Here is a 57,671-nt window from a genome sequence, read left to right as displayed (position 1 = left end):
CATACGCATTTAAAATATTTTCCCGACCGGTAAACGAAGCAACTAACATCACTAACGTCGATTTTGGCAAATGAAAATTCGTGATAAATGAATCAACCACTTTCCACTCATAGCCAGGTTTGATGAAAATATCAGTCCATCCAGAATCAGCCTGAATTTCACCGTTAAATTTGGTTCCAACCGTTTCTAATGTCCGAATCGAGGTCGTTCCCGTTGCAACAATTTTACCGCCATTTTTGCGAACATCATTTAAGGTGTCGGCAGCTTCATCGGAAAGTCGATAGAACTCACTATGCATCTTATGATCCTCAATATTTTCTTCATCAACTGGCCGAAATGTCCCTAAGCCAACGTGAAGGGTTAAATATACCAGGTGAATACCCTTATCAGCAACCTTTTGTAATAGTTCTTTAGTCCAGTGCAAGCCAGCAGTTGGCGCAGCTGCGGACCCCATCTCCTTAGCATAAACGGTCTGATAACGATCAGGATCATCTAGCTTTTCCTTGATATAGGGTGGCAGGGGCGTTTCTCCAAGATGTTCGAGGATTTCAATAAAAATTCCTTGATATTTGAATTCAATTTCACGGCCGCCATGATCTAATTCTTTGGTAACAACTGCCTTTAGTTGGCCCTCACCGAAATCAATAACCGTCCCAACCTTGGCACGTTTGGCCGGTTTCATTAGCGTCTCCCAGCGGTCACCTTCAATATTATGAAGCAGCAGAACTTCCATGTTGGCACCGGTATCTTCCTTAACACCGTAAATTCGGGCTGGCATTACTTTTGAATCATTCATAACTAATGCATCGCCGGGGTTAAGATAATCAATGATATTATAAAAACGCCGATCCTGCATTTTACCAGTCTCTTTGTTTAACACTAACAATCGGGATTCATCGCGATCTTTAATTGGCGTTTGAGCAATTAATTCGTGTGGTAAGTCGTAGTCAAAGTCTTCAAGTGTATAATTTTTTATCATTATATTAATCCCTTTCGTGCTTTGTGGGCATTGGGTAATTTAAATGGTCATAAGCCTTTGATGTCACCATTCTCCCCCTAGCAGTCCGTTTTAGCAGGCCAATTTGAAGTAGGTATGGTTCGTACATCTCAGCAATCGTATCCGTTTCTTCACCAATATTGGCTGCTAACGTATTTAATCCGACGGGGCCACCATCATAGTATTTAATCATTGTGGTCAGCAACTTAATATCGGTGTCATCAAGACCAAGATTATCAACCTTCAGCTTATTTAATGCGTATTTGACAATTTCCAGATCAATATTAGTTTTGTCTGATACCTGGGCAAAATCGCGCACCCGTTTTAACAATCGATTAGCAACTCGCGGGGTCCCCCGGGATCGCAACGCAATTTCATGAGCGCCCGATTCAAGGATTGGGATTTGGAAAATATCGGCAGTTCGTTTCACGATATCTTCCAAATCAGCGACCCGGTAATAGTTCATATGTTCAACAATTCCAAACCGGTCTCTTAACGGGGCTGCCAACACACCAGCCTGGGTAGTAGCCCCAATTAACGTAAAGGGCGGCAGCGGAAAATGAATGGGATGAGCATCAGACCCTTGACCAACGATGATATCGACGTAAAAGTCTTCCATTGCTGAATACAACATTTCTTCCACTACTTTAGGCAAACGGTGGATTTCATCGATGAACAACACATCACCTGGCTGGAGTTCATTCAAAAGTGACAGCAAATCACCGGGCTTATCAATCGCTGGACCACTCGTTGTTCGAATGCTGACTGCCATTTCGTTGGCAATCACCATTGCAAGCGTAGTCTTTCCTAATCCAGGGGGGCCATACAGTAAAACGTGATCAAGTGACTCTTCCCGCTGTTTGGCCGCTTCAATATATACATTGAGTTTATTTTTAACGTCATCTTGGCCAATATATTCACCAAGGGTTTGCGGTCGTAATGATTTTTCAATGCTGGTTTCTTCTGAATCCACATTATCGGGAGAAATAAGGCGATCATCTTTTTGGTTGGTCAAATTATCATCCTCCTTTTAATGCGTCAGTAATTTAAGCCCTAAACTCAGGTATTCATCAGTCGTGAGTCCGGATTTCATCTCCAAATCACTTGTGATGCCATCAATTTGTTTGGCCCCATATCCAAGTGCCTGCAAAGCAGATAAAGCATCTGCAAGTTCCCTAGATTTGGTTGTCGAGGAAGCGGTCTGTGTTACCACTCCGTTGACGGAAATATCATTCAACTTATCCTGTAAGTCTAAAATAATTTGCTGAGCTGTTTTCTTGCCAACACCGGGAAACTTCGTTAAAAATTTAACATCCTTGTTCTTAACGGCGGAGATTAATCCATCCCGATCATTACCAGCAAGAATTGCCAGCGCGCTCTTGGGACCAATCCCAGAAACAGCGATTAATTTTTCAAAAATCTGCTTATCTGCCATATCATGAAAGCCATATAACAAGATTGCCGAATCGCTAACGGCTTGATATACATAGACCCGAATAGTCTTGTCATTATCAATTGTAAATCGGTATGGATCAGACGCATAAATCAAATAACCAACCCCACCAACAAGTAACACGATGTGAGTTGGCTTAATATCTATCACGTAACCATCTAAAAGCTCAAACATGCCAGAAACTCCTCTTCAACTAAAACATATGTTTGCTTGTTAAATTTTAGCACACCTCGGCAAAAACCACGACACAAATTTAGATGATTTCCTGATCAGTGTGATGCGGATCCTGAATTCGCTTAAACATTTTTTCAATATCTTCGTTAGTAAATTTAACAAGAACTGGTCTTCCGTGAGGGCAATTATATGGATTCTCACACTCAGGCAGCCGCTTTAACAAAGCAGTGGCTTGCCGTTCGTCAAGGTGATGGTTAGCTTTAATTGCCCGCTTACAGCTCATCATAATAGCCGTTTTTTCCCGGAAAGCTGCCACTGATATTTTGTGATCGGTTAAAATCCAATCAATCATTTCTTTGATTGTATCTTCCTCTTGGCCAGCTTTAAACCACATTGGGTGTTCACGAACAATAAAACTATTTTGCCCAAACTGTTCCAAATGGATTCCCAAAGTATTCAGTAACTCCAAGTGATCATTAATTAATAGAAAATCTGAAGTCGCATAATCAAGAATGATTGGCACCAACAATTTCTGTTGGTCATCGGATACTTCCCCAATTGCCTTTCGATAATGTTCGTAATTAATCCGTTCTTGCGCAGCGTGCTGATCAACCAAGTACATACTTTCAGGAGTTTCCGCCACCAAATAAGTTCCGTGAACTTGACCAATATACCTTAAATCTGGAAAGCCGGTTTCACTGACAAGTTCAGCCTGCTTGGGTTTAGGTTGCCTGCTAAGAAGGCTGATTGGTGGCACTGGGGTGTGATTATCGGCCTCAAAAATCGGCACGGAACTTGGTTCACTTTGAAGTAACTCATCGAATTTAGCGACTGGGGGACTATTAAGGTCATCCTTCGTTTTCACAACCACTGGGGTAATATCAGGCTGATCAATTGCACTAGCTGGTGCAGCATCCGCCTCAAATAATGGCGGGTTAGTTTGCTCCTGGTCGGCTACTGAGACACTGAACTGTTTAGGAGAGGCATCAAACCGTTTTTGGAAGTCACGAGTCGCATCAGGAATTAATTGCTTATCTGATAACATCTTTCGAATTGCGTCCGAAATTAATTGGCCAATTTCTGGTTCATCACTAATCCGAACTTCTTGTTTAGTTGGATGTACGTTGACATCAATTAAAGCCGGATCGGCATTAATCTTAATGACAGCGATTGGAAAACGGCCGATCATGAGTTTAGATCCATAACCCTCAATAACTGCCTTGGTCAGTGGATAATTTTTGATAAAGCGCCCATTTAAAATTAGAGAAATATAGTTACGACTCGCTCTAGTCAACTCTGGTAAGCTCACAAAGCCCGTTATCTTAATGTCTAAGTCATTAGCTTTAATTTGGGCTAACTTAGTGACCGTTTTAACACCATAAATCGCCCCTAAGACCTGCAACAAATCGCCTCGACCCGATGTCCTTAACAATTCACGACCGTTACTCATAAGCGAAAACGCAACTTCTGGATGACCGAGTGCTAACCGGTTAACAATGTCAGAAATTTTAGCCAATTCAGTATTAGGTGAGCTTAAATACTTCAACCTAGCCGGTGTGTTATAAAATAACGACCGAACCTCGACCGTTGTTCCCTTCCGTGATTCAGCGGCTTTCTGCTCAATGAGCTTACCACCCTTATAGACTACTTCAGTGCCAACATTGCCCGTTGATGTCTTCATTCGGACATTAGAAACTGAATTAATACTTGGCAACGCTTCACCACGAAAGCCGAGCGTTCGAACCCGAAAAAGATCGCGTTGTTCGGAAATTTTACTAGTGGCATGCCGCAAAAAAGCTGTCTCCACTTGGGAAGCATCAATTCCGTTACCGTCATCGACAACCTTAATAAGCTTTAAACCAGCATCCTCAATCGTAATATCAATTTCCGTACTGTTAGCATCTATTGAATTTTCGACTAATTCCTTAACCACTGAGGCAGGGCGTTCAACAACCTCCCCTGCTGCAATTTGGTCAGCTAGAATTGATGGTAATTCGTGAATTTTATTCAAAGAGATCACCTTATTCTCTGTTTATCTTCTGTTGCCATTTGTAAACTTGATTCATAATCTGCATCGGGGTCTTAGACATCAAATCAAGCTTCTTAATATCTGATACGACCTCAGCCTGATTATCATCGACCGTTTCAAGCGGGAACAATGATATCTGCTCCTCCTCTTCAGCTTTGGGCGTCACCGACTGAACTTGGTGATTATCATGACGATTCCGATCTATCTGGTCATCTTCTGCTTGCTTCTCTAATTTAGTCAGTATATCATTTGCCCGGCTTAAGAGGTTGTTTGGTAACCCAGCTAGTTTAGCAACGTGAATGCCGTATGACTTGTCGGCAGGGCCTGGTTGAATTTTATGCAGGAAGACTAATTCACCATTAGATTCTGTCGCGCCAACGTGCACATTTTGAAGCTGATTAAGCGACTCGTCTAAAGTGGTTAATTCATGGTAATGAGTTGAAAAGAGCGTTTTAGCCCCAATATTATTATGAACATATTCAATAATTGCCTGGGCAAGGGCCATCCCATCATACGTCGCTGTTCCCCGGCCAATTTCATCGAATAAAATTAAACTATTAGGCGTCGCATTTTCAATTGCGTCATTAGCTTCCTTCATCTCGACCATAAAGGTACTTTGACCAGAAATCAAATCGTCGGCAGCCCCGATCCGGGTAAATATCTTATCGAATACGGGAAGTTTAGCCTTTTTGGCGGGAACAAAACAGCCCATCTGATTCATGATAACGGCTAAAGCCATCTGGCGCATATAAGTACTCTTACCAGACATATTGGGCCCTGTAATCAATAGGACACTTGTATCAGAGCCCATCTCAACATTGTTTGGAACATATTGTTGATGCCCGAGCACCTTTTCAACAACCGGATGACGGCCGTCCTTCACGGCAACTTCATGCTGATTAGTTAATGTTGGTCGAACAAAGCGATACTCTTCGCTGACTGCCGCAAAACTTTGTAAAACATCAAACGAAGCAATTGCATCAGCGAGGTCTTGAATTCGTTTGATCGTTTTTTTGATATCTTCTCGAATCTTAACAAAAAGCTTATACTCCAAAGCCTTGCTTTGTTCTTGAGCCTCTAAAATTAATGCTTCCTTCTCCTTTAATTCAGGCGTTGAAAACCGTTCCGCATTGGCTAAAGTCTGTTTACGTTGGTAACGGTCGACGGGAACCTTGCTTAAATTAACCTTAGTCACTTCAATATAATAACCAAACACGTGATTAAACCCAACTTTCAGGTTATTAATCCCCGTCACTTTTCGTTCCTTAGCTTCAAGCTCAGCAAGCCATTTTTGACCATTATTAGTGGCATCTCGATACTTATCAAGTTGGTCGTCAAAGCCATCCTTGATTACCCCACCATCAGTAATTGAAATCGGTGGTTCAGCAACAATAGCCGTTTCAATTTTATTGACGATATCATCTAATGGCACCAATTTAGTTAGCATATCCTTAAAACTCTTATCGGCAATTTGTTCCAAAATATATTTGATTTTAGGAACTTGCTGTAAAGACGTCTTTAACTGAATGAGATCCCGACCATTCACGCTGCCAAATGCAATTCTACCAGCAAGACGCTCAAGATCATAAACTTTAATCAGTTCATCTTGAAGCTGATTTCGCTCGTAATAATGATCCAGTAAAATTCCGACGGCATCGTGGCGCTCATTAATTTTATTAGAGTTAACCAATGGCCGCTCAATCCATTGTTTAAGCTTACGACCGCCCATAGCTGTTTTAGTTTGATCCAACAGCCACAATAAAGTTCCTGACTTTTTGCCAGTACGAATATTTCTCGTTAATTCTAGGTTGTACTGAGAATTATGGTCCATCTCAAGAAAGTCAGATGGTTCATACACAACAGCGCGCTTCAAATGGCTTAGACTGCGTTTTTGAGTCGTTTGGATATAATCCAGCAGCATTTTTAAAACCCGTCTCATGAGTGGCTGAGCGACATCTTGACTAAGGTAACTCACCGAAGCGTTAACCGGTAATTCCGGTTGTGTTGAACGCAAAATACCAAGTTTCTTAATTGTCTCTTGAATGCCAGTTGGCAGCTTTGAATCAACCACCGTTTCCTTAGTCTGCAATGAAACCAACTCGTTAACAAGTTCCGCTTGGTTCGCCAAGTCAGCCACTTTAAGTTCACCCGTTGATAAATCAACATACGCAAACGCAAATTCTTGACCGTTTTCATTACTAACCACCGCAGTTAGGTAGTTATTTGTTTTTGCATTCTCGCTACCAACATCTACCTGGGTCCCGGGAGTAACCAATTGAATGACTTCTCTTTTAACCATTCCCTTTGTCAGTCGGGGATCTTCCATCTGCTCACAAATTGCGACTTTATAGCCTTGATCAACTAAAATATCAATATAATTTTTGACCGCTTTATGTGGCACCCCACACATTGGAATTGGATGTTTCGCGTTGCGGCTTCGATTGGTTAATGTTAGTTCTAGCAACTGCGACCCTTTGATTGCATCATCATTAAACATCTCGTAAAAATCGCCAAGACGATAAAACAAGAACGCATCTGGGTACTGATCCTTTATTTTTTGATATTGTACCATCATTGGTGTTTGTGCTTGTTTTGCCACGCTATAAGTCCCCTTAAATCTAACTCAGTCATTCAATTAATTTATCTGATCATCGCTTAACATCACTGTCTTGATGTGAGTGGTGTGACCCGTTTTGCTATCAATATCAATGTAGCAGCCGGAAATAATCCCCCGGCCGGTTTCTAAAACTTCAAAGCGCGCGGGACGTTGGTTGAGAAACCGGTTAATGACACTCTCCGGCTTCATTCCAAGCATCCCATCGGCAGGTCCAGTCATGCCAGCATCGGTTAAAAAGCCTGTCTTTTGCGGCAAAATACGCGCATCGTTAGTCTGAACGTGAGTATGAGTCCCCACAACCGCTGAAATTTTACCATCCAAGTACCTGGCAATCGCTAATTTTTCACTGGTTGCTTCAGCATGAAAGTCCATAAAAATACAGTTGGTAGTTTTGTGGATTTCGGTCACTAATTCATCAGCTAAAGCAAATGGGTCGTCCAAATTATCCATGAATACCCGCCCTTGAAAGTTAAGGACAGCAAGCTGACTGCCATTCACGTTAACCATTGTATACCCTTTTCCAGGTGTCGTCCGTTTTGGGAAATTATACGGTCTAATGAGGCGCTTTGTGTCGTCAATAAAGTCTAAGATTTCATTATTACTCCATGCATGATTGCCTAGGGTCACAACGTCCACGCCAGCACTCATCATTCTTTTATAGATGCTGAGGGTAATCCCCCGTCCCATAGAAGTTGCATTTTCCCCATTTACCACAGTTACTTGTGGCTTGATCTCTTGTTTAAGCTTTGGTAAATAGGATTCAATCATATGAACCCCCATATTACCAACGACATCGCCAATAAAAAGAACTCGCATTAACTTTTCCTCGATACTTTCTAGTTTATTTGAAACAAGTTTAACATCTATAAAAGAAAAAAGACCAGAATGTCTGATCTTTTATCTTGCATATTGGACTGAACGAATTTCGCGGATCACCGTTACTTTGATGTGTCCTGGATACTTCATTTCAGTTTCAATCTTTTGTTTGATTCTTCGAGCAAGTACAATTGCTTGTGTATCGGTAATATCTTCAGGCTTTGCAATAACCCTGATTTCCCGACCAGCTTGAATTGCATAGCTCTTTTGAACCTCGTCAAAGCCGTCAGTAATCTTTTCCAGACTATCTAGCCGATGAACAAAGCTCTCAAGCGAATCACTATGAGCACCTGGTCGTGAAATAGCAATCTTACCAGCTACAGCGACCAATTCTGCAATAATTGATTCTGGCTTATGATCATCTTCATAGCCCTTAATAGCGTCAATGACAACTGGGCTTTCATGATACTTCTTGGCTAAATCAACGCCAACTTGAACATGCGACCCCTCAACGCCATTATTGGCAGCTTTTCCGATATCGTGTAATAATCCTGCGCGTTTAGCTAAAGTAACATCCTCACCTAATTCTGATGCAAAGGCACCAGCCAACTTAGCAACCTCAATTGAATGACCAAGCAAATTCTGACCGTGAAAAATCTTAAAGTTCATTTGACCAACTAATTTGATCATTTCTGGACTCATTGAATGAATTCCTAAGTCAAACAGCGTTTCTTCTCCAATATCTTGAATTCGCTCATCAAGCTCTTTACGGCTCTTATCAACCATCTCTTCAATCCGAGCTGGATGGATCCGACCGTCTTTAATTAGCTTTTCCAAAGTCATCTTAGCGACTTCACGACGAATTGGATCAAACCCACTCAGAACAACGGCTTGTGGAGTATCATCAATGATCAAATCAATTCCGGTCAACGTTTCAAACGTTCGAATATTTCGGCCTTCTCGACCAATTATTCTCCCCTTCATATCTTCATTTGGTAAGCTAACAACGGAAACCGTGGTTTCGGAAACCACGTCTGCCGAACTTTGTTGGATTGCTTCAATAATTAAATTCTTCGCGTTTTCATCGGCTTCTGATTGTGCCTGATAGTAACTTTCTTTTACCATTCGGGCCTTTTCGTCAGCCAGTTGTTCGCTAGTCTCTTTAATAATAAGGCTGCGGGCTTCTTCTTGAGTAAAGGCGGCAACCCGCTCAACTTCAGCCTGTCGCTTTTGAATTAGTGAGTTTGCTTCTTCTTGTTGTGTAGTTAAATTTTGTTGTTCCCGATTAATCTTTTGCTCTTTTCGGTTTAAGGTACTTTCTCTTCGTTCGAAAGCACTATCCTTACGATCAAGAGCCTCTTCTCTTTGCAACAGTCGATCCTCTTGCTTTTGAATCTCCGCTCTTCGATTCTTCAATTCCTTTTCAACTGAAGACCGATAACGGTGATTCTTTTCCTGAGCTGACAACGTTGCTTCCTTAACAACTGTCTCCGCCTTTTTCTTGGCTTCAACTAGAATGTTCTTTGCAGAACCATTTGCCGCATCAAGATCTTTTTCTTGGATCTTCCGCTGTGTAGATTTACCGATAATAAAACTAATAATACCAACAAAACCGACAACAATAATAGCGATGATTGCGAGGATTATTCCAGCCATACTCATGGCTTCACCTCCAAATCATCATAAAATGATTATTTTTTCTAAACCAATTATAAGATGTTATTTGATTATTGACACAACTCTCATTTTAATGTTTGTTGGCACTACTGTCAATCATCTTATTGCGGTGTTAGTAATTAGTTGTATATGGCAATAAACTTAATTAAGCAATAATCCTTATTTTAGGAGTTCAAAAACCCAATTAATTAACATTGCTATAAAAAACAATGATAGGAAATAGCCATGATCTGCCGTTACTTTATGTCAAACGTTGTATTGCGAATCGTTAGAAGGAATTGTTTTATAAACGGACTGCAAACAAAGAATCCGAGTCTCCAGTGAAGATTCGGATTCTTTGTCTGTATATTGAAACCAACAACTTTGTAATCCACTCTGAATTGGCTATTAATTGTTTGACTGGATGGGACTTACTGCATCTTTTTTCCCATTATCTTGATCTTCATCTCCTGAGGCCACTTGCTCAAAATCAATATGGTGACGAGAATAGAAAATAAAGATTAATCCCCCAATAACTAACCAAACAAGATACGTAATCCAGGCATCTAAGGTTGTGCTAACCAAAAGCACTGCACAAAATATCATCGCCAATATTGGAATTGTATAGCCAAACGGCAATTTAAACGGTCGCTCAATGTTTGGCTGCTCTCGTCTTAGCAAAATAACAATCAACGAAATTAGAAAGAACACGCACAGTGAGCCAACGTTAGAAATCGTTGCTAACTGCTTAACGTTGGACACGCCTGCTAATAGTGCCCCAATTATTCCAATCAACCAGAGTGCGCGATTAGGACTCTTACTGGATTTGTTAATCGATGCTAGTTTCTTGGGTAAAAAACCGCCTCGACTCATTGACATCATAATGTTTGAAGCAGCGTAGACAAACGCATAAACAACCGCCAAGATACCAATAATGGCCCCAACGGAGACAATTTGAGCAGCTGCAATATGCCCCTTTGCCATTAATACGTATGCCATTGACTCCGGAACGTTTAGTTGTCGATAACTCACCACGCCCGTCATAATCATGCTAACAATAATGTACAGCGACGTTACGACAACCAAGGAAATAATAATTGCCCTTGGCAACGTTTTTTGAACATCCTTAGTTTCCTCAGCTGAAGTTGCTAACGCATCAAAGCCAAGAAAAGTGAAGAACACTAATGATGCTCCCGTGAATATTCCACGAACACCAAAGGGCATAAATGGTGTCCAATTACTTGTTTTAACGTCTTGAACAGCAACGAAGATAAATAGTAAGATAACTGCCAGCTTGATCATTACCAGCGTATTATTGAAAAACTTACTTTCACTGGTCCCCCTCGTCAATATCAACGTGACTAACAGAATCATGAGTACCGCTGGCAAATTAATGATCCCACCATTCGATGGTGATGCAATCAATGAAGTCGGTAAGTTGACCCCAATTTCCGATAACGAGGCCTTAACGTAACCTGTCCAGCCGTTGGCAACCATGGCCGTCGTCGTAATATACACACCTAGCAACGTCCAACCGGCTAGAAACGCCATTCGCTGCCCAATTGCTACCCAAGCATACACATAGGCGCTGCCAGAGTTTGGAATGCTGGTTGTTAATTCAGAATAACACAGTCCCACCACGGCACTTGCAAAGCCCGCAATCAGAAATGAAATAACAACAGCCGGACCGGCAGCCGTAGCGGAAACGATTCCTGTTAAAACCAAGATTCCAGTTCCAATAATGGCACCAATGCCCATGATTGAAAGATCAAATAGTCCGAGTGTCCGCTTCCGCTTACTATCTTTGGCGTTTTTAAGCACCAAATCAATGTTGATTCGACTATTTTTCATAATAGAACCTCTACTAAACTGTGACGACTTTATTAGCTAAACTTGTCATAGGTTAAATTCAAACTTTCAGCAACCGCTTGATTTGTTATCTTACCCTCATAGGTATTAATCCCAGTCAAAATGGTATTATCCTTGGCAGCTTCAGTTAATCCCTTATTAGCAATTTCAACGGCGTATGGTAAAGTTGCACTTGATAATGCATCGGTAGCGGTCTTCGGTACCGCACCCGGAATATTAGCAACCGTGTAGTGAACAACCCCGTGAGAAATGTAAATTGGATCATCGTGAGTCGTTGCTTTAACACTGGTTTCAAAAATACCACCTTGATCAATTGGCACATCAACAATTACAGAACCATTTTCCATGCTCTCAACCATCTCAGCAGTAACTAATTTAGGTGCTGTATGACCTGGAATTAAAACAGCGCCGACAACCAAATCGGAATTTTTAACTGCTTCAGCAATATTATGCGGATTCGAAATTAAGGTTTGAATTTTACCGTTAAAGATATCGTCGACTTGAGCTAGTCGCTGCGCATTAATATCCAAAATTGTGACGTTGGCACTTAAACCAACGGCAATCTTCGCGGCATTAAATCCAACTGTCCCAGCACCGATAATCGTGATGTTACCACGACGAACGCCAGTTACACCAGACAACAGAACGCCTTTTCCTTGATGAGGTTCCTCCAAGAAATGCGCACCAATTTGGATTGACATTCTACCGGCAATCTCACTCATTGGGAATAGTAATGGTAAGCCACCATTTCGGCCAACCATTGTTTCATACGCAACAGCCGTAACTTTATTGTCCAGCAATGCTTGGGTTAAATCCGGATCTGCTGCTAAGTGGAAGTACGTGTACACGATTAATCCTTCGTGGAAGTATTTATATTCTGATGGTAAAGGTTCCTTAACCTTAATGACCATATCTACGTTCCATGCATCATTTGTACTGCCCATAGTTGCCCCAACAGTACTGTACTGATCGTCAGGGAAGCCCGAGCCAACACCAGCACCTTCTTCAACAATTACTTCATGGCCGGCGTGAATTAAATTAGCAACACCACTTGGTGTCATTCCAACACGATTCTCTTGTTCCTTTATTTCCTTTGGAATTCCAATCTTCATCATATATCATCCTTTCATGAATACGCTTACATCTATCAACAACTATAAAGTACCATTTATAGTTAGGAAATTCAAATAATTGCATTTGTGATTTCTTATACATTAAAATGAATAATATGCAATAGCTAAAAACCGCTACTTCTGATAATCATTTTATTAAAATCTTCTCATTATCCCCCTGATTTGTTCAAGTGTGCTCAATCTTAGGACAGAAAAAATAAAGGCATTCACTTAGGAATGCCTTTATGGTTATGCAATAATATACAATTATTGAGCTTTTTCACTTGCCAATATTCAGATCAATATTTTCCGTAGCATTAGCTTTTTCTTCATCTTTTTTGACAGCCTTAGTAGTCTTTTTGGTATCAGTCTTCGAAGTAGATTTTGATTTTTCCTCTGGTTTGGTATCATCAGGAATTCCGTAAGCATCCCGGACTTTCTTTTCGACTTCCTTAAACATATCAGGATGCTCTTCCATGTATGATTTAGCATTTTCCCGTCCTTGGCCGATTCGTTCTTCGCCATATGAATACCATGAACCGGATTTGTCAATAATATCCTTATCAACAGCCATATCAACAAGCTCACCGGATTGAGAAATTCCCTTACCATACATAATATCAACTTCCGCCCGTTTAAATGGCGGCGCAACCTTATTCTTGACAACCTTAATTCGAACCCGGTTACCAATGATATTGGTGCCATCCTTGATTTGTTCAGCCCGCCGAATTTCTAATCGAATAGTTGCATAGAATTTCAATGCACGACCACCAGGGGTTGTTTCCGGATTACCAAACATAACCCCGACTTTTTCACGAATTTGATTAATAAAAATCGCAATCGTCTTTGTTTTGCTAATTGTCCCAGAAAGCTTTCGCAGGGCCTGTGACATTAATCGCGCTTGAAGACCCACATGGGCATCACCCATTTCACCTTCAATTTCAGCTCGTGGAACCAGTGCAGCCACTGAATCAATAACCACAATATCAACGGCACCACTCGTAACCAGTGCATCAGTAATTTGAAGCCCCTGCTCACCAGTATCCGGTTGTGATAGCAACAGATCATCAATGTTAACCCCTAGATGGGTTGCATAGACTGGATCCAGTGCGTTTTCAGCATCGATATAAGCAGCCGTTCCCCCGCGCTTTTGAACTTCAGCAACTGCGTGGAGGGCAACCGTAGTCTTCCCAGAACTTTCTGGTCCGTATACTTCCACGATCCTGCCGCGAGGATAGCCGCCAACTCCTAATGCTTCATCAAGTGCAAGCGATCCTGACGGAATGGTAGAGATTTGTGTATCCGCCTTATCACCCATTCTCATGATTGAACCCTTACCAAATTCTTTTTCAATATTCTTTAAGGCTTTGTCTAAAGCTACTTTTCTTTGGTCAGCCATTTAATTCCTCCCATTTCTTAACAGAAAAGTTTACCAACTAACTATACTAATGATTTTCAAAAAAAGCAATCAAAACGGGAACAAAAGTTCGATTAATTATGAATCACGTCAAGTGCCATTTGTAGGCCAGCATCCACAGAAGCCTTCCTAATGGCATTTCGTTCACCAGAAAAGTGAAATTCCTTTGCAAATGTTTGTTGGGTACCATAAGCAATCCCAATCCAAACAGTCCCCACTGGATTACCTTCCAAAGAATCAGGCCCAGCAACTCCGGTAAAGGAAACCCCCAAATCTTTTCCCATAATGGAACGTGCTTGATTAGCCATCCAGATAGCAGTTGGCTCACTCACAACCCCGTTCTCATCAATAACCTCACTGGGAATATTTAATAATTTTTCCTTAATCTGATTTGAATAAGTCACAAAGCCTCCTTCAAAGACCTCAGAAACACCAGCAACGTCGCCTAAAGTACTCTGAAACTGCCCCGCGGTTAAACTCTCAGCTGCGGTAATTGTGATGTGTCGCTTGATTAATTCGTCAACCAATTTCTGAACTTGTGTCATTATAATTGCCCCTTTCATTTATTAAATACGCAAAGTATCATTAATTCCGTTATTTTGATTGCAAAACAAGAAACGAGGAAGTGGCTTGGCAATCATTGTTCTGCCCTAACCCACTATCCTCGTTCTTCTCGTCATTAGCTTATTAAAATGAATCCGCAAATACTGACCGGTTCTTAACAAAATAATCAATTCCTGAATAAATTGTGAAGAACAGGCAAATATACAACATGATTTGATCCAGCGGTAAATGAATGGCCGCAAAGAAGACGTTGTTTAGGAACAACAAAATAATCGCTAACATCTGCGTAGTTGTCTTAATTTTACCAGGCCAAGCAGCTGCAATAACCGCGCCGTTGTTTTCAACAATGATCAGGCGTAAACCCGTAACAGCCAACTCACGACAAACAATAATGGCAATCACCCATGCAGGAACATTGCCAAGTTCTACTAGGAAAATAAACGCCGTCATAACCAACATCTTATCAGCCAGTGGGTCTGCAAACTTACCGAAGTTAGTTACAAGATGATTTCTACGGGCAATTTGTCCGTCTAAGAAGTCGGTTAAAGAAGCCACCACAAAAATAACAGTTGCAATCCACCGTGCATTACTAATAGCAGTTCCAGCAATCACGACACCACCTGAAAAGATCGGTGCAGCAAGTATCAGGATAAAAAACGGAATTAAAATAATTCGAAATATCGTTAATTTATTAGGTAAATTCATTTTTTCCTCCAGCGATACTAATTAATAGCCATTCGTCGTTCCAGTTGTATTTGTATTGCCCGTGTTACCAGTAGTGCCAGTATTACCAGTTGTTCCAGTATTTGTATTAGTTGAAGCGCCGGTTGAACCAGTAGTCGTATCAGTTGAGCCAGTGGTCCCCGTCGTCGAACTGCTAGTAGTTGTTGAACTACTTGTTGAAGATTGAGACGCGCTTGCCTTACCAAATTGTAATGTGATTACCCTGACTTGGCTGGATCCATTATCAATTGGTGCAGCAACCTTTAGTTTTTTACCACCAACATAAATGGCAGTTTGAGAAGCATTCCCCGCATTAATTGTTACCGTGCTGGTACTGCTTGGAATCGTCACTGTATGTGATTTACCACCAGTCAGTGCCGCCTGCCATAAAGTTGAGCCATCCCCAGATACTGCCGTCCAGGCACTCGTTGCATCAGCAGCGGCCGCAATTCGGAGCGTAGTTTTACCCTTTATTCCACTTACCTGGTAAGTAATGTCACTACCTGAAGCAGTTACTTTCTTAAAGGTAACTGCTTTCTTTTTAGCAGTCTTAGCCTTGGATTTGGACGCTGCTTTGCTGCTTGATTTTGTTTGCTTATTTTTATTGCCAGAAACGGACACCTTGGAAGTTTCAATTTGGGTCTTAGATGTATCCCTGGTGCTTCTCGCAGCAGCAACCCAAATAGCGATTAAAATGATCAAAACAATCACCGAAACTGAGGCAATTGGAATATAGCGGCGAATCTTTTCATTACGTTGATCCACTTTTCGCTGTGCCGACCTGGTTTCTGGGTTGTCATCATTTACCCGGTCAACGTATTCTGGATCTTCAGTATCAGGCAATTTTTCTTCATATTGATTAAGTAATTCTGTGCCATCTAAACCAACTGAGTCAGCATATTGCTTTACAAAGGCTCGGACATAAAATTCACCTGGCAATGCATCAAAATCATTATCTTCAATTGCAATTAAATAGCGTTTTTGAATCTTCGTGTTCTTTTGCAAGTCATCAAGTGTAAATCCCTTGGCAACTCTGGCATCATGTAACTTTTTTCCAATATTTAAATTATCTTTTTCGTCGCTCATACCTATTCTCCATTACAATTAGTTATTCGTCTACTTTTAAGTATATCACATGGTCACCGTGATATTTGTTGCGGTTAGTCGTTATCTGCCGCTCTAATCATCACTTCTTGCATCGTTGCCTTTGATAAAAATGATTTTGCAATGGCAGTAACGTCTGCCAATGTCAACTCATTTAAAATGGCAACTTCATCATAAATTGTAACGGGTTCACCAATAAAGCCATCAAATTGGCCGCTGATTGCTTCTTCCGAATCCATCATTTCAATATAATTACCAAGTAATTCATTCTTTTGGAGGATAAACTCACTTGTCTTGTTAACGATTTGATTCGGTATCATCCTAATTATTGAATGCATTTGCTTAATAAAATCAGCCGGCTTCTTAGTATCACAGCCTAAAACCGCAAAATGAAAGCTCCGTTCGTTTTCAAATTCCCATGAAAATGAATCATCAATAATTTCATCACGATACAGTTTATCATACTCAACTGCATTCTCACTGAAAAACAGGTCAAACATTATTGAGATTGCAATTTCATATTTTAATCCGTCCCGACCGGTGGGAACGAGATCATTCCCACGAAGCCCAATGGTTACCTTAGGTCGGGCAACGTCCATTTTAAATTGTTCAACGTGTTCCTGGCTGTTTTCAACAAAATTATTCTCCCGCTGGAGTACTTGCGGTTGAGGTGTAGCTTTGTTTTTCTGATTATTAACAATCCAAGTCATTGCAAGTTGTGGGTCAACCTTACCAGTAATAAAAAGTGACATATTTTCTGGCCGGTAAAACGTATTATAAGCAAGCTGAACGTCTGCGAGTTGAATTTGATCGACCGTTTTAACAGTCCCGGCAATGTCTGTTGCCAAGGCTGAGTCAGGATAAAGGTTAGCGATTATTTTGAAATAAGCCTGATTATCAAGATCATTTTGATACATATTGATTTCCTGATCAATTATTCCCTTCTCACGCTGTACTTTTTCCTGGGTAAAATAAGGTATTTGGACGAAATCTAATAGGATATCCAGATTTTCTTTAAGGGATTCCGCCGTCGAAAACAAATAATTTGTTGTCGTAAAGCTGGTGTACGCATTGGATCTAGCACCAGTTTTGTTAAAAAGTTCAAAGACATCATAATCCTGCTTATCAAACATTTTATGTTCCAGAAAATGCGCGATTCCAGCGGGTTGTGTAATTTTCTTACCATTCACTTGAAATGTTCGGTCAATGGCACCGTAATTAACTCCTAAGACCGCAGTCGTTTTATTAAATCCTGGCTTCGGTTGAATATAAACCGTTAGCCCGTTTGAAAGCTTATTGACAATGAGCTTTTCGTTATAGATAGGATAATCAATTGTCTTCATCAGTTGCCTCCCGACTATTCAGAGAAAACGTTGCTCGCAGTTTCAATCGTTTAGCAACTCTTTGAATTTCATCGCGACTAACCGCTTCAACTTGTGCTTCCCAATCCTGATCACTAATAGAGATTTGCATGATCTGCTGCAAATACTGTTTATCCATTAATGCCGCTAAATGATCGCCCTCAGAGCGATGTTGATTGATTAGTGACTGTTTAATCCCAGTAAGTAAGGTATCTTTGTAATCACCAACAATAATTTTATTGAGCTGATCGGAAATCATCGTTAAAACCTTGGCTTCGTTTTGAAAATCAATTCCAGCTTGAACAGTTACCATCCCAAAAAGCGAGTTGTAATTGCTGTGAATATCATATGCCAAACTGTCCCGTTCACGAACATTTGTAAATAGCAATGATAGTGAAGATCCGCCAAATAATTGATTAAAAATCATTGCCGCAAAGTAATCTGAATTCCCAAAGTAAATGGGTAGCTGATAACCCAAGCTAAGAATGCTTTGAGCGCCTTCAATTGATTGGCTACGGGTTAATGGTTGTTTGATTGCTGCTGGAACAACCGTTAGCTCATAAGGGGTAATTGATCGGTCGCTAAACGTCTTAAACTGGTGAACCTGATCTAAAATGTTTTCAGGGTCGACTTTACCGCCTACCAAAATCGTAATCTCAGCAGTACGCAGAACTTGACGATAGTATTGATATAATTCCTTAGAAGTAATCTGCTTAAGCGCATCAACACTACCCATTAAAAAAGAACCATGATTTGGGTCATTTGGATAATACAACTTTTGTAGTTGTAAAGTGGCATAGAACGCTTTGTTGTCTGCAATTGATTCCAAATAGTTAATCATATTAGTTTGATGAATTTTGAAAGAATTTAAGTTAAACTGATCGTTGTCTAAAAATGGTTTCTCAATCATATTTTGGAGGAAAGTAAATATTTCAGCAGTAAGGTTCCGATCAGTATTAGGCAAATAGTCGTCATTTGGATAGGTCATCTTAATTTGCAAGGTATGTTGATTTCCATAACGAAGAACGGATACACCATAACTGGCGCCATACATCTCAGATAGTTTCCTAGAAACCAACATTTCGCTCTGATACTCAGCAGCGCTGTTTTCTAATAATTCTGCCAGAAGTGCTAACTTAGCAAAATTACGATGGTCAGTTGGAAATGTTAGGTTAATCATAATTTTCGTGTTTTTAAATTTTTCTGTGGGTACAACTTGAAGTTGAACACCGTTAGCAACGTGATATTTCACTTAGTTTCCTCCTCAATTAATCACAAATTTCATAGTAAAATAAATGAATTGAAATCTCAACCGAAAATACGAAATATAATAAAAAATAAAGAGTGCTTTATTTTGAATACCCTTGATTTATAAGAACCACTTTAAAAGACATTGTGATAAATTTAGACAACAATCCGTTCATGCATTTTCGGTTTCCGTTACTCACTAAATAATCCCGTCATCATTATTAGCTGAATCAATGCCGTTTAGCTAATAATGATGACGGGATTAAGACCAGAAATGGCTATGGTTGTTTCCTAAATTTTAAGATTAAATTACCGATTACCTCAACTTCATACAATCATTTATGAATTAGTGTACTATCCCGGTCAGTTCCAAACCATTTCATATCAATCTGATGCAACTGACCATTTTTAGCTAACTTATCAAGACCTGCATCAATCTTTTGTTTGAGCTCCGTATCACCCTTTCTCATCCCCACGCCATAATACTCAGAGGGAAATTCGCTCGGAATACTACGATAACTTGACCGATTTTTTTGGTGACCAATATAATAACCGGCATAAATACTATCAATCAGCAGCCCCTGAATCCGATTTGCGTTTAAATCAATAAAGGCTTCGGTAAACGAATCATACAAAATTGGCGTATGGCCCTTAATCTGATCTTTCAGCAACTTAGGTTGATTATCAATATCCATTGCGCCAGCAGATCCTGCTTGAACACCCGCAACCTTCCCCTTCATGTCAGCAAAGCTTTTAATGTTATTTCGCTTCTTTGACACTAAAACTTGTTCATTTTTGAGATAAGGTTTGCTGAAAGTCAATTTTTTAGCACGTTGTGGATTAATTGAAAAACCGTTCCAAATCAAATCGATCGTTCCATTACGTAGTTCAGTGACATTCATTGACCAGTCAATGGGCTGAAAATCAACCTTAATCCCATACTGTTTAAAAACGGCCCTGGCAAGATCGACATCATAGCCTACTACCTTGCCACTCTTGGTCTGAAACCCCATTGGAACAAAACTATCATCAAGGCCAACAACAATTTTCTTCTGTTTAGAAACAATCGACCAGGTGTCAGGATTTGTATCCATTTTTTGCCGATTTTCATACCGGCAGCCTGATAACCCTACCATCAGGAGCAATAGAGCAACTATCAGTGAACTTCGCTTTAAACGTTTTGACATACAACCCCTTCTTTCTAGTCGATTTGTTCCACTCGTTTAATTTCATCGGCGACATTCTGCGCAAAGTCCATATCATGAGTAACCACGATTTGTGTCATTTTTTGCTTTTTAAGGTCCAAAATAATTTCAGCCACTTCATCCCGCAATGCTGGATCTAACGCCGAAGTTGGTTCATCGTAACATAGGATTTTAGGGTTCATTGCAAGTGCTCGAACAATTGCAACTCGTTGCTTTTGACCACCAGATAGCTGGAACGGATATAGATCTTCTTTCCCATCCAACCCTAACCTACCTAGGAGATCTCTAGCGGTTTGCTTTACTTGATCCAATGGTAGTTTTTTAACCATCGTGGGTGCCAGAGTAATATTTCCCATTACCGTTAAATTTGGAAATAATTGGTAATCCTGAAAGACGATGCCAATTATTGTATCTTTTTGATCAGTATTAGTCGGATCAAATTGATTACCATTCCAGAAAAAGGTTCCCTGATTCGCACTTTCCAAGCCCGTAATGCATCTTAGTAACATCGTTTTCCCAGCACCGGACGGGCCGACGATTGCCATGATTTCGTTATCTTTGACTGTCATAGAAAGGTCATCAATAACGGTTTTATTACCAAATCTTTTAGTTAAATTTTTAATTTCTAACATTTGAATTCCCTCCTAGATTATTGCCAAATATTTTCACGTTTTTCAATCAGCTTCAGAACAATCGTGCAAACCGCAGTAAGTGCAAGGTAAATAATGCCGACTAAAATAAGTGGCAATAAGGTAACATCCCTTGCAGTTGCAACGTTTCCAGCTCGTAGCAAATCACCTAGACCAATGACATATACCAATGAAGAGTCTTTAACTAAGTTGATAACTTCATTGCCAATTGATGGCAACACAATCTTGAAAACTTGGGGAATGACAATCTTACGAATGGTTTGACCGTAGCTTAATCTCAGAACCCGGGCACTTTCAAACTGACCTTTAGGAACCGATTGAAAACCACCACGGAAAATTTCCCCAAAATAGGCCGTATAATTTAGAATAAAGGCAAATAAAGCGGCATCGTATCGTTGAAAAATAATCCCTAGAATTGGCAAACCGTAAAACACAAAAATTAATTGTAATAGTAATGGTGTCCCCCGCATTAGCCAAACGTAAATGTTAAGCAACCAAACTAATGGTTTGAATCGCTGAATTAAACCAAGGCCAACTAATGCACCAAGCGGAATTGAAGCAATTAGCGTCCAAAAGAAAATCGATAAGGTCATTTTGGTTCCTGATAATAGTGCTGGTAAAATCTGTTCAATATATTGAATCATTTGACATTCCTCCAATAAAAAAAGTCCCCTCAAGAAGTTAATCTTAAGAGGACGATGGTTTTCGCGGTTCCACCTCAGTTCGCCATAAACTCACATTTACAGCCTCATAGAGTTCAGTATTTAGAAACCAAAAAGTCCTCTTAAGCCAGCGAGTGACTTAAGAGGACGATTATGATCGCGGTTCCACCTCAGTTTTGTCTTCCGCTCATGCGAAAAACCTCAACGAGTTTAAATACTAAACTCTAGCAATAACGTGCTCACCGCTTTTTCTTACTTACTTTCAGAAAAATGACTCCCAGATGTGACGGAAACAAATCAAATACTCAACTTTCACCTTGATGAGCTCTCTGTGATTTAAATTAATTTCCGATTCTGATCATGGCCTTTAAAACTGTTAAATTAATTAAGATTTATGATAGCCGTTTTATGCATTCCCGTCAAGCTCTTTTAGCTTTTTTTGAACCAATGGGTGACTTTTTGCCAGAACGTCGGTTTCACTTCATCTTTTAATTCCATTAAGGGAACAGATTCACCTTCAAGTCGTCTAGCAATATCCCGATAACCTTGGCCAGCAGGATTCTCAGGCTGCAAAACAACCGGTTCACCTTGATTAGAAGTGGTAATAACCGCATCGTCATCTAACACGATTCCTAACAATTCGACGCCCAGATGATGGGTGATTTCGTCTACATCCATTACGGAACCGTCTTTCATCATATGCTGGCGGATTCGATTGATGATTAAACGCGGCTGCTCTTGCAACGGGTGTTGTTCTAAAAGACCAACCACCCGGTCTGCATCCCTAACGGCCGATATTTCAGGGGTTGTAACGATAATCGCACTATCTGCCCCCGCAATGGCATTCATAAATCCCTGTTCAATTCCAGCAGGACAGTCGATTAAAATGTAGTCAAAATCAGGTTTGAGTTCATCAACAATCTCTTTTACCTGTTCTTGATTCAAAGCTGATTTATCTGTATTCTGCGCAGCAGGAAGTAAGTAAAGCAAGTCGTCAAACCGCTTATCTTTGACTAGCGCCTGAGCCAACTTCGCCCGACCAGTCGCAACGTCAACAATGTCGTACATAATCCGGTTATCTAACCCTAAAACAACATCCAAGTTACGTAAGCCAATATCAAGATCTAACAAACAAACTTTTTTCCCAAGCATTGCCAAGGCGGTCCCGATATTTGCTGAAGAAGTGGTTTTACCAACCCCTCCCTTACCTGAAGTGATAACGTAAGCTTTACCCATTGATGACTCCTCCTATCTGATTAAAGAACTTAGGGTTGATCTGCTTCAAATCTTCAACGTTGCCATAATCAAGTACGTGTAAATCATTAACGTAAATGACGGTTCCGCTGTTCATCTCACGTTTAGTATCATCCAAGATCTCGAATTGTTCACCAATTCGGACTTGTTGTGCATTATGTACGTCCCCAATAATCATTTTGTCTTCAAAATCGGGAGTCCCAGCTTGAATAATCCCCTTTACGTCGCCAAGGACGTAAATATTTCCGCTTACCAGTAACTTGCCACCTTCATGAACTTTACCGAGAAACAGAACATCACCTTGAATCCGCTCTTCTTGACCATTACGGATAATTTTATCCACAACATGGACACTTAATTGCTCAAGCATTTGGTTAGACTGCTCTTTGGTAATCACATCAGAGGTTATCTTGTGAACCGAAAAGTCCGAATAGTCAGCAAATAACTTTTCGATTTTTGACCGGTCATTTGCTGACCATAACCGCATTCCAGTATACACGTCAAAAGAAATTGTCTGTGGGTGTGTTGAAGCCGTTTGGGTTTTCAAGCTATTAAGCAACTTTCTTAATGATGCAAACACATCGGCCACATTAGCGTTTTCATCCACTACAATTTCGTAACCGTCTTTTGTCCCCTTTAACACTGCTGCATCTGGCATTCTATTAATCCCTCCAATCATCTATGAGTCCTATATAAAGCCTCAACCGGAAAGTAAGAAACTGCCAAAAACACAAGATTGAGGGCCAACGTAGGCGCCAATGTATTTACTAAAAATTGAGAAGCTGAAGCCGGGGCTTGACCAATGAATGCGTTCGCAATGAATCCGAGGCTCATTAATACGGTAATCCCTAAGAAGTACACTAAAAAGCCGCTCAAGAAACTTGGTGGTAACATTTGATATAATGATTGGCAAATGTAAACGACTAGTGGAAAAATGAATACGTAAACCCCGAGGATCCCGGTGTAATACATATCGAATATAAACCCAACAATTGCCGCCCACGCAGTTAAATGAAGCTTTTTTGAATTCCCAAAAAAAGCAGCTAAAATTAGCCACATCATCGTCAGACATGGCACCATTGTATTCGGATACTTAAAAAGCGTGCCTGACAACAACTGAGTAATTGACCCATCTAGGAAGAAAGCGACAAACTGACCAACAACAAAAAAGACAGCGATAGGAATCCTGCGTTTCATTTTATCAGCCCCCTATCAATCTCTAACAGCAACTGAAACGACTTCAATGTCATTTAAGTTAGCAGCCGGCTTAATGTAAACCTTCTTAGCAAGGCCATAATCGTCTTCCGCAATCTTTGCAACCGTTCCAACGTAAATACCCTTAGGAATAACCCCACCAAGACCACTAGTTGAGACACGGTCTCCCTTGGTGAGCTTAGCCTTAGAGGTAATATTCCCCATCACGATCCGATTAGCTTGGGAATCATAAGACGTGATAATGCCATTAACAACTTTTGAATCTGAGCCAACAATTTGAATTGCAAATCGATTTGAATTCTCGGCAGTATTCGAAACCAGTACGACCTTACTATTAGTCTTATTAACTTCCGCAATGGTTCCAATAAGACCAGGACCAGCAATAACTGGCATATCCTTTTTGATCCCAGCAGCCTGTCCCTTATTGATAATCACTTGGCTTGCCCAGGATGACGGTGTTCGGGTGATAACCGCTGCGTTAATCTTTTGGTATCCGGTCAGCGTATTTCCAACGTTCAATTGGCGCTTTAGTTGTTTATTTTCTCGTTCCAGCGTTTGATCTTTAACCTGTGTTTGAGCAAGCTGATCAACCTTTGACTTAAGTCGTTGATTTTCTTGGTATGTGTTCAATAAGTTTTTAGTCGATACAAAACCGTGCTGAATCCCATTCATAGGGACCGCAACCACTCTATCTGCAAATCCCACAATGTCGTTTCCAAATTGTTGAATTAAAGGTGGTGTACTCCGTTTGTTTCGAATAGCGACTGATACAGTCATCAAGCCAAAACTAATGATTAAACATACTATGACAATAACAAGCTTTCGACTGGAGAAAAATTTTTGCATAATTGCCTCCATTCGTTATTCACTAACAAACAAGGTAGGAGCGAAAACAACTTGCCCCAACCTTTGTTAATGCTAAATGATCATAAATTAACGATCCGATAACATGGCACTAGAATTAAAAGTGCACTTTATCTAAGTCGTTAAAATTATTGTTTTTTCTTCATAACGTTGATACTCTTCAATGACTCACCAGTTCCGATAGCAACACAATCTAGTGGATCAGCCGCAATGGAAACGGGAACTTGAGTGGCATCTGCAATGACGTCCGTAATATTTCTAAGTAATGCACCGCCACCAGTGAGAACAATTCCATGATCAATAACATCGGCAGCAATTTCAGGCGAAGTCTCTTCCAACGTTTCTTTGATGGTTGCAATAATGGCCGAAACGGATTCATTGATTGCTTCGTTAACATCAGCACCACTAATTTCAACGGTTGTCGGCAATCCGGTCACCAAATCTCGCCCACGGATAGGAACTGCATCAATATCCTTAGCCGCTTTAGGAGAAGCCGAACCAATATCAATTTTCAATTGTTCAGAAGTCCGCTCACCAATTAGTAGGTTATACTTTTGACGAATGTACTGGGAAATCGCTTCGTTCAACTTGTCGCCAGCCATTCTAACTGAACGACTGGAAACAATCCCACCAAGTGAAATAGTCGCAACGTCAGTGGTACCCCCACCAATATCAACAACCATACTACCGGTTGGGTCCATAACTGGCAGTCCAGCGCCAATTGCAGCTGCAAACGGTTCCTCAATAACGTATGCATCCCGAGCACCAGCCACCCGAGTTGCATCAATCACCGCTCGTTTTTCAACGGCGGTGATACCCGTTGGAACGCAAACCATCACATACGGCTTGCCAGACGAATGACCAAGTGCCTTTTCAATAAAGTACTTCATCATCGCAACGGTCGTATCATAGTCAGCAATAACGCCATCCTTCATCGGTCTAACTGCTTGTATACTTGCAGGGGTCCGGCCAATCATTGCGCGAGCTTCTTCTCCAACGGCAATGACTTCACCATTCTTAGTGCTCTTGGCGACCACTGAAGGTTCACGAAGAACAATCCCCTTTCCTTCAACGTACACAATTGTATTGGCGGTTCCAAGATCAATTCCTATGTTTTTTTCCCCAAATCCGAACACGTTATCCATCCCTTCGTTGTCTATCAATTTTCATTTTTAGTTTTTTTATTATAGATTTATTGATTATTATTGTTTAACGAAACAAGTATATCATACCGTATCAAAAAATAAATGAAATCCATTTAATCAAAGACTTATTTAAGATATTATTTGGAATTAACTTTTAGATACTTACGAACATCAGAAATAAAGTATAAGGATCCTGTAATTAAAAGCATGTCATTATCATTAAGTAGTGGTTTAATTTGTTCAATGGCTTGCTGCCAATCAGCAATCACTTCAACTTCCTTACCTAAATCACCAAGCTGCTGATCAAGTTTTTTGGGGTCAGCTGCCTGGCGCTTACCAGGGCCAGCAAAATGGGTCAGAATGATTTTAGCCTTATCAAAAGTCGCCATTTTTTTGACCATCTTAGCTGCTTGCTTATCTGCTAAAATTCCCATTAAGATAAAAACCTGATCATGTTCAAAATCGTTTTGTAATAGTTTAACGACCTCGTCAACCGCAGAAATATTATGCGCACCGTCCAGAACAATTGTTGGCTCGGTAGCAACCCGTTCAAATCTTCCAGCCCATCGTGTTTTTTTGATCCCGTTTATAATACTCGTCTTGTGAATCGTCTTGCCTGCCTGTTGTGTGTATGCGATATAAGCCTGAATCGCTACTGCGGCATTATCAGTTTGGTAATCACCAATCAAACTGGTAGCAAGGTTATTAATTTGATGGCTTTCAGATGTAAAGTCAAACGACTCGATCCAGTTACGCTCTCTTGGATTGACCGCCATAAAATCCGCACCCAAAACGGCTATTGGACTCTTCTTTTCAGAAGCCGTGTGGGTAATAACCGCCAAAGGCGCCTGATCAACCCTACCAACAACTACGGGGACGTTTGGCTTAATAATCCCTGCTTTTTGATAAGCAATTTTAGGTAAGGTATCTCCTAAAATATGCATATGGTCCCAACCAATTGTGACAATTACCGATACTTTAGGCACAACCACGTTGGTCGAATCAAACAAGCCACCCAGACCAACCTCAATTATAACAATATCAGCATGGCCTTCAGCAAAGTAAGTAAACATCATCGCCGTGATAATTTCAAACTCAGTGGGACCACCCTCGGGTAACGTCTGGTCGAGCTTCTTAACCACTGGATACAGCTTTTGGGCTAACCTTAAAATTTCGGCGTCAGGTAGTGAAACGCCATTAACGCTAATTCGTTCGTTGAACTTGATTAGAAAGGGAGAAGTAAAAGTACCCACCGTATAACCGTCTTCCTCCAAAATATTTCGTAAAAACGCCACGGTTGATCCCTTACCATTGGTGCCCGCAACGTGGATCGCGGTCACCTTTTTATCCGGTGAGCCTAATTCAGCTAATAGTTTGCGCATCCGTTTAAGGGTTGGAATCTTTTTAAACTGACTTCGCCCATGAATGAAATTCAGGGCGTCTTCATATGAATCGATCATGTTTTTCTCCTCAAAACGAGGCTGGTACAAAACCATCGTTTTGCTGCCAGCCTCGACGTTACATTTATACTCACCATCAGTTTGGCAAGCTATTTTCTATGATTATAATTCGTTCGTAATTTGTTGTAGGCGATCTTTAGCTGCATCCAGCTTAGACTGATGATCCGCCTTCTTTTGTTTCTCCGCCTCAACCACAGTAGCCGGTGCGTTATCGACAAACTTTTGGTTAGCTAGCTTCTTATCGGAACGCGCAACCTCAGCTTCAAACGTGTCAACGTCCTTTTGAACCCGGGCTTTTTCTTCGTTAAGATCAACTAATTCAGCTAGCGGTACAAAAACAGTGGCGTCAGTAATCACTGCAGACATTGAAAGTTTAGGCGCATTGATATCACTACCAATTTTCAGTTCTTTACAGTGGCAAAATCGGTCAATGTAATCGCGATTTGCTTCAAAAACTTCTTGGAGTGTTTGATTATCAGTTTGAATCAACATGTCAATTGGTGACGACAACGGAGCATTCGCTTCATTACGAATATTTCGAACTGCTTTGATAAGATCAATCAATGACTGCATCTCATGTTCTGATCTTGAATCAGCCAACTCAGCATGTTCTTCTGGATAACTCACCGTAACCAATGATTTACCAATGTGTGGCATCTTTTGCCAAAGGTATTCAGTCACAAATGGCATAATAGGTTGCAGTAATCGTAATGTTTGATCCAACACATAGGCTAAGATATTTTGCGTGTTCTTCTTTAACTTAGCGTCACCACTCGTCAAAGCTTCCTTACTCATTTCAATATACCAATCACAAAAGTCAAACCAAATGAAGTCATAGAGTGCGCGGTCAGCTTCGCCAAAATTGTATTTTTCAAATTGCTCATTGACCTTAGCAATAGTTGCGTTTAGGCGACTCAAAATCCAACGATCAGATAATTGCCACTCCGACTTATCAGGTAACTCTGGCTTAGTAATCCCATCTAAATTCATGATGACATAACGACTAGCATTCCAAATTTTGTTGATAAAGTTCCAAGCAGAATCCATCTTATCATAAGTAAACTTAAGGTCTTGACCAGGAGTCCCACCGTTAGATAAGAACCAGCGAAGTGCATCGGCCCCGTACTTATCGATAACATCCATCGGATCAATTCCGTTTCCTAACGATTTAGACATCTTCCGACCCTGGGAATCACGAATTAGCCCATGTAACAAGACATCTTTAAAGGGTCGTCGGTGGGTGAATTCCAAACTTTGGAAGATCATTCGAGAAACCCAGAAGAAGATAATATCATACCCAGTTACCAGCGTATCGGTTGGGAAGTAGCGTTTCATATCATCGCTATCTTCTGGCCAGCCCATTGTTGAAAATGGCCATAATGCTGATGAGAACCAAGTATCCAACACATCTGGATCTTGTTGCCAGTTTTCTGGATCCTTTGGCGCCTCCATCCCAACATAGGTCTCACCAGTCTTCTTATTGTACCAAGCCGGAATTCGATGACCCCACCATAGTTGCCGAGAGATTACCCAATCATGAACGTTACCCATCCAATTTTCAAACGTTCCTTCAAACCGGTCGGGAAAGAAATTAACCTTATCATCCGTATCCTGATTTTTAAGTGCTTGTTGAGCTAATGGCTGCATCTTAACAAACCATTGCGTTGATAGCCTAGCTTCTACCTGGACACCCGTTCGTTCTGAATGACCAACTGAATGGACAATTGGATCAATTGAAAGCATTAAATCCTGGTCTTGAAGATCCTTAACCATTGCTTTTCTAGCTTCAAACCGGTCCATCCCTTCATACTTGCCAGCATTTTCATTCAGGCTTGCATCTTCGTTCATTGTGTTAATCCGGGGTAAATCGTGCCGGTTACCAACCTTAAAGTCATTGGGATCGTGGGCTGGCGTAATTTTAACCATCCCAGTTCCAAAATCGGGATCAACGTATTGATCAGCAATGATCGGCACTTCGCGATTAATGAGTGGTACTAATACTTTTTTGCCCACTAAGTTCTTATAACGTTCATCACTTGGGTTAACGGCTACGGCAGTATCACCCATCATTGTCTCTGGTCGCGTTGTTGCAATTTCGATATAATCATGGCCATTAAACGTTGTTCCATCGGTAAATGGATACTTAACGTGATAAAAAGCCCCTTTATCATCCTTGTGAATGACTTCAATGTCCGACAAAGCTGTCCGAGCCTGGGGATCCCAGTTAATAATGTACTCACCGCGATAAATTAAGCCCTTGTTATAAAGCTCAACGAATACTTTGCGAACCGCTTTGGATAATCCCTTATCTAAAGTAAACCGTTCCCGTTCATAATCCAATGAAAGCCCCAGCTTAGCCCACTGTTCTTTGATAGTAGCCGCAAAATCATCTTTCCATTCCCAAACCTTTTCAACAAACTTTTCACGGCCTAAGTCATAACGTGAAATTCCTTGTTCCCTCAGCTTTGCTTCAACCTTAGCTTGGGTCGCAATTCCAGCATGATCCATCCCTGGCAGCCACAGTGTGTCAAACCCTTGCATCCTTTTCCGACGAATAATCATATCTTGTAAGGTTGTATCCCAAGCATGACCTAAATGTAACTTGCCAGTGACATTTGGCGGTGGCAAAACAATTGAAAATGGCTTTGCTTTTTTATCACCACTGGGCCTAAACACCCCTTCATCAAGCCATTCGTGATATCTCCCCTTTTCAATGGCAGTTGGATCATACTTAGTCGCCATTTCGGCCTGATTCTGTATTGCATCTTTGCTTTTATCTGTCATACCTAACATCCCTTTCCCTGTGTTCTTCAAGTTCGTATGTAATAAAAAAACACTTCATCCTACAATTAGGACGAAGCGTTCGCGGTACCACCTAAATTGGGCAACTAAGCCCCACTTAACTATCATTATAACGGCTGATTACCCGACCCGCCCTCACAATTCGAACGGATAGCTTGCAAGCTACTTTCGCACAATAATCAGTAAAAATCTCTCATCAGTGATTTTCTTTCTGAAACTAAATTATTGGTTACTCTCTTGCTCAATGCTTAAATTTAACTTTAATCTTACCTAACTATCTACTAATCGTCAACACGCTGTGCAATTTTTCCAAGTGCTTTTAGCGCATCATCATAATCGGGCTCATCATGGATTTCTGGCACAATTTGGCGGTACACAATCTTACCCGTTGCATCCATGATAAAAATTGTTCGAGCCAGTGCCCCAAAATTAGGTAAGTACAACTTCATTGCATAACCGAGTGAAAGATTTTCATCCGACAGCATTTGCAGGCTCTTAACTCCCTGAGCGGCACACCAATCTTTTTGCTGGTCAACGGTATTGTTTGAAACCGTCAAGAAATTGACATCTGGATACTTATCAGCTTGCTGATTAAACTTCCGGGTTTCAATTGAACAAACCGGTGTGTCAATATCCGGAACGGTTGAAAGTAAGGTGATTCGCCCAATAATATCGGCCGTTTTCACCTTGTTACCATTGGCATCTTCTAACTTGAACTTTGGAAGCTGCTCACCCACTTCCGGTGGATTACCATACATTTCCTCATCTTTACCATTAATAGTGACTTGCATCAAGAAACACTCCTTTGATGGTTAACTAGCTTACGACTAATGTATCCCAATCATAGCTAATGCGCAAGTATCTGAATTAATTATAACAACTCAGCAAAAACATCCTGATCCTGGTTTAAGAACTCTTCGCCGGCCTTGATATCGGTAATCTTAATGTTATCAATCGCCCGTTTCATCAGGCCATCAACATCAATGTACGCCTCAAATTTTCTGGATTTTTCCAGGTTAGGCCGTGTCTTTGGTGCAGGTGGCGTAAAAATGGTGCAACAGTCTTCAAAGGGTAGAATTGACAAATCAAACGTCTTAATATCCTTGGAGATTTTAATAATGTCTTCCTTGTCCATGGAAACTAATGGGCGCAAAACGGGCATGGTCGTGACGTCATTAATAGCTAACATACTTTCTAGCGTTTGTGATGCCACTTGCCCCAAAGCTTCACCGGTAAACACGCCGCTGCAATGACGATCCTGAGTAATTTGAGCAGCAATTCTCAGCATCATTCGTCGCTGGATTGTCATTAAATAGCCTTCAGGAACCTTCTCCTTAATAGTCTCTTGGACCTCAGTAAATGGTACTTGAATAAACTGAATATTGCCAGAATATTTGGCTAACACAGAAGTTAACTGTTTTGCCTTATTTAAGGCTTGTTCACCCGTATATGGGGGACTATAAAAATGAATCATGTCAATTTTGACACCACGCTTCATTGCCAAATACGTCGCAACTGGCGAGTCAATCCCACCAGAAAGCATCATTGTTGCCCGACCACCAGTACCAACCGGAAGGCCACCGGCACCGTGAATGATTTCTGATGAAATAAATGCGCCGTTCATTCGAATTTCAACCCGGATTGCAATATCTGGATGTTTAACATCAACAGAGATACCAGCCACGTTTGAAAGCACGTAATCGCCTAAAATATTATTAATCTGATTTGTATCGTACTCAAAATTTTTGTCTTGACGACGCGTATTAATTTTAAAGGTGGCACCTGACGTATACTGTTCCCGTGCCATTTGAAGAACGACTTTTTTGATGGTCGCCATGTCCTTATCGATTTGAATTGAAGGGTAAAAATTTTCGATCCCAAAAACACCCTGTAGGGCAGTGATAACTTGTTTATCATCTTCATTATTTAAGGTGACGTGAAGTCTGTCACGTTGGGGCTTAACTTCAACAGTTGGAAACTGGTGCAAAACCGCGCGGACATTTCGACCGAGTTGTTTGATAAAGTCTTTTCGGTTTTTCCCCTTGGTCGACAGTTCACCGTATCGAACCATAATCTCTGTATAATGCATAGTTACTCCTAACTTAACTTGTCAAATTCTTCATACAATTGATCAAATACATCGACGAATTGTTTGGCTTCATCAAGTGTATTTTGATCACCTAACGAAATCCGGACAGCACTTGTCGCAATGTTTTCTGGAACCTTCATCGCATTCAAAGTGCCAGATTCAGCATGACTCTTGGACGAACAAGCACTCGTTGTCGAAATATAAATATGGTATTTCTCGAACGCATGTACAATTGTTTCGCCACGCACGCCTTTAATAGCAAAGCACAAGATATGCGGTGCAAAGCGATCATCATTCTTTGAAAAAATAACGACTTTTTCAAACTTACTAATATGGTCAGAGATTAACTGCTTGATCTCCCGCTCCCTTTTAATCGCAGCAGGTTCTTTCTCCAAAACCAGGCGAATCGCTTTAGCCATTGCCGCAATTCCCGGTAAGTTCTCAGTTCCAGAGCGCTGGTTCTTTTCTTGGCCACCACCATTCATCAACGGCGCAATTCTACGTCCCCGACGACCATATATAAATCCGGTTCCCCGAGGCGCATGAAATTTATGACCAGAAAACGCAACGAAATCAACCCGATCATTGAAAATCATTTCCTGGATCCCCTTAGCAAGACCCTGGACAGCATCAATATGAAAGTGAATCTTAGGATAGTTCTTTAACAATTCACCAGCTTCTTGAATTGGCTCAATCGTACCAATTTCATTATTAATCGCCATAATTGAAACTAGAATTGTGTCTGGGCGAATGGCTTGTTTTAAATCAGCCACGGAAATCCGGCCCTCATCATCAACGGGTAAATACGTGATTTCATAGCCCAACTGTTTCAATTGTTCCATTGAGTTATGGACAGCAGCGTGTTCTACGGACGTCGTAATGATATGTTTACCAAATTCCCGTTTGGTAATTGCGGTCCCCTTAATAACCCAATTGTCACCTTCCGTACCGCCACTCGTGAAATAGATTTCATCTGAATGGACATGCAATAAATTAGCAATCTGCTTTCGGGATTGTTCCAGCAAATTAAACGCTTGCTCACCAAAATTGTGAAGGCTTGATGGATTCCCCCAAACCCTCTCACTAACCTTATTGTATGTGTCAAGTACTTCTGGCAATACTTTAGTTGTTGCACTATTGTCAAAATAAATCATTTGAAACCTTCTTCTCTAAATTTATTGGTTCGACTCCAACAAATATAACTCCCATGATGATACACCCAAAGACTATTAGTAACAAGCCTGGTGTGCCTCGGATTAATGTGCAGATCTTAACTAGTTGCCTTAACGTCAAAAACGCCCTGCTAATAACGAGTAATTTTACTCATCACCAGCGGGGCCAATTTAATCTCAGCGTTTAACGTTCTGCCTCATTCTTACTATCTTTTGCACGATGGCGCTTCTTTGATGCAAAATAATCATCGCGAATTTTTGTAAACAACCCAGCTGACTGCTTTTCAAGGGCGGCAGAAATGGTCGCGAGACTCTTTTCATAATCATATTTCTGATCAAAATACCGTTGAGCCTGCTTGCTGGCGGCCGCAATTTCCGGGTTGGAGCCGACAAACCGGTTTGCGTATTGAATGGTTTGCTCAGCCAAGGTAGCGTCGTCAATCAACTTGTTAGTTCTATCGTCCAACGTATCCATATCAGACTGAATGATGATAACTTGTTTAGAAATATCATCCATATCAATCTGCGGCTGATTAATTGCATCATCCAAATGGTTAATTTCTCGAACCACACTTGCAAATGCATCTTGATAATCATCAGCTAGCCCAGGTAAATTACGATTATCAATCCGTCGTTTTTTGTTACGCATTTCTAGGTCAAACTTAGCCAATGAACTCCGAGCTTCTTTTTCCCGTTGATGGAGCTGAACCGTCGATTGAAACAAGTCTTTTTGTAAAGATTCAATTTGACCAAGATCTTTCATCATCTTCTGTTGGGCATGATTAATACTCGAAAACACGGCGGTTCCTTCTTGAATCGCCTTTGTTTGATCAGCGTATTGCTTTTCAATCGTTGCAATCTGTTGATCATATTGATGGTTATTTTCAATCTCTTGATGATTAAGAACATAACTCTTGTTTAAATTTTCAAGTTGTAAGGCCAAATCACTATTCTGGCGGCGAACATGGGCAATGTAATCACCAATTACTTTTGTATTTTTTTCAACCGGTGACCGTGATTGCAACTCTAAATCTAACGCGTCATAAAGTTTATCGATTGAGTTAGCAACATCTTCAACAGTTTTAGCCGCTACATCAATTTGAAGATTCTCTAATTGTTTAAGGCTTCCCTTAATTTGATCATGTAAACTGCTGATTGTTTGCGCAAATTGATCATTTGGAAAATTGTAATGCTTTGCCTTTAATTGTTTATAACCAGCCTGAATTTCTGAAATTTGGGCGTTAAATTCCGTTGAAAGACTAGCATTCAGCTTAGGAATTCGCGCCATATATGATTCGAGCTCAGACGTTGCCGAGTTCAAATCAGTTAGCACTTCTTCAGCACTATTGGGATCGCCACTTTTGGTCAACTGGGTAAATTCGTCAAAGGTTCCTTCAATGTCAGCCAGTTTTTTCTCCAAAGCATCAATACTTGGCCCAAATGACTTGTTTTTGTTGAGTAGCTCTTCTCGAAGCCGCTTATACTTCTTTTCAAGTTCTTCTAAAGCGAGGTGATGCTGCTTATTAAGATCATAAAGTTGGGCTAAGCCTGCTTGAATTTCTTTTAGCTCTGAGTTGGCAGTCTCGATGGCCTGATTTGCATGCTGCCAGTCATTCTTAGTTTTAATAAAGTTGATACCCTTGCCATCCTCTTTAACTGCAGAAATTCCTTCATCAATACTTGGTAATAACTGATTTTTGTAATGTTGATATTTATTATACAATTGATCATACTTTTTTTGTGATTCACCAGTTAAATTCAATTTCTTGGCAAGCGCAAATTCATCGTCTAACGGAATTTTATTTAAATCCCGTTTGTTTTCATAAACATTCGTTGCCATTTTAATCGTCCGTCGTTGATAAAACACAAATCCCAAATAGCAAGCCCCAACCACGACTATAATTCCAATCAGCAAAGTAAGCATTCGATCCCATCCTTCAGAAATAAAGATATAAAAAACATTAGTGTGGTAAAAATCCCCAAAACAATATAATATGTATTAATAATTAATTAAAAGTGCTCTAAGCTGAATTATATCATAGTAGATACGTTTCACCATATTTTTTTAAAGTGAGGAAAAGGATTATGCAGAAAATAACCAACTTAATGAATCAACAATTAGACGCGCTGTTAACCGGTGAGACCGATTTAGTCGCTAATATGGCTAACGCAGCTGCTTTATTAAATCAATCATTAACAGATATTAATTGGGTCGGCTTTTACCGCTACATTCCTTCTAACGATGAATTAATCTTAGGCCCCTTTCAGGGAAACGTTGCTTGTATGCACATCAAAAATGGTGATGGCGTTTGTGGCACCGCATTAACCGAAAAAAAGCCACTACGAGTCGCTGACGTTCATCAATTTGCCGGCCACATTGCTTGTGATGCCAATTCACGCTCAGAAATTGTCATCCCATTATCTAAGGATGGCTTCGCTATTGGTGTGTTGGATATCGATTCACCAAACTTAAATCGCTTTTCCGCAGCGGATGAGGAAACACTCAGCGAATTCGGCGACATTTTTGTTAAACATGTTGACTTAAACTAGAATTCTTTATACAATGGACTTTGTGTAAAATAACGCAGCAGTAAACGGTAAGCTCGTCAACATGTTGTTGCCATTCAATTGGTTCTGCAAGTAACTCAATCGGCTGCTTGAGCGAAAGAGCAAAGCAACATGCACGAATACTAAGTTTGCAACGGCTTATTTTACTCCAAAAAAATATTGGAGGATTACTTATGTCTAGATATACAGGTCCAAGTTGGAGAATTTCACGTCGGTTAGGCGTATCTTTATCAGGTACTGGTAAGGAACTCGATCGTCGTCCTTATGCTCCTGGTGATCACGGTCAAGGCCGTCGTTCAAAGCTTTCAGAATATGGTTTACAATTACACGAAAAGCAAAAATTACGTTACATGTACGGACTTACTGAACGTCAATTCAGTAACTTATTCGTTCGTGCCGGTAAGATTCGTGAAGGTAAGCATGGTGTTAACTTCATGATTATGCTCGAAGAACGTTTAGACAACATGGTTTATCGTTTGGGTATGGCAACTACTCGTCGTCAAGCCCGTCAACTTGTAAACCATGGTCACATCACTGTTGATGGCAAACGTGTTGATATTCCATCATATGAAGTTAAACCTGGCCAAGTTATCTCAGTTCGTGAGAAGTCCAAGGATCTCCAAGTTATTAAAGACGCTGTTGAAGCCGTTGTGGGTCGTCCACAATACGTAAGCTTCGACGCTGACAAGCTTGAAGGCTCATTGGTTCGTCTTCCACAGCGAGAAGAACTTGATGCTGAAATTGATGAATCACTTATTGTTGAATACTACAACAAATTGGGTTAATTCATTACCAAGCGTTTTGCAATTGCAGAACGCTTTTTTTATACCCTCTTCTGCTGGTATACTATAAATTAAATTGCGTTTTTATTCTAATAATTAAAGGAGGAATATCATGCAACAACCCCTCGCCTACCGAATGCGGCCAACCAAAATTGAAGAAATTGTCGGCCAAAAGGATTTGGTTGGCCCTGGTAAAATCATTAATCGAATGGTTAAAGCCAAGATGCTCTCCTCAATGATCCTATATGGACCACCCGGAACTGGAAAAACAAGTATCGCTAGTGCTATTGCCGGCTCAACTAAATACGCCTTTCGGATGCTTAACGCCGCCACTGATACTAAAAAGGATTTACAGATTGTTGCTGAAGAAGCTAAGATGAGTGGTACGGTTGTCCTTTTACTTGATGAAATTCATCGGCTAGATAAAACTAAACAAGATTTTCTGTTGCCATTGCTAGAAAATGGGGCAATTATTTTAATTGGGGCAACAACCGAGAATCCTTATATTAACATTAACCCCGCTATCCGAAGCCGAACCCAAATCTTCGAAGTTCATCCGCTTTCACCTGATGATATTGAGCAGGCACTCCATCGAGCACTCCATGATACCAAAAAAGGATTGGGAAACTATCAGGTCCAAATTGATCCCCCCGCAATTAAGTTCTTGGCAACTGCTACCAACGGTGATCTCAGAAGTTCACTAAACGCACTTGAATTAGCCGTCAAATCCACCGAAAAAGATAAGGACGGCAACATTCATATTACCCAAGCGATTATTGAAGAGTGTTTGCAGCGAAAAGCGCTCAATGCCGATAAAAACGGTGATGCCCATTATGACGTTATTTCAGCGTTTCAAAAGTCAATTCGGGGATCCGATACCGATGCCGCGCTTCACTATGCAAGCCGATTGATTGAATCAGGAGATTTAGTGTCCCTTGTTCGCCGGCTATTAGTCATTGCCTATGAAGATATTGGATTAGCCAGCCCAGCAGCATGTGAACGAACCGTTTTAGCAGTCAACGCAGCCAAACAATTAGGATTACCAGAAGCACGGATCCCGTTGGCGAACTCAATTATTGAACTCTGCTTGAGCCCAAAGTCTAATTCCGCGATGATGGCAGTTGACAGTGCGCTGAGTGACGTTCGGTCAGGAAACTACGGTGATGTTCCGTTACACCTTAAGGATGCCCATTATAAGGGCGCCGCAAAGCTGGGAAGAGGCGTTGAGTATAAATACCCACATGACTTCCCCAATGACTGGGTCAAGCAGCAATACTTACCTGACAAGCTTAAGAACGCACAATATTATAAGCCTAAAAGTAACGGTCGGATTGAAACCGCCTTTAAAGAACAGTACCAGAAATTACGCCAGTCATCTGGCCATAAATGATATGGAGCAAAACTATGATAATTAATCTACTAGTCGGCGTTGTAATATTAATTGCAATTTTTATTGCCTACTACCTACTATCACACCTCAACAAGAAGTTATTTGGCATTAACGTTCAAGATAACGAGCGAATGGCAAAGACTGCCAAGACTGGTGGCATCACCTTTATTCTGTTGGCCATTCTTGGTGTTATTGCCCTCATTATCCAAAATGATATTTTCATTCTCTTTGTCTTACTTTTTGGAACTGCCGCTGGAACAATTTTAGAAGCCTTTATAATGAATATTATCAATCATCCCAATCGGTAGTCATATTTATTTCTTTGTATTTTAAGAAAAATAACGTACAATTGAGTTAAATAGATGAATGTGGGGTGGGTACAATGTTACAACAATATAAACAAATTCTAGTTCCCGTGGATGGCTCTTATGAAGCGGAATTAGCTTTTAAAAAAGGCGTAGCAGTTGCAAACCGAAACGATGCATCTCTTCACTTGGTTCACGTGGTTGATACCAGGGCATTTCAAAATATTTCCAGCTTTGATACATCGATGGTTGAACAAGTAACCGAGACCGCTAAGCAAACGTTAGATAAGTACATCGATGAAGCCAAACAAGCAGGCATTAAAGACGTTGATTATTCGATTGAATACGGGGCACCAAAGACAGTTATTGCCCGTGATCTGCCACAAAATCTAAATATTGATTTGATTATGATTGGTGCCACTGGTCTTAATGCGGTAGAACGACTATTGATTGGGTCTGTTACTGAATACGTCACCAGAACGGCTGTTTGCGATGTCTTAGTTGTCCGAACCGATTTGGATAATAAGCCAGCTAAGAATCCAAGCAAGCGCGTTTAATCGCTACGTGTTCCCTTTAATTTCAGAATTAAAATAAAGCCATCAAACGTTTGAAGACACCCTTAACGAGTTGTCTTCAAACAGTTGATGGCTTTTTGCGTCTTCTAATATTCAGAGGACGGTTACTGTATAAGGGTTGGCAATCCCTCTGTTTTGGCGATTTCTTCTTTCACAATCTTAATAATATGGGCTTGATTGTTCGTCGAAATCTTTTCAGCAAGCAACGTGTTTCCCCGTAGTTGAGCAATAAATAATGCGGTAAATTGCTTCATCGTTGCCTGAACATTTTTCCCTTCAGCATAGTAACATTTTGACTCCTGTTCCGCTAAAACATCTAATTTGTAAATCAGATTTGCTTTAGTTAGTTTACCTGAAACATCCATAATTAACTCAATCGACCGTTGATAGTCCTTCAAGTCGATATACAAATCAATGATTTTGACATACAAATCAACAATCGCCAAGAAATCATGCTTTTCATCACTTTTAAGCTTTGTTAGTATTTGAGTACTGACGTCAATAAACTCTTCAGACCGCGTTCGTTTGCCCAACTTTTGATAAGCCAAGCCTAACCCCAGGTTTGCCCAAGCCTGATAAAAAGTATAGTCATCAGCAGAATAACGGGTTAGCATCACGTGAAAATTGTAAATTGCCTCGTTAACGTCATTATCAATATACAAATTAATATACCCCAAGTAGCACGAATAACGCCCTCTGGATGCTTTGCTGGTTAGCTTATCAAAGGAAATCTGCTTAATGTGCTTACTCGCTTTTCGGTATTCGTGATTTCTCATATCTTCATCAATCAATGAAAACAGTTTGTCGCCATACTCAGGATTAGTGGTTACGTCCGTAACGTTTAATCCAAGCCGATCACAGACTTTACATAGAATCTCAAAGCTCGTGCAACTATTTTGTGTCTCAATCATACTAATAGTTGCCTGCGTACAAATATCTTCAGCCAGTTGGACCTGCGAGATTCCCTTTTGCTTCCTAGATTTTCGAATCTTGGATCCAATAATTACCATAGCCATATCTAACTTTTACCCCCAAATTTGAGTTGATGCGCTGACTACGCAAGGGTGCGAAGATGAACAATTAGGGATCGACACAATTTAAATTCCGATCCCGACTCAACTGAGCACGCTTGATAGCATATTATATTCACATGGATTTGGCAAGTAAAATTTCACAATATAGCTAAAAAGGCATCATCTAAAATCACATTGGAGTAGGTGATCATTTACTACCCCCACCGCTTGTAGATAGCTATAAACCGTAACTGGTCCAATCCGTTTAAGCCCCATTTGCTTCAAAGGATTCACAAACTGTTGCGTAAACTCGTGAAATTCGGATGCTGCCCGTGGTTCATCTAACAAGTGATCCAACGGCATATAGTTAATGGGGCCCCACGTATTATCAATTAATGCTCGGGGATTTTCTTGAATAACCCTTGCGTTATGAATAATCGCCCGAATTTTAGCATGGTTTCTAATAATACGGGGATTTGAACAAAACTTTTCAACGTCCGTTTCAGTCAATGTTGTTAAATAATCAATTGAAAAACCGTGGAAGGCCTCGTCCATCCCCGACTCAAATTTCAAAACCGTCTGAAATGCTAATCCAGCTTGCATTATTTCAAAGGATAATCCCCGAAATAACTTATCAACATCTTTCGTTGGTTTACCCCAAATTGTATCGTGATAAATCATCAGTTCCGGGCTTTTGGTCGCCCATGTGCATCGTTTCGTCATATTAATTCGCACCTCCTAATAAGGAAATACGAAAATTTAAAGGTAATCCTTTAAAAAGTTTAATAACAGGACCCATCGATCCCGATTTAAATTAATCTTGAGAGATGCTAATTTCTTTGCTTGACCAGTAACTTGACCGTCAACGCCCATTACTGCAGACCGTATCATGCCCAGGTGGCTGTTATCTGTCCAAGTATAAACTGGTCGATGGCTTCCCTTAATCACTTTCAGCATATAATTAGTCAATGTCAAATGTTCCATGGTATAAAAATCAACGTTTAGTTTCGAAATGTCACCAACGTTAAGCATGGTTACTAAGCCAATTTTTAAAGACGGAATTTGCTGCTTTATTTGTCGAAGATATGGGTACCCGATTGAATGGACGCGATGTGGCAATTTGGTCAAGCCAGCCTTAAATTTATCAGCAAACCGCGTCCCCATCAGTTTATCAGAATGATTGGTTACCTTTAGCTCAATAATTAATGGCTGTTTCACCCGATTCGCAACTCTTAAATAATCACGGAAAAGTTCAACCCGGTGATATTTCCGGATAGTCGACAATGGCACGGTATCAATTTCTTGAACACCTTTTCCAGGAATTCTCACACCATTATCATGGGCACAAATAAACTGATGATCACTCGTTTCTTGAATATCCATTTCAATATAGGGAAAGTGAGCCTGGCTGCTTTTTTCCAGTGCCGCAATCGTGTTCCCAACACCGTTATGGTTGATAACTCCTCGGTGAACAATGATCATCTGTGACCGTGGCTCACTACCATTGGCCCCACTCAATCCGCCAATCAACATAGTTATGCAAAAACCGAATAGTAGTGCAAATAACGGCCAATGCCAACGGTCAACTCTTAGCGAAACGGGAATATCAAGAAGCCGAAGCAGCATCCAAACGTTCACGAAAGATGCCCCAAAAACAATAATTCCCTTTGTAATTACAAATAACCAATTCTGATGAACAACAGCGTTAACAAAAGCGGCAACCACAATTGTCACCATAACGCCAATAAGCATGCAGACTAACTGTAAACAGCTACGCCAAGCATCCCGCAAACTGCCAGTGGCAATTGCCAATTGCAATGCTCGACCAGGTTTGTTTGCCATGTCAGAAAATAGATAGGCTAAGAATTTCCGTACCCGGAGTGTTAAGAATAATAGTACCAAATAGATCGCAACTAAAATGATAATAATCGGATAGCGGTTGATCGTGAGCCAGGTAAAAGCCGAGCCGGACAGTGGTATCGATGCCTGAATGAAAATTGTGAACCCAAACAATCCAAACGGCAACCAAAGAATACATATCCAAATAACACATAAACAAAATATAATGGCAGCTTGGGGACGTCCAATCAAGCTCAGATGAGATCGTGTTTGAAGCCCCTGATAAATTAAATAGCCCAGCCCGCCAGCAAGAGCCCCCAATGAGATTCCCAACGTCCAGTCATTTTGAAAGCTTATTTGGACAGCCCTCAAAACTGCTAATAGACAAATAAAGCCGATTAAAAAAACAAATTCTCGCTGCTTAATTTTCATTTCATCATCCCATATAAAAAGCCGACCGTGGTGGTTGAACATCCGTTAGCGGTCAGCTTGGTTATTATATTATGAACTACTTTTTATTGTCGATAACCTGATCTTTTGGATCTAGCGGTTTAAAATCATACAAAATTTTGCTTTGGCGTTCGTACTCTTCAATTGCTAATTGAATTAGCCGATCAATTAATTCAGTATACGAAATCCCTGAGGCTGCAAATAATTGTGGATATAAGCTAATATTGGTGAATCCAGGTAAGGTATTAACCTCACTGACGTATGGCTTTCCATCTTGAGATACCAAATAATCAATTCTTGCCATTCCCTTTAATCCAAGTGCTTGATAAGTTGCTAATCCCATTTTAGTGATTTCTTCTGACAAACTAGCTGGGATATCAACCGGCACATCAAATTCCACGTGACTGGCATCAACGAATTTATTATCATAGGTATAAAAAGCATCACTCTTAGGAACCTTAATAGCCCCCACCTTGGAGACAATTGGATGATGGTTCCCTAGAACCGAAATTTCTAGTTCCTCTGGGCCCTCAATTGCCTCTTCAACTAGTACCTTACTATCGTATCGAAAAGCATCTCTAATACCTTCGCGATAATCTTCTTCGTTTTCAACTTTATGGATACCAACTGAAGAACCCTGATTAGCAGGTTTTACAAATAAAGTCTCACCTAGTTCATCACTTAATTGTTGGTAAGTAAATTGCTCACTAGTCATTGGCGTAACCACTTCATAACGAGTCGTTGTAACTCCCGCCAATTGAAGAATCTTCTTTGTAATGTCCTTATCAAACGACATTGCTGATCCCAAAACACCTGTTCCAACGTAGGGCTTTTGAAGCAGCCGTAATAATCCTTGAATGGTTCCATCTTCACCGAGATTACCATGGATAATCGGGAAAAAGACATCAATATTAGCCACTTCACTAAGATTGATAATTGGGGCCAACGGATTCTTCTGATCGAGTCTATCTAATGCTTCCTTAGCGACCTCATCTTCAGGCTCACCATTGAATACCCGGGCTGAATCCTTATTACCCAAAATATAGCCGCTCTTGGTCATTAAAAAGAGGCTAACTTGGTATTTATCTTTGTCCATAGCGTCAAAAATATTATGGGCTGACCGTTTGGAGACGTCGTGTTCTGAAGAATTGCCGCCAAAAATCAAACCAATATGTTGTTTCTTGTTCTTTGCCATGATTTCACCCTATTCGTATATTCGTGTAGTTTCCAGAAACTTAAGTATACCATGGAAACCCCAACTCGGATATATTTGTTAACCAATTTTCACGATATTTTGATTTAAAACTTGTAAAAGGCTAATCACGTTTGAGTTGTTTTCGACCAAATAGGAATCTTGTGATACCGGCTAAAATTACGCCAAAAATCAATAACGAAATGATCAACGCAAACGGATTATAAGAGGTTGCCCCCTGATAGCCTAATACCAATTTAGCAAAATTAACGACCCAACTCATTTGAAAACGGTGGTCAATCATCGCGCGGGCAATAAAGAGTAAAACGATCCCCCCACTAATAGGACCGATAATCAAAATGAGCCGTTGAATAACCTTTGAGAATAACGTCAAGAAGTTACCAATCACCATTCCCAAGAGCGCGCCAACTACTAATAATAGACCGCTCATTACAAAATTCAACACCCCGTTTAAAATCGGATTTGAAAAATAACTGTCATAGACACGGGTAAATAAATTAAACGAGGCGTTATTTGTAATGGGTGACAGAAATAAATAACCGTAAAGTAAATTGAAGGTATTTCCAATCAAAATTAATAGCCCATTCACGGTCAGCTGAGCTTCAAAAAAGGTTTTTCTAGAAATCCCATTTTGAATTAAAAATTTGAAGTTTTCGTATGATAACGTTGAAACCACAAAGATATACAATCCAAACACCGCTGAAACTGATCCGCCACGTAGTTGATCAATAATTGAAAAGCTTGATAACGTTCCGGAAACTGCCGCTAGGAGAAATGGCAAAATGATAATTAAGGCAATTAACGTTAAATACACAACCCCAATTTGAGGAAGTTGTTTTTTGAAGAGATACTTGGTCACCTGCCTAGTTTTCATGGTGCTTACCTCCCTCATACTGATTGGTTAGAAATACAAAGAGTTTTTGGAGATCAAAATTTGACAATTGAACAGTATCAGGAAGCCGGCGGTCATCCAAATCACCATAGACATAATTTGCCCGGATATTGCCGATATTATCGTGTCCCACCACGTTTAACCCTTTCGTATAGCTCTCAACATCGTTTTTAGGTCCAACAACTGAATGGGTTCTAGCCAAAACGTCCTCAACTGGCTGATTTAAAATAATTCTTCCCTGATCTAAAATAATCACATCGCTGATGATTGTCGCGATCTCCTCTATCAAGTGAGTTGCCAAAATAAACGTCCGGGGATTTTCACTGTAGGAAGCTAATAATTCTGAATAAAAGATTTCTCGGTGATTAGCATCTAATCCTAAAACTGGTTCATCTAAAATCACAAATTTCACTGGTAGGCATAAAGCCAGAATTAATTTAAAAATCGAATTATAACCGGTTGATAGCTTGCCAAATTTTTGGGTCATATCAATTCCAAATTCTTCAATCAATTTATCAGCCAGTTGATGGTCAAATCCACCGTACATCAATTCACTATCCGAAACGATTTGGGATAATTTCGATCCATTTGGATACAAGTCAACTTCACTCATAAGGTACATGAGCCCCAACTTTGAATCGTTATCAGCCACGCTTTCCGAGTCAATTTTAACTTCACCAGCACTCGCAAAAATTCGATTAGTCATAATGTTTAACAGGGAGCTTTTCCCAGCACCATTACGTCCTAATAAACCATAAATTTTGTTTTCCTCAAACATTAGATTCACATCGGCAATCACACTTTTAGACCCATATGACTTGGAGACATGACTTACTTCCAGCATACTCATTGATTGTAACCTCGCTTTACTAAGTCTAATAACGCTTCCTCAGAAATATTCAAATTGCGCGCTTCCCTCACTAAATTAACGATAAACGCATCGAAAAAACCGTCGCGCTTTGCTTCAAGGATTCGTTGTCTAGCTCCTGATTTGACGAACATTCCTAGTCCGCGCCGTTTTTCAATTAGTTGCTTAGAAACTGCAATATTCATTCCTTTAAGAACCGTCGCTGGATTAATATGAAACTCCTTAGAAATCTCAGTTGTAGACGGAATTTGTGCGCCTTCTTCAAACCCACCGGAAGCAATTGCATCTTCAATCTGTTCGGCAACCTGGTGATAAATCGGCTCTGAACTATTAAATTCAAATTGCATTCCGCATCATCCTACCTTTTCTTTTAGTCACGTTATTTCTCCATCCGCGTCTTGGGTACCACAATTTTGCTATAGATAATGACCGTCATACCATAATAGATTAAGTAGAGAACACTAAATCCTAGCGCCGACCAGCCAAATGTTTGGTAGGCATTATGAAGGAGATTGGCTTTGACGAACATCTGCAGCCCAAAGGCAACGTCAATAATCCCCAAAACAGCTGGCAGCAAAAACAGACCCAGAATTTGAATTAATATTGACCGATTGAGGACTGACTTTCTTGCCCCAATCTTATTGAGCATTTCAAATCTTGTCTGATCATTAGCAGCCCCACTTAAGATTTTAAACATCAAGCAACTCGCCAACATCGCAAGAAACGCGATTCCAAGGAAAATTCCCATAAATTCAAGGCTGCCAAAGACACCCTTTAGTAGCTGATAGGTGACATAAGAGCCACCAATACCAAGCCCTTCACTCACTTTCTTGCCATATTGTCTTGTCTGCAGATTGACTATCTTGGATAGTGTTTGAGCAGCAGCATCCATATTCGTTACCCGAACTAATAGTAAGGTATTCGTTTTTGAGCGAATTTGATTAAAGGCTACATTAGAAACGAATTTAATTCGTAGATTTCTGGTCAATGGTGATTGTACATTATTCAATCCTGCATAGGCTTCGGACGTTTGGTCTTTAAGCTGACTCAATTGTGCATCATTAACTTGAGACTTCAGTTGGGTCCGATTTGTAAAATGCGCATATTTGAACGGCTGATTCTTGAATTGACTAGATCGATAATAAATTGTTTTAGTCTGTGAATTCACTTTCTGTTGATACGTAACTTGGTTCTTATTGTTAATACCACTTACTAACGATTTCATTTTCGATGATGGATTGGTAATCCCAACTGCGTAGGCATTATTACCATTAGCCATCATTGGCACCATTCGTTGAAACCCAATCCCAACGGTAATTGCCCCTAAAGCTAAGGCGAACAGCAACGAAACCACTGACAGGATCCTGGTATAATCTCTAATTCGAAATTTCAACTGGGAAACCGTAAAGTTATTAAGGCCTTTGAAGCTGATACTTGAACGTTGAACAGCCTCAAGTATCATCACAAAGAAGGAATTGAATACAAAATAAGTTCCGAGGATAATTGTGACCAACGCAATTGGAATTGCCATCAGTAACAGCTTATTAATGTCATACATTGCATAATATCCTGCTGCTAGCAGCACCAGCCCCAAAATTGCCTGAATCCAAAGTGTCCGCTTCTTCGGATCTTTCCAATCGCTTTCTTGATTAGAACGAAGTAAATTAAGCGCTGACGTTTTAAAGAAGGTGCGGGCATTCACTAGACCGGCGATTACAAACAAAACTAGGAACAAAATGACAGTGGTCCAAACTGCTGGCATATAAAAAGCCGAAAAGTTCGTCAACGAGACGTGGATTTGATTACTTAGCAAACCACTAAGTCCCTTGGTAACCCCCACACCAATCACAATCCCAACAGCGGTAGAAGCTAAACCAATTACTAAAGTCTCAAGGATAATAAGCCTGCTGATCACCTTTGACTTAGCACCTAACATCATAAACAAACCATAGTCATGCTTCCTCATACTCATGAGAAAGTTATTGGCATAAAACACATAGACTAAGGTAATAATTGCCAACAAGATTGAGCCAAAGATAAATACAACCTTAGCATTTTGACCGACCGGACTATTTGTCGTGAACTTATCATTAGTTGAAATTGTTTCAAACATGTAGAAAATAGCGGTTGTAATCATCATCCCGGAAAAAAGGACGAGATAATCCTTCCAGCGAGACTTAACGCCAGATAACGAAATTTTAAATAACATATTATACTCCTTAGATAACTATTGCTCAAAGGTACCCAGCTTTTCCAGAATCTGTTGATAAAATTCATTTCGACTCTTGCCGTCAGCCTTAATTTCATCGCCAATTTTACCATCCTTGATGAATAAGATCCGCTTACAGAAACTCGCAGAAAACGGATCATGGGTTACCAATAAAATTGATACGCCTTGTTGGTTAATGCTCGTTAAAGTATCAAGAAGCTCGCGGGCATTTGTTGAATCAAGTGCCCCAGTTGGCTCGTCACCAAAAATAATCGAGGGATTGGCAACTAACGCCCTGGCAGCGGCCACCCGTTGCTTTTGACCGCCTGATAATTGGGTTGGATATTTGGTTAATAATTCATCAATCCCTAGCTTTTTAGCAGCAGCGACCACTGCCCGTTTAGTTTCAGCTGCTTTTTTGTTCTGAAGCGAAAGCGGTAAAGCAATATTTTCTTGCGCAGTGAGCGTTTCTAGTAAATTAAAATCTTGAAAAATGAATCCTAATTTTTCCGAACGAAAATCTGACATTTGGTTAGGCGTTAAATGAGTAACATCTTTCCCGTCAATTTCAACGGACCCACTGGTTGGTTGGTCTAGCGTTGCCATAATGTTCAATAATGTCGTTTTACCAGAACCAGAAGCCCCCATGATGCCTACAAATTCACCCTGTTGGACAGAAAATGTAATTCCTTTAAGCGCCTCATAAGGTTTAGCACCGTTTTGATCATAGGTTTTATGCAAATTATTTGTGCGAACAATTTCAGCTGTCATATAATGCCTCCTGCATCGGTTAATTACTTGTGTAACTAACTATATATGTGGCACTCCAAAATGTCAACCTCTACGCAAAAAATATCGAGCGTCTGTCGCCAAAATCAACTAATGTCTTGACGATAAACACTCGATATAAAAATGTTAGTACATGACCGTTTCATTCTAGATTATCCGTATTAATCACATTCTGAGTTCCCCGGTCGGTAATAATCGAAACTAGCACGTTATTGATCATTTGCATTCGCTTTTCATCCGTAATCGTCGAACCCAAGTCATGTTGAAGCTGAGCAACCGCATCTTCCGAAATTGCAACAGCCCCCTGTACAATAATCTTTCTTGCCGACAAAATGGCCGTTGCCTGTTGTCGTTGCAGCATTGCATTGGCAATTTCCGTTGCGTAAGCCAAATGGGTTAACCTGGTTTCAATAATTTCCAGACCGGCGACATCTAATCGCTCCTGCAATTCCTTCTGAAGGGCTTTAGATACTTCGGTAGAATTACCTCGAAGGGTTAACTTGTCAGTATTCTCATCAAAGCTATCATAAGGATACTGACTTGCAATATGTCTAATGGCCGACTCACTTTGAATCTCTACGAACTGTTCGTAATCCTCAACGCTAAAAATTGCCTTAGCAGAATCAACCACTCGATACACAATAACCGCCGCAATTTCCACCGGGTTTCCCTTTGAATCATTAACTTTGATAATCGAGCTATTAAAGTTTCTAACCCGCAGAGAAATGGTTTGCTTACCTGTGAGTGGCACGGTCATGAACAAGCCAGAAGTTCGAATTGTCCCAATATAGCGGCCAAAAAATGTCAACACCTTAGCTTCATTGGGTTGCACGATTGTCAGCGAACTAGCAAACAACAAATCAAGAATGATAATCACACTACCTAGGATAATAGAAACTATCGAATTGCTTTGGCTACCATTCCACAATAAATAACCACCTAAAATGAGTAATAGAACTACACAAATCAAGCCAATAAACCCATTAACATGAAATACATTTTTTTCTTTCAAAAAAACCGCCCCCTATATAAACTGATTTTGGTTACAAATCCAGTATATAGTGGTCGGCTCCTAATTGAAAGCAACTTACTTAACATCCTTAACGGGAAGGACAGCTCCTTTGTAATGGTGATAAATCCACTTCTGCGTACTCTTTGATTGAAGAGCTTTAACCAGCTTCTTAATAGCAGGCTTGTTTTGATCGCCCTTTCGAGTGGCAATAATATTAACATACGGCGAACTACGCTTTTCAATTGCGATAGAATCTGTTCTTGGATCTAGGCCAGCTTGAACGGCATAATTTGCATTAATCACAACTGCGTCACCTTCACCATTTTTGTAAATCGTTGGTAATAATTTTGGCTCATAACTATGCTTGAACTTTAGGTGCCGCGGATTTGAGGCAATATCGTTAAAGTTGGCAGAGGTTATATTAACCCCCTTCTTAATGGTAATTAACCCAGCATCTTTGAATAATGTCAAAACACGGCCATAGTCTGGGGTATTACTACTTACAATAATTGTTGCACCCTTCTTTAAGTCTTGAAGCTTCTTAACTTTCTTGGAAAATACCGCGATTGGCTCCAAGTGAATGCCACCAGCATTAACAAGTGTCCCGTGATTTTCCTTATTCCACTGATCTAAGAATGGTACGTGTTGGAAGTAGTTAGCATCCAACTCACCATTTGCCAAGGCCTTGTTAGGCATTACATAATCCTGGAATGTTGTAATCTTTAAAGTAACGCCCTCTTTTTTTAGTTGAGGAGCAACGTGGCGCAAAATTTGAGCATGAGGAACTGCTGAAGCTCCAATCTTTAAAGTAGTCGTCTTTTTATTTTGACTACTCGAAGATGAACACCCAACTAGCAGAACAGCACTGAATAATATAGCGAATAAACCCAATAGTTTTTTCTTCATTTGAAACCCTCCTATGATTTAGTAAACAATGTAGCGTGATTAGAAACCGGAATGTAAGCCCTCTTCGAATGAAAATTCCAGTGTTAGAACTTTTCTCAAAAAAACTTGCGCAGATTTCTAACTAACATAATGATTCTAAATTACAATGTCCGTTTATCGGTCATTTTTACGAACCGATCACCAATAAACTGAACGACAAACACAAAGATACAGATAATAATCGTTCCAACCAGCGTAATCGTGTTGTTGTATGCTTGAAACCCTTCTTGATAAACGAGGTTTCCCAGACCACCAGCGCCAATTGCACCAGCCATCGCCGTATAGCCAATGAGTGAAATGGTTGTAACCGTTGCGCCAGCAATTAGCGCTGGCTTACTTTCTGGCAGTAAAACCTTGGTAATGACCCCCCAAGTAGTCGCACCCATCGACTCAACGGCCTCAATAACCCCTGAGTCAACCTCCCTAAAGTATGACTCAACCATTCTAGCGTAAAACGGTGCTGCGGAAACAATTAAAGATGGCAACGCGGCTTTAGGGCCAATAATGGTTCCAACCAAGGCCTTCGAAACTGGTAATAATAAAATAATTAAAATAATGTAAGGGATAGACCGAAAAATATTTACTAATAATCCGACGACCCAGTTAATAATCTTAAAGCCGATGCCTTGCTTGCTGCGCGTCTCATACAAAATTAGCCCAAGAATAATCCCAAAAATAACCACCGCAATCATTGATAATAGCGTCATCCAAACGGTTTCCCAAGTAGCTGACCTCATTGCAGACCAATCAACACTATGAAACTGAAAATATGACTTTAACCCGGTTGAATTACTCATGATGTATCACCTCGGTTCCAACTCGCATTGTTTTAAGGTATCCAAGTGCATCGTTGATTTTGGACTCATCACCAATGAACTGAAGATCTAATGATCCAAGGGCTCCTTCTTGGGTCTGATGGATTGCGCCGGAAATAATGCTAATGGTTAAATCTGGATATCGTTTAATGACATCAGACACAATCGGGAGTTCAGCTTGGGGACCATGAAAAATCAACCGGACAAGCTGGCCTTCCGGGTATTTCTTCACCAGCTCTTCCAAGGTCATAGTCGTATCACCTTTTTGCGTCGTAAACTCTTCACTTACAAAATTCTTGGTCACCTGCTGCTGTGGGTGCCTGAAAACTTCAAACACCGTGCCACTTTCAACAACCTGGCCGCTATCCATCACAGCCACCTTATCACAAGTCTTGGCAATCGCATGCATTTCATGAGTGATCAGCAAAATTGTTAAATTCATTTCTTTGTTGATCTTAAGAAGTAACTCAAGAACTTCATTAGTCGTATCCGGATCCAAAGCACTAGTTGCCTCATCTGATATTAAAATCGTTGGTTCGTTGGCGAGTGCCCTAGCAATCCCAACCCGCTGTTTTTGACCGCCAGATAGCTCTGAAGGATAGGAATGTTCCCGTCCCTCTAAGCCAACTAATTTGATTAAGGATTCAGCTCGCTGTAGTCGCTTATTCTTAGGCACCTTGGCAATTTCTAGTGGCAATGCCACATTATCAATCACCGTTCTTGACCATAATAGGTTGAAATGCTGGAAAATCATTCCAATTTTCTGCCGTTGCTTTCGCAATGCACTTCCGCTTAACTTAGCCACATCCGTGCCATCAATATCAATTTCGCCAGTACTGGGAGCTTCCAATCCATCCAGCATTCGAACCAGGGTACTCTTCCCCGCTCCAGAATAGCCAACGATTCCAAAAATTTCACCATCGTTAATTTCAATATTAACGTCGTTGACAGCTGTCAGTCCACCATCTTTGGTACTATATTGTTTCGACACGTCTTTAAATCTAATCATCAATTTCACTCCCTAGACATAAAAAAAGCCCTTCGTCCACATCAGCAATTAGTTGATTGCTAACAAGGACGAAAAGCTTTTCGCGGTACCACCTTTGTTCGCCACCACTTCTCAGTGACAGCCTCTACGAGTATTCTCATACCCAACGAAATAATGGTCGTCACCCACTACCGGCTAACATACGCTCACCAGTAATTAATTTGCCAAGACCATATTCAACAATCACGACTGGCCCCATTTCACCAACAGAAGCTCTCTTAGCAGCCTTAATTATTTACTCATCTTGGATCTAACCCGTTACTCATTGAAATCTAGTTTACATAGAAAAACATTAATCGTCAAGCAGAATTATTTCTGAATCTTGGCAATCCATGATTTAGATTTGTCAGATTCATTCAAAATAGACGGGTTACTTTGCGCCTGCTGATTAATTTCAACAACGGTTCCTGCTACTGGACTATCAATGTCAGAAACGGCTTTATCAGCCTCAACATCTAGTAAGGTATCACTAGTAGTCAATTTATCGCCAACCTTTGGCAGTGAAACAAACGTAATGTTCCCAAGTTCGTTTTGACCAGCGTCTGTAAGACCAATTGTGACAACACCATTACTATCTTCGTCAATCCAATAATAGTTTGTATCCATACTAATTATCTCCTTACGAAAATTCCTTATCTTCACCAAACATGTAACTCTTATTATGATACTGCATGGACATAATTAACCCAATCCCAATCATATTACCAATTAAAGCTGACCCACCAGCACTCACAAATGGTAACGGAATTCCAGTTAATGGTAATAATCCAATACTCATTCCGACATTTTCAAAAACATGGAACAGAATCATCATAATAACACCCGTTGAAATATATGCATAAAAAACATTCCGGGTATCAAACGTTACTTTAATCATTTGATAGATTAACAAGAAATAAAGTAAAATCAAAATACAACTACCAATAAAGCCGAAGTTTTCACCAATTACAGAAAAGATCATATCAGATTCCCGGACTGGCACGTAAACGTGAGACTGATTGAACCCCGTTCCAAAGATACCGCCGGAACCAATCGCCTTCATACTTTGCCAAAGCTGGTATCCTTGGTTACTTGTGTCAGCAGATGGATGTAGCCAAGTATCAACCCGTGAAAACTGATAAGCCTGAAAACCAATCTTTTCCAGTAACTGTCGCCCTGATTCTGGAATAACCAGCGCTAGTGCCGTTCCGGCGGTTCCAAAAATAACGATCATTGCTGGTAAAATGATTTTCCATGTAATCCCAGAAACAATGATTAGACCACCAAGAATAGCAAAGAAAACCAGCATTGTCCCAAAATCATTTTGAAGCTTCAATAAAACGGCAATTGGAATCGTCCACAAAATCATTTTGCCAAGAAGCAACCAGTCACTTCTAACTGATCTGATAGGATAATTATCGTTATGCTGGACAATTACTCGCCCCATCATCAGAATGTACGCTGGCTTCATTACCTCTGATGGTTGAAACGTTAAACCAAAAATTGAAAACCAACTTTTCGCACCAGTGTTCACATAATATGCCCGACTGTAAAGAATCAAGACACTGGCTAAAAGGGCAATCCCAGCCCAGTAAACAATTGGCGCAACTTTCCATAACTGTTCGGAATCAAACTGCATGATAATAATCACAGCCACAATTCCGATCACATACCAAACTAATTGGGAAATCACTTGTCTTAAAACACTCGTCGCACTGGAATCATGAGTTGCAGCCACATAAATCGAAGCCAACCCGATACATGCCAACATCAAAACGCAGAAGATTATTCCCCAGTCTATCCGGGATTGATCGTCCTTTGAAGTTCTACGATTGGTATCCAAAATAGACCCTCCTTAATAAATATTAATGGTGAAGATGGAATTCTTTAATTAACAATGTGACCCCTTCTTCAAAGGTCTTTACATGAAACTGTTCTTGATGGGTATTAATGGCTTCATATTTACCAGCACTCACTTCTTTTAGGGTACCAATCAATTTTTTCCCAATAAATAATTCAGACACGTCCTGGCCTGAAGAATCAGGATGATCCTTAATTTCAACATTAATACTTTTATTTGCTTTACTCAATTCTATACTCCCTGCTCACAGTTTATTTCAAGTGCATTGATTTACGATACTCATCCCTGGCAGCCTTATTTCTAAAGATCGTAAAATGATCTGGAACGGGATCATAACCACCCTTAACAAACGGGTGACATCGAAAAATTCGAGCAATCCCCATAATCGATCCCTTGACGGCACCATGCTTTTGTAATGCAGTAACCATATAACTACTACAAGTTGGATAATAACGGCATGTAGGTGGAAATAAGGGCGATATAAAGCGCTGATAACCATGAACAATCATAATCAGAATTTTTTTCAATACAACACCTGAAATCTATGCCTTACTCTTTAACTTCGGATTTTTAATATAATGCTCCAGTAAAATCCCGGCACCCTTAGCAACATTGTCTAATGGCTTTTCGGAAATAATCACTGGCACCGTTAACGCATCAGATATCACTTGATCGATATTTCTTAATAATGCGCCACCACCGGTTAACATAATCCCACGATCAACAATATCTGAAGCCAATTCCGGCGGGATAACCTCCAATACTTCTTTTGCACCGTCAACGATTAGCTGAACCGTATCATGAATCGCATCAGCAATTTCATTGCTATCAATGGTAACTGCTCGTGGCATGCCAGAAACTGCATCACGACCCCGAACCTCCATCTTTTTAACATCGTCTTTATCCTGCTTAGCGGTCCCAATTTCGATCTTAATCTTTTCAGCGGTGTGTTCGCCAATAATCAAATTATGTTTTTGCTTGATATAGTTCGCAATTTCAACGTTCATCCGATCGCCAGCAACCCGAATCGATTTGCTGGCAACGATATCGCCAAGTGAAATAATGGCAATATCACTGGTACCACCACCCATATCGATCACCATATTACCACGAGGCTGGAAAATATCCATTCCCGCACCAACGGCAGCTACTTTAGGTTCTTCTTCCAAGTATACTTGGCCACCACCAGCTTTTTCGGCAGCTTGAATAATTGCATTTCGTTCAATTTCAGTAACGTTAGTTGGGGCACAGATCATGATCTTCGGCTTAGACATGAATCCTTTTACATCTAATTTGTTGATGAAATACGTCAGCATTTCTTCTGTAATATCAAAGTCAGATATCACACCGTCTTTAAGTGGTCGAATTGCGCGAATATTACTTGGCGTCCTGCCAACCATTCGATAGGCTTCGGAGCCGACCGCAAGAACTTTTCCAGTCCGCGTGTCGATAGCGACAACTGACGGTTCGTTTAATACAATACCCTTTCCTGCAACGTAGATTAAAACGTTGGCAGTTCCTAAATCGATTCCAATGTCTTTTGCCATCTGTGTACTTCCTCCTGAAAACTTTTATCTCAAAAAAACATTATACCACATCTAAGTTACGATTCGAATTCCAACCTAAGCAATAAAAAGCTGAGACCAGTAATGATCTCAACCCTTAATGTGCTAATTATAAATGATTCTTTAATGATTGATTAAGAATAATAGCATCATCTTCGTCAACGTTAACTCGTTTAATCTCAGCACCTAACCCAGCTAATTTCTTGTGAAAATCATGATAACCCCGGTCCAAGTACTGCAGATTGCGAACTTGCGTGTAGCCAGATGCAACTAAGCCAGCAATTACAAGGGCAGCTGCTGCTCTCAAATCACTAGCAGCAACTTCAGCACCGTTAAAATCAGTCGGCCCTTGCATGAGAACTGTTCGCCCTGAAATAGTATATTGGGCATTCATTCGGCGCAATTCTTCTAAGTGCATAAACCGGTTTTCGAAAACCGTTTCGGTCATTGAACTACTTCCATCTGCACAAAGCTGCAAAATTGTCATCTGTGGCTGCATATCCGTTGGGAACCCCGGGTGTGGCAGTGTTTTGACATCCACGGGCTTAAGCTTATCTGGGCCAATTACGCGGACACCATCATCACCTTCAATTACGGAAACACCCATTTCCCGCATCTTTAAGATCAATGGTTTATTATGTTCGGCAATTGCGCCGTCTACCATAACATCACCCTTCGTAACTGCAGCAGCAATCATAAAAGTACCGGCTTCAATTCGATCTTGAACCACCGCATGATCCGTGCCGTGAAGGGTTTCAACCCCTTGAATCCGAATTTGTTCAGTCCCAGCACCAATGACACTGGCACCCATTTTATTTAAAACATTAGCTAAATCAACAATTTCAGGTTCTCTAGCCGCGTTTTGAATGACCGTCTTTCCCTTTGCAAGGGTTGCAGCCATCATGATATTTTGAGTCGCACCAACGCTTGGAAAATCAAGGTAAATATCAGTACCGACAAGTCCATTTGGCGCAGTTGCTTCCACATAACCATCGTGTTGTTCAATATGAGCGCCTAAAGCTTCAAACCCTTTTAAATGCAGATCAATTGGTCGCGAACCAATCGCACACCCACCAGGCAATGCAACCCTTGCTTTACCTAAACGGGCGAGCAGAGGTCCCATGACAACAATGGAAGCCCGCATTTTAGATACATATTCAAAAGGAGCTTCACTGGAAACATCTGACGACGCATCAAATGTAATTTTGTTTGCACTTTCGTTAAAATCAACCTTAATATTTAAGAACCGAAGTACCTTATTCATCGTATAAACGTCAGATAACAATGGCACATTAGATATTACCGTCTGACCTTCACTTGCTAAAATCGTGGCAGCTTGGATGGGTAAGACCGCATTTTTAGCACCATCAATATGTACTGTTCCTTTTAGCCGTTTACCACCATGCACAATAATTTTTTCCACAAGAACGCCTCCTACATCACTTTACTAAGTATATTAAATTGCGAATATTATCAATAAAAGAAAGGAAAAAAGATCCAGCTCCATAACCAATTGCCACTGATAATAGGACAATTAGTAACTTCCCGGGTAATGCCCTCATTGGGATATATCGTTCAATGTGGATTTCTTGAACACTCCAAAACGCCATTGCAATAAAAAGAAAATATGTCACAAGCGTAATTGCCGCTTGAATTCCAATTGTCTTCATGCATCTTCCCCCAATTCAAAGTCAACTATATCATAAAGACGCAAACTTGTCTTATCTTTTCGGTTACTTTTGACAAATCCATCATCATAAATACCATAAAGGGGGGATTTAGCTGAGTTAATATCAGAAACTTCATACCGGGGAGTAATCGCAAACCAAATCTATTGATACCGACACCAATGATCTTATTTTTCTTCCTCGATTTAAAATTGAAGTGCAACACCT

55 protein-coding genes and 2 other annotated features (1 of these 57 running past the window's edge) are annotated in these 57,671 nt (G+C 40.5%); of the genes, 5 read left to right on the top strand and 50 right to left on the bottom strand.

Translation table 11 applies throughout. From position 1 onward, the window contains the following. The 29 genes from queA to ezrA all read right to left on the bottom strand — a co-directional run. Positions 1-979, bottom strand: the 5' portion of a protein-coding gene (queA, locus tag FC98_RS07680) for a tRNA preQ1(34) S-adenosylmethionine ribosyltransferase-isomerase QueA (RefSeq protein WP_008857980.1). 62 nt of this gene lie to the left of the window's left edge; only the first 979 of its 1,041 coding nucleotides appear in the window; the start codon lies at positions 977-979; its stop codon lies beyond the left edge, outside the window. Positions 980-983: 4 nt separating this feature from the next. Further along, complete coding sequence (ruvB, locus tag FC98_RS07675) at positions 984-2,012, bottom strand: Holliday junction branch migration DNA helicase RuvB (RefSeq protein ID WP_008857981.1); 1,029 nt, start codon at positions 2,010-2,012, stop codon at positions 984-986. 15 nt (positions 2,013-2,027) lie between these two features. Continuing rightward, positions 2,028-2,624, bottom strand: coding sequence for a Holliday junction branch migration protein RuvA (ruvA, locus tag FC98_RS07670; protein WP_008857982.1), 597 nt, complete (start codon positions 2,622-2,624; stop codon positions 2,028-2,030). A gap of 79 nt (positions 2,625-2,703) precedes the next feature. Next, positions 2,704-4,644 (bottom strand): DNA mismatch repair endonuclease MutL, encoded by a 1,941-nt coding sequence (mutL, locus tag FC98_RS07665; RefSeq protein WP_056949411.1) that lies wholly within the window; start codon positions 4,642-4,644, stop codon positions 2,704-2,706. A gap of 1 nt (position 4,645) precedes the next feature. Further along, positions 4,646-7,252 (bottom strand): DNA mismatch repair protein MutS, encoded by a 2,607-nt coding sequence (gene mutS / locus FC98_RS07660; RefSeq protein ID WP_056949410.1) that lies wholly within the window; start codon positions 7,250-7,252, stop codon positions 4,646-4,648. A 36-nt stretch (positions 7,253-7,288) separates the two neighbouring features. Further along, positions 7,289-8,086, bottom strand: a complete 798-nt coding sequence (locus FC98_RS07655) for a TIGR00282 family metallophosphoesterase (RefSeq protein ID WP_008857987.1) — start codon at positions 8,084-8,086, stop codon at positions 7,289-7,291. An 81-nt stretch (positions 8,087-8,167) separates the two neighbouring features. Beyond that, complete coding sequence (rny, locus tag FC98_RS07650) at positions 8,168-9,748, bottom strand: ribonuclease Y (RefSeq protein WP_054654914.1); 1,581 nt, start codon at positions 9,746-9,748, stop codon at positions 8,168-8,170. A 402-nt stretch (positions 9,749-10,150) separates the two neighbouring features. Next, positions 10,151-11,593 carry an amino acid permease gene (locus FC98_RS07645; protein WP_056949408.1) on the bottom strand — a complete coding sequence of 481 codons (1,443 nt, stop codon included), beginning with the start codon at positions 11,591-11,593 and terminating at the stop codon, positions 10,151-10,153. 32 nt (positions 11,594-11,625) lie between these two features. Further along, on the bottom strand, positions 11,626-12,723 hold the full coding sequence (gene ald / locus FC98_RS07640; protein WP_040471924.1) for an alanine dehydrogenase: 1,098 nt from the start codon (positions 12,721-12,723) through the stop codon (positions 11,626-11,628). Between the two features lie 280 nt (positions 12,724-13,003). Then, positions 13,004-14,122 carry a recombinase RecA gene (recA, locus tag FC98_RS07635; protein ID WP_008857991.1) on the bottom strand — a complete coding sequence of 373 codons (1,119 nt, stop codon included), beginning with the start codon at positions 14,120-14,122 and terminating at the stop codon, positions 13,004-13,006. 92 nt (positions 14,123-14,214) lie between these two features. Then, the gene (locus FC98_RS07630) at positions 14,215-14,685 is read right to left on the bottom strand and encodes a CinA family protein (RefSeq protein ID WP_054654916.1); all 471 of its coding nucleotides are present in this window, start codon (positions 14,683-14,685) and stop codon (positions 14,215-14,217) included. A 142-nt stretch (positions 14,686-14,827) separates the two neighbouring features. After that, positions 14,828-15,409 carry a CDP-diacylglycerol--glycerol-3-phosphate 3-phosphatidyltransferase gene (gene pgsA, locus FC98_RS07625; protein ID WP_008857993.1) on the bottom strand — a complete coding sequence of 194 codons (582 nt, stop codon included), beginning with the start codon at positions 15,407-15,409 and terminating at the stop codon, positions 14,828-14,830. Positions 15,410-15,430: 21 nt separating this feature from the next. Next, entirely contained in the window at positions 15,431-16,513 is a 1,083-nt protein-coding gene (locus FC98_RS07620) for a helix-turn-helix domain-containing protein (RefSeq protein ID WP_056949407.1), read from the bottom strand. Between the two features lie 74 nt (positions 16,514-16,587). Beyond that, on the bottom strand, positions 16,588-17,874 hold the full coding sequence (yfmH, locus tag FC98_RS07615; RefSeq protein ID WP_056949406.1) for an EF-P 5-aminopentanol modification-associated protein YfmH: 1,287 nt from the start codon (positions 17,872-17,874) through the stop codon (positions 16,588-16,590). Next, on the bottom strand, positions 17,861-19,144 hold the full coding sequence (gene yfmF / locus FC98_RS07610) for an EF-P 5-aminopentanol modification-associated protein YfmF (RefSeq protein ID WP_008857996.1): 1,284 nt from the start codon (positions 19,142-19,144) through the stop codon (positions 17,861-17,863). Before yfmF ends, yfmH begins: the two co-directional genes overlap by 14 nt. Before the next feature lie 331 nt (positions 19,145-19,475). Further along, the gene (locus FC98_RS07605; protein ID WP_056949405.1) at positions 19,476-20,327 is read right to left on the bottom strand and encodes an amino acid ABC transporter substrate-binding protein; all 852 of its coding nucleotides are present in this window, start codon (positions 20,325-20,327) and stop codon (positions 19,476-19,478) included. Positions 20,328-20,341: 14 nt separating this feature from the next. Further along, positions 20,342-20,977, bottom strand: coding sequence for an amino acid ABC transporter ATP-binding protein (locus tag FC98_RS07600; protein ID WP_056949404.1), 636 nt, complete (start codon positions 20,975-20,977; stop codon positions 20,342-20,344). A gap of 17 nt (positions 20,978-20,994) precedes the next feature. Then, on the bottom strand, positions 20,995-21,639 hold the full coding sequence (locus FC98_RS07595) for an amino acid ABC transporter permease (protein WP_054654918.1): 645 nt from the start codon (positions 21,637-21,639) through the stop codon (positions 20,995-20,997). Positions 21,640-21,797: 158 nt separating this feature from the next. Continuing rightward, positions 21,798-22,028, bottom strand: a binding site (T-box leader). Positions 22,029-22,086: 58 nt separating this feature from the next. Beyond that, the gene (gene minD, locus FC98_RS07590) at positions 22,087-22,893 is read right to left on the bottom strand and encodes a septum site-determining protein MinD (protein ID WP_056949403.1); all 807 of its coding nucleotides are present in this window, start codon (positions 22,891-22,893) and stop codon (positions 22,087-22,089) included. Further along, positions 22,886-23,569, bottom strand: a complete 684-nt coding sequence (locus FC98_RS07585) for a septum site-determining protein MinC (protein WP_040471925.1) — start codon at positions 23,567-23,569, stop codon at positions 22,886-22,888. The genes minD and FC98_RS07585 overlap by 8 nt, the downstream gene beginning before the upstream one ends. A 17-nt stretch (positions 23,570-23,586) precedes the next feature. After that, the gene (gene mreD / locus FC98_RS07580; RefSeq protein ID WP_008858002.1) at positions 23,587-24,108 is read right to left on the bottom strand and encodes a rod shape-determining protein MreD; all 522 of its coding nucleotides are present in this window, start codon (positions 24,106-24,108) and stop codon (positions 23,587-23,589) included. A gap of 15 nt (positions 24,109-24,123) precedes the next feature. Beyond that, positions 24,124-24,972, bottom strand: coding sequence for a rod shape-determining protein MreC (gene mreC / locus FC98_RS07575; RefSeq protein ID WP_054654920.1), 849 nt, complete (start codon positions 24,970-24,972; stop codon positions 24,124-24,126). Positions 24,973-25,118: 146 nt separating this feature from the next. Then, the gene (locus FC98_RS07570; RefSeq protein WP_056949402.1) at positions 25,119-26,135 is read right to left on the bottom strand and encodes a rod shape-determining protein; all 1,017 of its coding nucleotides are present in this window, start codon (positions 26,133-26,135) and stop codon (positions 25,119-25,121) included. Positions 26,136-26,272: 137 nt separating this feature from the next. After that, complete coding sequence (locus FC98_RS07565; RefSeq protein ID WP_040471926.1) at positions 26,273-27,595, bottom strand: bifunctional folylpolyglutamate synthase/dihydrofolate synthase; 1,323 nt, start codon at positions 27,593-27,595, stop codon at positions 26,273-26,275. Between the two features lie 102 nt (positions 27,596-27,697). Beyond that, positions 27,698-30,379: a valine--tRNA ligase gene (locus FC98_RS07560; RefSeq protein ID WP_056949401.1), complete on the bottom strand. Its 2,682-nt coding sequence runs from the start codon at positions 30,377-30,379 to the stop codon at positions 27,698-27,700. Positions 30,380-30,442: 63 nt separating this feature from the next. Beyond that, positions 30,443-30,651, bottom strand: a binding site (T-box leader). Between the two features lie 27 nt (positions 30,652-30,678). After that, entirely contained in the window at positions 30,679-31,188 is a 510-nt protein-coding gene (gene tpx, locus FC98_RS07555) for a thiol peroxidase (RefSeq protein WP_008858007.1), read from the bottom strand. Between the two features lie 80 nt (positions 31,189-31,268). Next, positions 31,269-32,486 carry a tRNA uracil 4-sulfurtransferase ThiI gene (thiI, locus tag FC98_RS07550; protein ID WP_008858008.1) on the bottom strand — a complete coding sequence of 406 codons (1,218 nt, stop codon included), beginning with the start codon at positions 32,484-32,486 and terminating at the stop codon, positions 31,269-31,271. Positions 32,487-32,494: 8 nt separating this feature from the next. Next, positions 32,495-33,640 (bottom strand): cysteine desulfurase family protein, encoded by a 1,146-nt coding sequence (locus FC98_RS07545; protein ID WP_056949400.1) that lies wholly within the window; start codon positions 33,638-33,640, stop codon positions 32,495-32,497. 202 nt (positions 33,641-33,842) lie between these two features. Next, on the bottom strand, positions 33,843-35,582 hold the full coding sequence (gene ezrA / locus FC98_RS07540) for a septation ring formation regulator EzrA (protein ID WP_008858010.1): 1,740 nt from the start codon (positions 35,580-35,582) through the stop codon (positions 33,843-33,845). A 161-nt stretch (positions 35,583-35,743) separates the two neighbouring features. Between ezrA and FC98_RS07535 the strand changes: the two genes are divergently transcribed. The 5 genes from FC98_RS07535 to FC98_RS07515 all read left to right on the top strand — a co-directional run bounded on the left by FC98_RS07535 (position 35,744) and on the right by FC98_RS07515 (position 39,260). Continuing rightward, positions 35,744-36,208, top strand: a complete 465-nt coding sequence (locus FC98_RS07535; RefSeq protein ID WP_008858011.1) for a GAF domain-containing protein — start codon at positions 35,744-35,746, stop codon at positions 36,206-36,208. 191 nt (positions 36,209-36,399) lie between these two features. Continuing rightward, on the top strand, positions 36,400-37,011 hold the full coding sequence (gene rpsD / locus FC98_RS07530; RefSeq protein WP_040471928.1) for a 30S ribosomal protein S4: 612 nt from the start codon (positions 36,400-36,402) through the stop codon (positions 37,009-37,011). Positions 37,012-37,120: 109 nt separating this feature from the next. Further along, positions 37,121-38,398 (top strand): replication-associated recombination protein A, encoded by a 1,278-nt coding sequence (locus FC98_RS07525; RefSeq protein WP_056949399.1) that lies wholly within the window; start codon positions 37,121-37,123, stop codon positions 38,396-38,398. Between the two features lie 14 nt (positions 38,399-38,412). Continuing rightward, positions 38,413-38,706 carry a hypothetical protein gene (locus FC98_RS07520; RefSeq protein ID WP_040471929.1) on the top strand — a complete coding sequence of 98 codons (294 nt, stop codon included), beginning with the start codon at positions 38,413-38,415 and terminating at the stop codon, positions 38,704-38,706. Between the two features lie 74 nt (positions 38,707-38,780). Continuing rightward, positions 38,781-39,260, top strand: a complete 480-nt coding sequence (locus FC98_RS07515; RefSeq protein ID WP_008858015.1) for a universal stress protein — start codon at positions 38,781-38,783, stop codon at positions 39,258-39,260. Positions 39,261-39,382: 122 nt separating this feature from the next. Here FC98_RS07515 and FC98_RS07510 read toward each other — a convergent pair whose 3' ends face one another. The 21 genes from FC98_RS07510 to FC98_RS15180 form a co-directional block, all read right to left on the bottom strand. Then, positions 39,383-40,294: a helix-turn-helix domain-containing protein gene (locus tag FC98_RS07510; RefSeq protein ID WP_054654924.1), complete on the bottom strand. Its 912-nt coding sequence runs from the start codon at positions 40,292-40,294 to the stop codon at positions 39,383-39,385. Positions 40,295-40,471: 177 nt separating this feature from the next. Next, positions 40,472-41,014, bottom strand: coding sequence for a DNA-3-methyladenine glycosylase I (locus FC98_RS07505; protein ID WP_008858017.1), 543 nt, complete (start codon positions 41,012-41,014; stop codon positions 40,472-40,474). 36 nt (positions 41,015-41,050) lie between these two features. Further along, on the bottom strand, positions 41,051-42,562 hold the full coding sequence (locus FC98_RS07500; protein WP_056949398.1) for a glycerophosphodiester phosphodiesterase family protein: 1,512 nt from the start codon (positions 42,560-42,562) through the stop codon (positions 41,051-41,053). Positions 42,563-42,638: 76 nt separating this feature from the next. Then, on the bottom strand, positions 42,639-43,775 hold the full coding sequence (locus FC98_RS07495; RefSeq protein WP_054654930.1) for a D-alanine--D-alanine ligase family protein: 1,137 nt from the start codon (positions 43,773-43,775) through the stop codon (positions 42,639-42,641). 121 nt (positions 43,776-43,896) lie between these two features. Beyond that, positions 43,897-44,667 carry a hypothetical protein gene (locus FC98_RS07490; protein WP_056949396.1) on the bottom strand — a complete coding sequence of 257 codons (771 nt, stop codon included), beginning with the start codon at positions 44,665-44,667 and terminating at the stop codon, positions 43,897-43,899. Beyond that, complete coding sequence (locus FC98_RS07485; protein ID WP_008858022.1) at positions 44,657-45,535, bottom strand: ATP-binding cassette domain-containing protein; 879 nt, start codon at positions 45,533-45,535, stop codon at positions 44,657-44,659. Before FC98_RS07485 ends, FC98_RS07490 begins: the two co-directional genes overlap by 11 nt. Next, on the bottom strand, positions 45,532-45,900 hold the full coding sequence (locus FC98_RS07480) for a GntR family transcriptional regulator (RefSeq protein ID WP_008858023.1): 369 nt from the start codon (positions 45,898-45,900) through the stop codon (positions 45,532-45,534). Before FC98_RS07480 ends, FC98_RS07485 begins: the two co-directional genes overlap by 4 nt. Before the next feature lie 32 nt (positions 45,901-45,932). Further along, a complete protein-coding gene (locus FC98_RS07475; protein WP_054654932.1) occupies positions 45,933-47,762 on the bottom strand; it encodes an FtsX-like permease family protein in 1,830 nt (609 codons plus the stop codon). 18 nt (positions 47,763-47,780) lie between these two features. Beyond that, on the bottom strand, positions 47,781-48,533 hold the full coding sequence (locus FC98_RS07470; RefSeq protein WP_056949394.1) for an ABC transporter ATP-binding protein: 753 nt from the start codon (positions 48,531-48,533) through the stop codon (positions 47,781-47,783). 160 nt (positions 48,534-48,693) lie between these two features. Beyond that, the gene (locus FC98_RS07465) at positions 48,694-49,563 is read right to left on the bottom strand and encodes an SPFH domain-containing protein (RefSeq protein ID WP_008858026.1); all 870 of its coding nucleotides are present in this window, start codon (positions 49,561-49,563) and stop codon (positions 48,694-48,696) included. Positions 49,564-49,638: 75 nt separating this feature from the next. Continuing rightward, positions 49,639-50,469, bottom strand: a complete 831-nt coding sequence (locus tag FC98_RS07460) for a MetQ/NlpA family ABC transporter substrate-binding protein (protein WP_056949393.1) — start codon at positions 50,467-50,469, stop codon at positions 49,639-49,641. A gap of 140 nt (positions 50,470-50,609) precedes the next feature. Continuing rightward, positions 50,610-51,305 (bottom strand): methionine ABC transporter permease, encoded by a 696-nt coding sequence (locus tag FC98_RS07455; RefSeq protein ID WP_008858061.1) that lies wholly within the window; start codon positions 51,303-51,305, stop codon positions 50,610-50,612. After that, positions 51,298-52,332 carry a methionine ABC transporter ATP-binding protein gene (locus FC98_RS07450; RefSeq protein ID WP_054654936.1) on the bottom strand — a complete coding sequence of 345 codons (1,035 nt, stop codon included), beginning with the start codon at positions 52,330-52,332 and terminating at the stop codon, positions 51,298-51,300. The genes FC98_RS07455 and FC98_RS07450 overlap by 8 nt, the downstream gene beginning before the upstream one ends. Positions 52,333-52,680: 348 nt before the next feature. Beyond that, positions 52,681-52,977, bottom strand: a complete 297-nt coding sequence (locus tag FC98_RS07445; protein WP_040471947.1) for a glycine cleavage system H family protein — start codon at positions 52,975-52,977, stop codon at positions 52,681-52,683. Between the two features lie 13 nt (positions 52,978-52,990). After that, positions 52,991-54,193, bottom strand: coding sequence for an FtsW/RodA/SpoVE family cell cycle protein (locus tag FC98_RS07440; RefSeq protein ID WP_040471948.1), 1,203 nt, complete (start codon positions 54,191-54,193; stop codon positions 52,991-52,993). 22 nt (positions 54,194-54,215) lie between these two features. Continuing rightward, complete coding sequence (locus tag FC98_RS07435) at positions 54,216-54,440, bottom strand: DUF2969 domain-containing protein (protein WP_008858065.1); 225 nt, start codon at positions 54,438-54,440, stop codon at positions 54,216-54,218. A 22-nt stretch (positions 54,441-54,462) separates the two neighbouring features. Beyond that, the gene (gene yidD, locus FC98_RS14260; protein ID WP_081467842.1) at positions 54,463-54,738 is read right to left on the bottom strand and encodes a membrane protein insertion efficiency factor YidD; all 276 of its coding nucleotides are present in this window, start codon (positions 54,736-54,738) and stop codon (positions 54,463-54,465) included. 15 nt (positions 54,739-54,753) lie between these two features. After that, complete coding sequence (mreB, locus tag FC98_RS07430) at positions 54,754-55,758, bottom strand: rod shape-determining protein (protein ID WP_008858067.1); 1,005 nt, start codon at positions 55,756-55,758, stop codon at positions 54,754-54,756. Between the two features lie 127 nt (positions 55,759-55,885). Continuing rightward, positions 55,886-57,199 (bottom strand): UDP-N-acetylglucosamine 1-carboxyvinyltransferase, encoded by a 1,314-nt coding sequence (gene murA, locus FC98_RS07425; RefSeq protein ID WP_008858068.1) that lies wholly within the window; start codon positions 57,197-57,199, stop codon positions 55,886-55,888. 16 nt (positions 57,200-57,215) lie between these two features. Further along, positions 57,216-57,446 carry a DUF1146 family protein gene (locus FC98_RS07420; protein ID WP_054654938.1) on the bottom strand — a complete coding sequence of 77 codons (231 nt, stop codon included), beginning with the start codon at positions 57,444-57,446 and terminating at the stop codon, positions 57,216-57,218. A 25-nt stretch (positions 57,447-57,471) separates the two neighbouring features. Then, a partial coding sequence (locus FC98_RS15180; protein WP_235803606.1) for a hypothetical protein occupies positions 57,472-57,671 on the bottom strand: 200 nt, incomplete at its 5' end.

It is taken from the genome of Lentilactobacillus kisonensis DSM 19906 = JCM 15041, assembly GCF_001434135.1.
Taxonomy (GTDB): Bacteria; Bacillota; Bacilli; order Lactobacillales; family Lactobacillaceae; genus Lentilactobacillus; species Lentilactobacillus kisonensis.
Note: the sequence above shows the minus strand (reverse complement) of the source record. Positions and strands in the feature narration are given on the sequence as shown.

What these genes read in the sequence shown, in the direction of transcription:
- yfmH (WP_056949406.1), bottom strand. Translation starts at nt 17,874, where the DNA reads ATGAAGACAATTGATTATCCTATCTATAACGAAAAGCTCATTGTCAAT.
- FC98_RS07445 (WP_040471947.1), bottom strand. Translation starts at nt 52,977, where the DNA reads ATGGATACAAACTATTATTGGATTGACGAAGATAGTAATGGTGTTGTC.
- FC98_RS07535 (WP_008858011.1), top strand. Translation starts at nt 35,744, where the DNA reads ATGCAGAAAATAACCAACTTAATGAATCAACAATTAGACGCGCTGTTA.
- FC98_RS07585 (WP_040471925.1), bottom strand. Translation starts at nt 23,569, where the DNA reads ATGCCAGATGCAGCAGTGTTAAAGGGGACAAAAGACGGTTACGAAATT.
- FC98_RS07420 (WP_054654938.1), bottom strand. Translation starts at nt 57,446, where the DNA reads ATGAAGACAATTGGAATTCAAGCGGCAATTACGCTTGTGACATATTTT.
- FC98_RS07600 (WP_056949404.1), bottom strand. Translation starts at nt 20,977, where the DNA reads ATGTTAGAAATTAAAAATTTAACTAAAAGATTTGGTAATAAAACCGTT.
- tpx (WP_008858007.1), bottom strand. Translation starts at nt 31,188, where the DNA reads ATGCAAGTCACTATTAATGGTAAAGATGAGGAAATGTATGGTAATCCA.
- recA (WP_008857991.1), bottom strand. Translation starts at nt 14,122, where the DNA reads ATGGCTGACCAAAGAAAAGTAGCTTTAGACAAAGCCTTAAAGAATATT.
- FC98_RS07570 (WP_056949402.1), bottom strand. Translation starts at nt 26,135, where the DNA reads ATGGATAACGTGTTCGGATTTGGGGAAAAAAACATAGGAATTGATCTT.
- FC98_RS07470 (WP_056949394.1), bottom strand. Translation starts at nt 48,533, where the DNA reads ATGACAGCTGAAATTGTTCGCACAAATAATTTGCATAAAACCTATGAT.
- FC98_RS07475 (WP_054654932.1), bottom strand. Translation starts at nt 47,762, where the DNA reads ATGTTATTTAAAATTTCGTTATCTGGCGTTAAGTCTCGCTGGAAGGAT.
- thiI (WP_008858008.1), bottom strand. Translation starts at nt 32,486, where the DNA reads ATGCATTATACAGAGATTATGGTTCGATACGGTGAACTGTCGACCAAG.
- FC98_RS07560 (WP_056949401.1), bottom strand. Translation starts at nt 30,379, where the DNA reads ATGACAGATAAAAGCAAAGATGCAATACAGAATCAGGCCGAAATGGCG.
- FC98_RS07490 (WP_056949396.1), bottom strand. Translation starts at nt 44,667, where the DNA reads ATGAAAACTAGGCAGGTGACCAAGTATCTCTTCAAAAAACAACTTCCT.
- FC98_RS07485 (WP_008858022.1), bottom strand. Translation starts at nt 45,535, where the DNA reads ATGAGTATGCTGGAAGTAAGTCATGTCTCCAAGTCATATGGGTCTAAA.
- FC98_RS07630 (WP_054654916.1), bottom strand. Translation starts at nt 14,685, where the DNA reads ATGACACAAGTTCAGAAATTGGTTGACGAATTAATCAAGCGACACATC.
- FC98_RS07655 (WP_008857987.1), bottom strand. Translation starts at nt 8,086, where the DNA reads ATGCGAGTTCTTTTTATTGGCGATGTCGTTGGTAATATGGGGGTTCAT.
- FC98_RS07645 (WP_056949408.1), bottom strand. Translation starts at nt 11,593, where the DNA reads ATGAAAAATAGTCGAATCAACATTGATTTGGTGCTTAAAAACGCCAAA.
- mreB (WP_008858067.1), bottom strand. Translation starts at nt 55,758, where the DNA reads ATGGCAAAAGACATTGGAATCGATTTAGGAACTGCCAACGTTTTAATC.
- minD (WP_056949403.1), bottom strand. Translation starts at nt 22,893, where the DNA reads ATGGGTAAAGCTTACGTTATCACTTCAGGTAAGGGAGGGGTTGGTAAA.
- mreC (WP_054654920.1), bottom strand. Translation starts at nt 24,972, where the DNA reads ATGCAAAAATTTTTCTCCAGTCGAAAGCTTGTTATTGTCATAGTATGT.
- pgsA (WP_008857993.1), bottom strand. Translation starts at nt 15,409, where the DNA reads ATGAATTTACCTAATAAATTAACGATATTTCGAATTATTTTAATTCCG.
- rpsD (WP_040471928.1), top strand. Translation starts at nt 36,400, where the DNA reads ATGTCTAGATATACAGGTCCAAGTTGGAGAATTTCACGTCGGTTAGGC.
- FC98_RS07520 (WP_040471929.1), top strand. Translation starts at nt 38,413, where the DNA reads ATGATAATTAATCTACTAGTCGGCGTTGTAATATTAATTGCAATTTTT.
- FC98_RS07565 (WP_040471926.1), bottom strand. Translation starts at nt 27,595, where the DNA reads ATGATCGATTCATATGAAGACGCCCTGAATTTCATTCATGGGCGAAGT.
- FC98_RS07595 (WP_054654918.1), bottom strand. Translation starts at nt 21,639, where the DNA reads ATGATTCAATATATTGAACAGATTTTACCAGCACTATTATCAGGAACC.
- FC98_RS07460 (WP_056949393.1), bottom strand. Translation starts at nt 50,469, where the DNA reads ATGAAGAAAAAACTATTGGGTTTATTCGCTATATTATTCAGTGCTGTT.
- mreD (WP_008858002.1), bottom strand. Translation starts at nt 24,108, where the DNA reads ATGAAACGCAGGATTCCTATCGCTGTCTTTTTTGTTGTTGGTCAGTTT.
- FC98_RS07480 (WP_008858023.1), bottom strand. Translation starts at nt 45,900, where the DNA reads ATGCAATTTGAATTTAATAGTTCAGAGCCGATTTATCACCAGGTTGCC.
- FC98_RS07545 (WP_056949400.1), bottom strand. Translation starts at nt 33,640, where the DNA reads ATGATTTATTTTGACAATAGTGCAACAACTAAAGTATTGCCAGAAGTA.
- FC98_RS07515 (WP_008858015.1), top strand. Translation starts at nt 38,781, where the DNA reads ATGTTACAACAATATAAACAAATTCTAGTTCCCGTGGATGGCTCTTAT.
- FC98_RS07505 (WP_008858017.1), bottom strand. Translation starts at nt 41,014, where the DNA reads ATGACGAAACGATGCACATGGGCGACCAAAAGCCCGGAACTGATGATT.
- ald (WP_040471924.1), bottom strand. Translation starts at nt 12,723, where the DNA reads ATGAAGATTGGAATTCCAAAGGAAATAAAGGAACAAGAGAATCGTGTT.
- ezrA (WP_008858010.1), bottom strand. Translation starts at nt 35,582, where the DNA reads ATGCTTACTTTGCTGATTGGAATTATAGTCGTGGTTGGGGCTTGCTAT.
- ruvA (WP_008857982.1), bottom strand. Translation starts at nt 2,624, where the DNA reads ATGTTTGAGCTTTTAGATGGTTACGTGATAGATATTAAGCCAACTCAC.
- rny (WP_054654914.1), bottom strand. Translation starts at nt 9,748, where the DNA reads ATGAGTATGGCTGGAATAATCCTCGCAATCATCGCTATTATTGTTGTC.
- FC98_RS07510 (WP_054654924.1), bottom strand. Translation starts at nt 40,294, where the DNA reads ATGGCTATGGTAATTATTGGATCCAAGATTCGAAAATCTAGGAAGCAA.
- FC98_RS07495 (WP_054654930.1), bottom strand. Translation starts at nt 43,775, where the DNA reads ATGGCAAAGAACAAGAAACAACATATTGGTTTGATTTTTGGCGGCAAT.
- FC98_RS07450 (WP_054654936.1), bottom strand. Translation starts at nt 52,332, where the DNA reads ATGATTAGATTTAAAGACGTGTCGAAACAATATAGTACCAAAGATGGT.
- FC98_RS07525 (WP_056949399.1), top strand. Translation starts at nt 37,121, where the DNA reads ATGCAACAACCCCTCGCCTACCGAATGCGGCCAACCAAAATTGAAGAA.
- FC98_RS07620 (WP_056949407.1), bottom strand. Translation starts at nt 16,513, where the DNA reads ATGAGCGACGAAAAAGATAATTTAAATATTGGAAAAAAGTTACATGAT.
- FC98_RS07500 (WP_056949398.1), bottom strand. Translation starts at nt 42,562, where the DNA reads ATGAAAATTAAGCAGCGAGAATTTGTTTTTTTAATCGGCTTTATTTGT.
- FC98_RS07455 (WP_008858061.1), bottom strand. Translation starts at nt 51,305, where the DNA reads ATGAGTAATTCAACCGGGTTAAAGTCATATTTTCAGTTTCATAGTGTT.
- FC98_RS07605 (WP_056949405.1), bottom strand. Translation starts at nt 20,327, where the DNA reads ATGTCAAAACGTTTAAAGCGAAGTTCACTGATAGTTGCTCTATTGCTC.